Source organism: Arthrobacter ulcerisalmonis (assembly GCF_900609065.1).
Classification (GTDB): Bacteria; Actinomycetota; Actinomycetes; order Actinomycetales; family Micrococcaceae; genus Arthrobacter; species Arthrobacter ulcerisalmonis.
Window position 1 is genome coordinate 1 of record NZ_UXAU01000011.1, and the last position, 53,127, is coordinate 53,127.

The 53,127-nt window shown below is 64.5% G+C and carries 61 protein-coding genes and 1 pseudogene (1 of these 62 only partly in view); 36 read left to right on the plus strand and 26 right to left on the minus strand.

Features of this window, described 5'->3' with window-relative positions:
- Positions 1–213 precede the first annotated feature (213 nt).
- On the minus strand, positions 214–507 hold the full coding sequence (locus PSET11_RS02880) for a DUF1508 domain-containing protein (protein ID WP_124090598.1): 294 nt from the start codon (positions 505–507) through the stop codon (positions 214–216).
- A gap of 102 nt (positions 508–609) precedes the next feature.
- Positions 610–2,433: a glycoside hydrolase family 15 protein gene (locus PSET11_RS02885; RefSeq protein ID WP_486599243.1), complete on the minus strand. Its 1,824-nt coding sequence runs from the start codon at positions 2,431–2,433 to the stop codon at positions 610–612.
- 74 nt (positions 2,434–2,507) lie between these two features.
- Between PSET11_RS02885 and PSET11_RS02890 the strand changes: the two genes are divergently transcribed.
- Both PSET11_RS02890 and PSET11_RS02895 read left to right on the plus strand, forming a co-directional pair.
- A complete protein-coding gene (locus tag PSET11_RS02890) occupies positions 2,508–3,608 on the plus strand; it encodes an App1 family protein phosphatidate phosphatase (protein WP_124090602.1) in 1,101 nt (366 codons plus the stop codon).
- A gap of 206 nt (positions 3,609–3,814) precedes the next feature.
- Positions 3,815–4,621, plus strand: coding sequence for a GAF and ANTAR domain-containing protein (locus PSET11_RS02895; RefSeq protein ID WP_124090681.1), 807 nt, complete (start codon positions 3,815–3,817; stop codon positions 4,619–4,621).
- Here the strand turns inward: PSET11_RS02895 and PSET11_RS02900 are convergent.
- Positions 4,609–5,820 carry an MFS transporter gene (locus tag PSET11_RS02900; protein WP_124090604.1) on the minus strand — a complete coding sequence of 404 codons (1,212 nt, stop codon included), beginning with the start codon at positions 5,818–5,820 and terminating at the stop codon, positions 4,609–4,611. The two genes, PSET11_RS02895 and PSET11_RS02900, sit on opposite strands and share 13 nt — an antisense overlap.
- Positions 5,817–6,656: a MurR/RpiR family transcriptional regulator gene (locus tag PSET11_RS02905; RefSeq protein WP_160118956.1), complete on the minus strand. Its 840-nt coding sequence runs from the start codon at positions 6,654–6,656 to the stop codon at positions 5,817–5,819. The genes PSET11_RS02900 and PSET11_RS02905 overlap by 4 nt, the downstream gene beginning before the upstream one ends.
- A 142-nt stretch (positions 6,657–6,798) precedes the next feature.
- Between PSET11_RS02905 and PSET11_RS02910 the strand changes: the two genes are divergently transcribed.
- The 5 genes from PSET11_RS02910 to PSET11_RS02930 all read left to right on the plus strand — a co-directional run bounded on the left by PSET11_RS02910 (position 6,799) and on the right by PSET11_RS02930 (position 11,072).
- Positions 6,799–7,392 carry a tripartite tricarboxylate transporter TctB family protein gene (locus PSET11_RS02910; RefSeq protein WP_124090608.1) on the plus strand — a complete coding sequence of 198 codons (594 nt, stop codon included), beginning with the start codon at positions 6,799–6,801 and terminating at the stop codon, positions 7,390–7,392.
- Between the two features lie 2 nt (positions 7,393–7,394).
- Positions 7,395–8,918 carry a tripartite tricarboxylate transporter permease gene (locus PSET11_RS02915; RefSeq protein ID WP_124090611.1) on the plus strand — a complete coding sequence of 508 codons (1,524 nt, stop codon included), beginning with the start codon at positions 7,395–7,397 and terminating at the stop codon, positions 8,916–8,918.
- Positions 8,915–9,925 (plus strand): tripartite tricarboxylate transporter substrate binding protein, encoded by a 1,011-nt coding sequence (locus tag PSET11_RS02920; RefSeq protein WP_124090613.1) that lies wholly within the window; start codon positions 8,915–8,917, stop codon positions 9,923–9,925. Before PSET11_RS02915 ends, PSET11_RS02920 begins: the two co-directional genes overlap by 4 nt.
- A 2-nt stretch (positions 9,926–9,927) precedes the next feature.
- Positions 9,928–10,533 carry an RraA family protein gene (locus tag PSET11_RS02925; protein WP_124090615.1) on the plus strand — a complete coding sequence of 202 codons (606 nt, stop codon included), beginning with the start codon at positions 9,928–9,930 and terminating at the stop codon, positions 10,531–10,533.
- A 146-nt stretch (positions 10,534–10,679) separates the two neighbouring features.
- Complete coding sequence (locus tag PSET11_RS02930) at positions 10,680–11,072, plus strand: response regulator transcription factor (protein ID WP_124090617.1); 393 nt, start codon at positions 10,680–10,682, stop codon at positions 11,070–11,072.
- A gap of 140 nt (positions 11,073–11,212) precedes the next feature.
- Here PSET11_RS02930 and PSET11_RS02935 read toward each other — a convergent pair whose 3' ends face one another.
- The 4 genes from PSET11_RS02935 to PSET11_RS02950 all read right to left on the minus strand — a co-directional run bounded on the left by PSET11_RS02935 (position 11,213) and on the right by PSET11_RS02950 (position 15,774).
- The gene (locus PSET11_RS02935) at positions 11,213–12,049 is read right to left on the minus strand and encodes an alpha/beta fold hydrolase (RefSeq protein ID WP_124090619.1); all 837 of its coding nucleotides are present in this window, start codon (positions 12,047–12,049) and stop codon (positions 11,213–11,215) included.
- Positions 12,050–12,250: 201 nt separating this feature from the next.
- Entirely contained in the window at positions 12,251–13,420 is a 1,170-nt protein-coding gene (locus PSET11_RS02940; RefSeq protein WP_124090621.1) for a fatty acid desaturase family protein, read from the minus strand.
- A gap of 13 nt (positions 13,421–13,433) precedes the next feature.
- Entirely contained in the window at positions 13,434–14,531 is a 1,098-nt protein-coding gene (locus PSET11_RS02945) for a ferredoxin reductase (protein WP_124090623.1), read from the minus strand.
- Between the two features lie 211 nt (positions 14,532–14,742).
- On the minus strand, positions 14,743–15,774 hold the full coding sequence (locus tag PSET11_RS02950) for an LLM class flavin-dependent oxidoreductase (RefSeq protein WP_124090625.1): 1,032 nt from the start codon (positions 15,772–15,774) through the stop codon (positions 14,743–14,745).
- A 73-nt stretch (positions 15,775–15,847) separates the two neighbouring features.
- Between PSET11_RS02950 and PSET11_RS02955 the strand changes: the two are divergent.
- Positions 15,848–16,203, plus strand: a pseudogene (locus PSET11_RS02955) (YnfA family protein).
- A 27-nt stretch (positions 16,204–16,230) separates the two neighbouring features.
- Here the strand turns inward: PSET11_RS02955 and PSET11_RS02960 are convergent.
- A complete protein-coding gene (locus PSET11_RS02960) occupies positions 16,231–16,488 on the minus strand; it encodes a hypothetical protein (RefSeq protein ID WP_124090627.1) in 258 nt (85 codons plus the stop codon).
- A gap of 193 nt (positions 16,489–16,681) precedes the next feature.
- Between PSET11_RS02960 and lhgO the strand changes: the two genes are divergently transcribed.
- Genes lhgO through PSET11_RS02975 form a run of 3 tightly spaced genes read left to right on the plus strand, consistent with a single transcriptional unit; the run spans position 16,682 to position 18,600 of the window.
- Complete coding sequence (lhgO, locus tag PSET11_RS02965; protein ID WP_124090629.1) at positions 16,682–17,878, plus strand: L-2-hydroxyglutarate oxidase; 1,197 nt, start codon at positions 16,682–16,684, stop codon at positions 17,876–17,878.
- On the plus strand, positions 17,875–18,261 hold the full coding sequence (locus tag PSET11_RS02970) for a YidH family protein (protein WP_124090631.1): 387 nt from the start codon (positions 17,875–17,877) through the stop codon (positions 18,259–18,261). Before lhgO ends, PSET11_RS02970 begins: the two co-directional genes overlap by 4 nt.
- 3 nt (positions 18,262–18,264) lie before the next feature.
- Positions 18,265–18,600 (plus strand): DUF202 domain-containing protein, encoded by a 336-nt coding sequence (locus PSET11_RS02975; protein ID WP_124090633.1) that lies wholly within the window; start codon positions 18,265–18,267, stop codon positions 18,598–18,600.
- A 6-nt stretch (positions 18,601–18,606) separates the two neighbouring features.
- On the opposite strand, the gene PSET11_RS02980 is transcribed toward PSET11_RS02975, so the two are convergent.
- Positions 18,607–19,005, minus strand: coding sequence for a hypothetical protein (locus PSET11_RS02980; protein WP_124090635.1), 399 nt, complete (start codon positions 19,003–19,005; stop codon positions 18,607–18,609).
- Positions 19,006–19,104: 99 nt separating this feature from the next.
- On the opposite strand from PSET11_RS02980, the gene PSET11_RS02985 reads away from it, so the two are divergent.
- On the plus strand, positions 19,105–19,341 hold the full coding sequence (locus PSET11_RS02985; RefSeq protein WP_124090637.1) for a DUF2630 family protein: 237 nt from the start codon (positions 19,105–19,107) through the stop codon (positions 19,339–19,341).
- Positions 19,342–19,357: 16 nt separating this feature from the next.
- On the opposite strand, the gene PSET11_RS02990 is transcribed toward PSET11_RS02985, so the two are convergent.
- The gene (locus tag PSET11_RS02990; protein WP_124090638.1) at positions 19,358–20,044 is read right to left on the minus strand and encodes a DUF2848 domain-containing protein; all 687 of its coding nucleotides are present in this window, start codon (positions 20,042–20,044) and stop codon (positions 19,358–19,360) included.
- Between the two features lie 171 nt (positions 20,045–20,215).
- Here PSET11_RS02990 and PSET11_RS02995 point away from each other — a divergent pair, with 171 nt between their 5' ends.
- Complete coding sequence (locus tag PSET11_RS02995; protein WP_203415892.1) at positions 20,216–21,616, plus strand: MFS transporter; 1,401 nt, start codon at positions 20,216–20,218, stop codon at positions 21,614–21,616.
- 15 nt (positions 21,617–21,631) lie between these two features.
- On the opposite strand, the gene PSET11_RS03000 is transcribed toward PSET11_RS02995, so the two are convergent.
- Complete coding sequence (locus PSET11_RS03000) at positions 21,632–22,288, minus strand: GntR family transcriptional regulator (protein ID WP_124090639.1); 657 nt, start codon at positions 22,286–22,288, stop codon at positions 21,632–21,634.
- Positions 22,289–22,319: 31 nt separating this feature from the next.
- Between PSET11_RS03000 and PSET11_RS03005 the strand changes: the two genes are divergently transcribed.
- The gene (locus tag PSET11_RS03005) at positions 22,320–23,120 is read left to right on the plus strand and encodes a carbon-nitrogen hydrolase family protein (RefSeq protein WP_124090640.1); all 801 of its coding nucleotides are present in this window, start codon (positions 22,320–22,322) and stop codon (positions 23,118–23,120) included.
- A gap of 134 nt (positions 23,121–23,254) precedes the next feature.
- On the opposite strand, the gene PSET11_RS03010 is transcribed toward PSET11_RS03005, so the two are convergent.
- Positions 23,255–23,896, minus strand: coding sequence for a PadR family transcriptional regulator (locus PSET11_RS03010; RefSeq protein WP_124090641.1), 642 nt, complete (start codon positions 23,894–23,896; stop codon positions 23,255–23,257).
- A 167-nt stretch (positions 23,897–24,063) separates the two neighbouring features.
- Between PSET11_RS03010 and PSET11_RS03015 the strand changes: the two genes are divergently transcribed.
- On the plus strand, positions 24,064–26,241 hold the full coding sequence (locus PSET11_RS03015; RefSeq protein ID WP_124090642.1) for a transglycosylase domain-containing protein: 2,178 nt from the start codon (positions 24,064–24,066) through the stop codon (positions 26,239–26,241).
- A gap of 172 nt (positions 26,242–26,413) precedes the next feature.
- Here PSET11_RS03015 and PSET11_RS03020 read toward each other — a convergent pair whose 3' ends face one another.
- A complete protein-coding gene (locus PSET11_RS03020; RefSeq protein WP_124090643.1) occupies positions 26,414–27,016 on the minus strand; it encodes a DnaJ family domain-containing protein in 603 nt (200 codons plus the stop codon).
- Positions 27,017–27,135: 119 nt separating this feature from the next.
- Between PSET11_RS03020 and PSET11_RS03025 the strand changes: the two genes are divergently transcribed.
- The gene (locus PSET11_RS03025) at positions 27,136–27,669 is read left to right on the plus strand and encodes a P-loop NTPase family protein (RefSeq protein ID WP_124090644.1); all 534 of its coding nucleotides are present in this window, start codon (positions 27,136–27,138) and stop codon (positions 27,667–27,669) included.
- Positions 27,670–27,723: 54 nt separating this feature from the next.
- Here PSET11_RS03025 and PSET11_RS03030 read toward each other — a convergent pair whose 3' ends face one another.
- From PSET11_RS03030 to PSET11_RS03040, 3 genes are read right to left on the minus strand one after another with little or no spacing between them, the layout of a single operon-like run.
- Positions 27,724–28,212: a P-loop nucleotide/nucleoside kinase family protein gene (locus tag PSET11_RS03030; RefSeq protein WP_203415893.1), complete on the minus strand. Its 489-nt coding sequence runs from the start codon at positions 28,210–28,212 to the stop codon at positions 27,724–27,726.
- A gap of 60 nt (positions 28,213–28,272) precedes the next feature.
- A complete protein-coding gene (locus tag PSET11_RS03035; protein ID WP_124090645.1) occupies positions 28,273–29,022 on the minus strand; it encodes an ABC transporter permease in 750 nt (249 codons plus the stop codon).
- A gap of 51 nt (positions 29,023–29,073) precedes the next feature.
- Positions 29,074–29,655, minus strand: a complete 582-nt coding sequence (locus PSET11_RS03040; protein WP_124090646.1) for a dihydrofolate reductase family protein — start codon at positions 29,653–29,655, stop codon at positions 29,074–29,076.
- A 78-nt stretch (positions 29,656–29,733) separates the two neighbouring features.
- Between PSET11_RS03040 and PSET11_RS03045 the strand changes: the two genes are divergently transcribed.
- On the plus strand, positions 29,734–30,342 hold the full coding sequence (locus tag PSET11_RS03045; protein ID WP_124090647.1) for a TetR/AcrR family transcriptional regulator: 609 nt from the start codon (positions 29,734–29,736) through the stop codon (positions 30,340–30,342).
- Here PSET11_RS03045 and PSET11_RS03050 read toward each other — a convergent pair.
- The 3 genes from PSET11_RS03050 to PSET11_RS03060 form a co-directional block, all read right to left on the minus strand.
- Complete coding sequence (locus tag PSET11_RS03050) at positions 30,321–31,553, minus strand: amidohydrolase (RefSeq protein ID WP_203415894.1); 1,233 nt, start codon at positions 31,551–31,553, stop codon at positions 30,321–30,323. The genes PSET11_RS03045 and PSET11_RS03050 overlap by 22 nt on opposite strands.
- Positions 31,554–31,754: 201 nt before the next feature.
- Entirely contained in the window at positions 31,755–32,252 is a 498-nt protein-coding gene (locus tag PSET11_RS03055; RefSeq protein WP_124090649.1) for an SRPBCC family protein, read from the minus strand.
- A gap of 12 nt (positions 32,253–32,264) precedes the next feature.
- A complete protein-coding gene (locus PSET11_RS03060) occupies positions 32,265–32,597 on the minus strand; it encodes an ArsR/SmtB family transcription factor (protein ID WP_124090650.1) in 333 nt (110 codons plus the stop codon).
- Positions 32,598–32,695: 98 nt separating this feature from the next.
- On the opposite strand from PSET11_RS03060, the gene PSET11_RS03065 reads away from it, so the two are divergent.
- The 16 genes from PSET11_RS03065 (at position 32,696) to PSET11_RS03135 (ending at position 42,613) form a co-directional block, all read left to right on the plus strand.
- A complete protein-coding gene (locus tag PSET11_RS03065; RefSeq protein ID WP_124090651.1) occupies positions 32,696–33,466 on the plus strand; it encodes a Type 1 glutamine amidotransferase-like domain-containing protein in 771 nt (256 codons plus the stop codon).
- A gap of 59 nt (positions 33,467–33,525) precedes the next feature.
- A complete protein-coding gene (locus tag PSET11_RS16615) occupies positions 33,526–33,702 on the plus strand; it encodes a hypothetical protein (RefSeq protein ID WP_160118957.1) in 177 nt (58 codons plus the stop codon).
- Positions 33,702–33,899, plus strand: coding sequence for a hypothetical protein (locus tag PSET11_RS03070; protein ID WP_124090652.1), 198 nt, complete (start codon positions 33,702–33,704; stop codon positions 33,897–33,899). Before PSET11_RS16615 ends, PSET11_RS03070 begins: the two co-directional genes overlap by 1 nt.
- 219 nt (positions 33,900–34,118) lie before the next feature.
- A complete protein-coding gene (locus tag PSET11_RS03075; protein WP_238989005.1) occupies positions 34,119–34,943 on the plus strand; it encodes a CPBP family glutamic-type intramembrane protease in 825 nt (274 codons plus the stop codon).
- A 114-nt stretch (positions 34,944–35,057) separates the two neighbouring features.
- Entirely contained in the window at positions 35,058–35,591 is a 534-nt protein-coding gene (locus tag PSET11_RS03080) for an Asp23/Gls24 family envelope stress response protein (protein WP_124090653.1), read from the plus strand.
- Positions 35,588–35,779, plus strand: a complete 192-nt coding sequence (locus PSET11_RS03085; RefSeq protein ID WP_124090654.1) for a DUF2273 domain-containing protein — start codon at positions 35,588–35,590, stop codon at positions 35,777–35,779. Before PSET11_RS03080 ends, PSET11_RS03085 begins: the two co-directional genes overlap by 4 nt.
- Positions 35,776–36,213, plus strand: a complete 438-nt coding sequence (locus PSET11_RS03090; protein ID WP_238989006.1) for a hypothetical protein — start codon at positions 35,776–35,778, stop codon at positions 36,211–36,213. The genes PSET11_RS03085 and PSET11_RS03090 overlap by 4 nt, the downstream gene beginning before the upstream one ends.
- Positions 36,210–36,791, plus strand: coding sequence for a hypothetical protein (locus PSET11_RS03095; RefSeq protein ID WP_124090655.1), 582 nt, complete (start codon positions 36,210–36,212; stop codon positions 36,789–36,791). Before PSET11_RS03090 ends, PSET11_RS03095 begins: the two co-directional genes overlap by 4 nt.
- Positions 36,788–37,402: a hypothetical protein gene (locus PSET11_RS03100; protein WP_124090656.1), complete on the plus strand. Its 615-nt coding sequence runs from the start codon at positions 36,788–36,790 to the stop codon at positions 37,400–37,402. Before PSET11_RS03095 ends, PSET11_RS03100 begins: the two co-directional genes overlap by 4 nt.
- Positions 37,403–37,437: 35 nt before the next feature.
- A complete protein-coding gene (locus PSET11_RS03105; RefSeq protein WP_124090657.1) occupies positions 37,438–37,668 on the plus strand; it encodes a CsbD family protein in 231 nt (76 codons plus the stop codon).
- Positions 37,669–37,809: 141 nt separating this feature from the next.
- Entirely contained in the window at positions 37,810–38,394 is a 585-nt protein-coding gene (locus PSET11_RS03110) for an RNA polymerase sigma factor (RefSeq protein ID WP_238989007.1), read from the plus strand.
- A complete protein-coding gene (locus PSET11_RS03115) occupies positions 38,391–38,981 on the plus strand; it encodes an anti-sigma factor (protein WP_124090658.1) in 591 nt (196 codons plus the stop codon). Before PSET11_RS03110 ends, PSET11_RS03115 begins: the two co-directional genes overlap by 4 nt.
- Positions 38,978–39,337 carry a hypothetical protein gene (locus PSET11_RS03120; RefSeq protein WP_238989008.1) on the plus strand — a complete coding sequence of 120 codons (360 nt, stop codon included), beginning with the start codon at positions 38,978–38,980 and terminating at the stop codon, positions 39,335–39,337. The genes PSET11_RS03115 and PSET11_RS03120 overlap by 4 nt, the downstream gene beginning before the upstream one ends.
- A gap of 112 nt (positions 39,338–39,449) precedes the next feature.
- Positions 39,450–39,755 carry a hypothetical protein gene (locus PSET11_RS03125; protein ID WP_124090659.1) on the plus strand — a complete coding sequence of 102 codons (306 nt, stop codon included), beginning with the start codon at positions 39,450–39,452 and terminating at the stop codon, positions 39,753–39,755.
- A 103-nt stretch (positions 39,756–39,858) separates the two neighbouring features.
- Entirely contained in the window at positions 39,859–41,988 is a 2,130-nt protein-coding gene (locus PSET11_RS03130; RefSeq protein WP_124090660.1) for a penicillin acylase family protein, read from the plus strand.
- Positions 41,975–42,613, plus strand: a complete 639-nt coding sequence (locus PSET11_RS03135; RefSeq protein ID WP_124090661.1) for a GNAT family N-acetyltransferase — start codon at positions 41,975–41,977, stop codon at positions 42,611–42,613. The genes PSET11_RS03130 and PSET11_RS03135 overlap by 14 nt, the downstream gene beginning before the upstream one ends.
- 50 nt (positions 42,614–42,663) lie before the next feature.
- Here PSET11_RS03135 and PSET11_RS03140 read toward each other — a convergent pair whose 3' ends face one another.
- The 6 genes from PSET11_RS03140 to PSET11_RS03165 form a co-directional block, all read right to left on the minus strand.
- Complete coding sequence (locus PSET11_RS03140) at positions 42,664–43,704, minus strand: NAD(P)-dependent alcohol dehydrogenase (RefSeq protein ID WP_124090662.1); 1,041 nt, start codon at positions 43,702–43,704, stop codon at positions 42,664–42,666.
- Positions 43,705–43,962: 258 nt separating this feature from the next.
- Positions 43,963–44,871 carry a DUF817 domain-containing protein gene (locus PSET11_RS03145; RefSeq protein ID WP_124090663.1) on the minus strand — a complete coding sequence of 303 codons (909 nt, stop codon included), beginning with the start codon at positions 44,869–44,871 and terminating at the stop codon, positions 43,963–43,965.
- Entirely contained in the window at positions 44,864–45,694 is an 831-nt protein-coding gene (locus PSET11_RS03150; protein WP_124090664.1) for an oxygenase MpaB family protein, read from the minus strand. Before PSET11_RS03150 ends, PSET11_RS03145 begins: the two co-directional genes overlap by 8 nt.
- A gap of 98 nt (positions 45,695–45,792) precedes the next feature.
- A complete protein-coding gene (locus PSET11_RS03155) occupies positions 45,793–47,796 on the minus strand; it encodes a vWA domain-containing protein (protein ID WP_124090665.1) in 2,004 nt (667 codons plus the stop codon).
- Positions 47,797–47,809: 13 nt separating this feature from the next.
- Positions 47,810–49,198: a sigma 54-interacting transcriptional regulator gene (locus PSET11_RS03160; protein WP_124090666.1), complete on the minus strand. Its 1,389-nt coding sequence runs from the start codon at positions 49,196–49,198 to the stop codon at positions 47,810–47,812.
- Positions 49,199–49,308: 110 nt separating this feature from the next.
- Positions 49,309–50,568, minus strand: a complete 1,260-nt coding sequence (locus tag PSET11_RS03165) for a S1C family serine protease (RefSeq protein ID WP_160118958.1) — start codon at positions 50,566–50,568, stop codon at positions 49,309–49,311.
- Between the two features lie 237 nt (positions 50,569–50,805).
- Here PSET11_RS03165 and PSET11_RS03170 point away from each other — a divergent pair, with 237 nt between their 5' ends.
- The 3 genes from PSET11_RS03170 to PSET11_RS03180 form a co-directional block, all read left to right on the plus strand.
- On the plus strand, positions 50,806–51,486 hold the full coding sequence (locus tag PSET11_RS03170; protein WP_124090668.1) for a histidine phosphatase family protein: 681 nt from the start codon (positions 50,806–50,808) through the stop codon (positions 51,484–51,486).
- A gap of 36 nt (positions 51,487–51,522) precedes the next feature.
- A complete protein-coding gene (locus tag PSET11_RS03175; RefSeq protein ID WP_124090669.1) occupies positions 51,523–52,224 on the plus strand; it encodes an SCO1664 family protein in 702 nt (233 codons plus the stop codon).
- A 195-nt stretch (positions 52,225–52,419) separates the two neighbouring features.
- Positions 52,420–53,127, plus strand: partial view of a type I restriction endonuclease gene (locus PSET11_RS03180; RefSeq protein WP_124090670.1) — the 5' portion only. 384 nt of this gene lie beyond the right edge of the window; 708 of the gene's 1,092 nt are visible here — the first part of the coding sequence; the start codon lies at positions 52,420–52,422; its stop codon lies off the right edge, out of view.

Consider the following 53,127-nt stretch of genomic DNA (forward strand, 5'->3'; position numbering starts at 1 on the left):
GAAACCGCCCTGCAACGCTATTTCCAAGCACACCCCGAACGGTTTAGCGCCCGCCCGAGGACACCGACGCCCGCTGGCACGGTAGGGATCAACCTGCCATACGAGAAACCAAAAAACAAAGCCGCATGACTCCACACAGCTTGACATCGAGCGTAACTGCGGTTTTGACCCCTCAAAACTGCAGTTAGCGCTACTCAGTTGGGGACGGCGAGGTTACCCCACCGCTGCACGCCGTGCGGCGGTGGGGTTCTTGTGCTTTAAAGCGGCCTCATCCTTTGGGGAGCGAACGGGCCTCACCGGCTCGCGAATGACGGAGCCCGCACCGTCGCTGCTCCTGTCCCGGATGTGACCAGTGCCGGCCACCTCCCGGGCCAAGGCCACCCCCGCAGCAGCAGCGCGCTTGGTGGGAAAGGTGATCGAAATGGCCACCAGGTTTCCAGCCGCATCCATCATCCGGACGCGGTAGCCACCATCTGCTGCATCCACAAGCTCGAAATAACCAGCCATGGTCGAATTACTCCTCCGTCAGTCACGGCACTGTGCACTTGGAAAGCCATGAAGTACTGATAAGTATACTTAGGAATTCGCGCAGCAGCCCTGACGGATTTTTCAGGCCGGCACAGAATCCGGGGAAATCGCCTGATCACTCCCTTGGACGGCGTGCTGGTGGAGCTCCAAAGCGCTGGTGACCAGGGCAAAATGACTAAAGGCCTGTGGCGTGTTTCCCAGCTGCCGGCCTGCTTTGACGCCCCACTCTTCACTCAGCAGGCCCACATCGTTGCGCAGCTCCAGCAGGCGCTCGAACAGGGCCTTGGACTCCTCGACTCGGCCAGCTCCCAGTAGTGCCTCCACCAGCCAGAAGGAACAGGCCAGGAACACGCCCTCGTCGCCCGGCAGGCCATCGTCGCTGTCTTCTGGCCGGTAGCGCAGCACGAAGCCGTCCTGCGTGAGCTCCCGCTGGATGGCCTCGATGGTGCCAATCACGCGGGGATCGTCAGCGGGCAGGAATCCCACCCTAGGAATCAGCAGCAGGCTGGCATCAAGCTCCGGCCTGCCGTAGGACTGCAGGAACGTGTTGCGTTCGGGGTCGAAGCCGTTGGCCATCACGTCGGCATGGATGGTGTCGCGCAGCGCCTCCCAGTGCTCCACCGGCCCGGGCAGCCCAAAATCGCGCACACCCTTGACCATCCGGTCCGCCGCAACCCACGCCATCACCTTCGAATGAGTGAAGTGCCGGCGCGGTCCGCGCATCTCCCAGAGGCCATTGTCTGGCTGGTCCCACACCTTCTCAAGGTGCCGCATCAGCGCGCGCTGCAGCGGCCAGGAGTCGTCGTGGTTCTTGAGCAGCGCAGACCTGGTCAGCGCCAGGCAATCGAGCACCTCGCCCCACACATCCAGTTGGAACTGTTCGGCGGCACCGTTGCCAATGCGCACGGGCACGGAGTCTTCGTAGCCGCGGAGCCATGGTAGGTCCATCTCCGGCAACCGACGCTCGCCGTGGATGCCGTACATGATCTGCAGGTCCGCAGGATCACCTGCCACGGCGCGCAGCAGCCATTCGCGCCAGGCTGCGGCCTCCGCGGTGTAGCCGGCGGACAGGAGCGCTTGCAGCGTCATGGCGGCGTCCCGCAGCCAGCAGTAACGATAATCCCAGTTCCGCGGACCACCGATCTGTTCTGGTAATGACGTGGTGATCGCGGCAACGATTCCCCCGGTGGGCGCGTACGTCAGCGCCTTGAGGGTCACCAGGGACCGGACCACAGCCTCCTGGTATTCGCCCTTGACCGTGCACTGAGTCGTCCAGTCGCGCCAGAAGTCCTCGGTGGCCGCGAGCACGACGTCGGCCTCCACCTTGGGCGGGCGGCCCAGGTGACTCGGGGCCCAGGACAGCACGAACGGCACCCGCTCGCCGGCGCTCACCGTAAAGTCGCTGACCGTATGCATGTTTTCGCCGTGCAGTGGTGCCGGCGTCATCAGGAAAACCGCATCCGGACCCGCCACAGCGTGCAGGCCCTGATGGTCCCGGCGGACCCAGGGGACAACGTGGCCGTAGTCGAAGCGTAGGATCAATTCGCCGCGCATCTGCACCGTACCGCTGACGCCCTCGACGATCCGCACCACGTCCACCACACCATCCCTGGGTGGCATGAAATCAATGACCCGCACCGTTCCATCCGGAGTCTCCCATTCGGTCTCCAGGATCAGGCTGCCCGCGCGGTAACGCCTGCGCGTGCAGGTACCGCCACCTTCGGGTGCCAGAAGCCATCGGCCGGCGTCGGGAGTATCCACCAGCGCTGCGAAGCAGGCTGGTGAATCGAACCGCGGCAGGCAGAGCCAGTCGATGGAGCCCTCCGTGCTGACCAGGGCGCCGGTGTGCAGGTCGCCGACTACTGCGTAATCCTCAATCTGTGCCATCAGCCCAGCCTGCCACACACAACTGCGCGCGAGCCGAGTGCCACGAGACTCGTCGGCTCCGGCGCCCCGCGGGCTGTGGCAAAGTGGAGGTCATGGACCAAGCCCCCAACAATGTCCCAGCCGGCACGCCCGTTGCGGGGGACGGCACCATCAGGGGCTCGCTCGCCAACAACAGCGTCTTCCAGATCGCCCACAAGGTGTCCGACGCCGTTAACGCCGTGCGGATCAAGCTGGCAAAGCGCTGGAATTTTGTGCCGCAGACCCTCGCCTACAAGGGTTACGGTTCCACTTCCCGGGTTCGGATCCTGGGTCGCGTGCTCCTGACCCAGAAGCCACTCCCCGGAAGCGTCGCGGAACGCGAGGCACGAAACGGTCGGATGAACGTCCGCGGCTGGCGTGCATTCACCAGTGTGCCGCTTCAGTTCACCAACGTGGAGATCACCATCGGCGATGTGGTGACCCAGGTCCAGGCGGATCGGGGCGGGCTGATTGACGCCGTGGTGGACGTCAGGCTGGCACCCGGCTGGCATACCGCCGTCGTCCGTGGTGACGGAACCGAAGCGAGCGAGGCGCAGGTCCAGGTGGTGAGCCCGGAGACGCGGTTCGGCATTGTCTCTGACATCGACGACACCGTGATGGTCACCGCCCTCCCCCGTCCTTTCCTGGCGCTGTGGAACACCTTTGTCCTCAGTGAGCGGGCCCGGATGGCGACGCCGGGCATGGCCGTCCTCCTGGACCGGCTGGCGAGCCAGCATCCGGAGGCGCCGATCATTTACCTGTCCACGGGACCGTGGAACGCCGCACCCACGCTGGCACGCTTCCTTGCCCGCAATATCTACCCCTCTGGTTCGCTGCTCCTGACCGACTGGGGCCTGACCCAGGACCGGTGGTTTCGCAGCGGCCAGGAACACAAGCGCCGCAACCTCGAACGGCTTAGTGAAGAGTTTCCCGAGGTCAAGTGGCTGCTGATCGGCGATAACGGCCAGCATGACGAGGAGATCTACAACACCTTCGCAGCCGACCATCCCGAGCACGTGGCAGCGATCGCCATCCGGCAGCTCTCGGTCAGCGAGTCCGTTTTCGCCGGCGGGCACACCCTGGACGGCGACCACACGGCGTCCTCAGTGCCGTGGATCTACGCTCCCGACGGCGCCGGAATGGCCAAGCAATTGGCTGCTGTCAATCTGCTGTAGCGGCAGCCGCGCCGCCTACCGCCGCCAGCACGCAGTTATGACAGCCTGCGGCCCACCGGCATGTATATACTTCTGGGTATCGGTTTAGCAGCGGGCCGTTGGAAAGTTCTTCGATCCAGCGACCGTCACCGACTTCCTGCCTGTCTGGGTAGAAGCGCTGAGTGTTGCCGGCTCGTATTGACCTGAGCGAATGGCACCAGAAAATCGTGGCCAGCGAGTCAACAGCAAAAACCGATTCATCCATCACCGAGCAGCTCCATGAATTGGTCCTCAACAGCTCCGACGTTGAGGACTTCCTCACCGAACTCACCCAGGTGTCCGCACGCCATCTCTCCGCGCCCGGAGACGAGATCTTGTGCGCCATCACTTTGGTGCGCCTGCGCAAGGCGACGTTGGTGGCCAGCACCAGCACCGAGGCCAGGAGCCTTGCCCTGTTGGAGCTTGATTTCCCGCAGACCCCCGGCACTGCCGCAACCTCATTGCAGGCGGGCGCAGCGGGCACCGAGGGCCCGCTCAAGGGCAACGCCGGAGCGCAGCCTGCGGGTCGCGTCGCCGTCCACGCCGAGGACCTGGCAGTGGACAGCCGGTGGCGAGGCTACTCAGAGGCAGTGCTGGGACACGGGGTCCGCTCCGTATTAGCCCTCGCCTTTGATCTGGACGGCGAAACGAAGGCCGCGCTGCTGCTCTACTCCGGCCGGCCGCAACGTTTCGATGAACGCGACGTGGCCTTCGCCAAGGACTTTGTGAAGCAGACCTCGCTGGCACTGAGCCTGGCGATCCGCTGCGCCCACCACAGCGAAACGGCCGCCAACCTGCGCGCCGCCATGGAGTCACGGACAGTGATCGACATGGCCGTGGGAATCATCATGGCGCAAAGCCGATGCAGTCAGGCCGACGCCTTCGAAATCCTGCGGACCGCCTCAAGCACCCGCAACGCGAAGGTCCACGACGTCGCTGCCTCCGTGGTCAACGCTTTGGGCCAAGGACCCGCCAAGACGCATTACGACGGCTGATCCGGCTCCGGTTGCTGCGTGGGCCGACCACCAGCATCAGAGCCCGCGACCACCACTACGGCGCCCAGCAGCAACGCCGCATTGGCCCAGAAGATACCTAGGACGCCCAACGGGGCGGCAACGGCTCCCACTGCCACCGGCAAGGTCACTTGCGCCAGCCTGTTGACGCTCATGCGAAGGCCGAGGACCGCTCCATGGCTCGAGGACGAGGTCAAGGCCACCACCCAGGCCATGGTCAGCGGCTGCGGAATACCGAGGCCAATACCTAGGCCGATCATGACCGCGAGCGCACCGGCTGCGCCCACTAGGGGCAACGCCGTCAACGCCAGCGCCGCTGCTGCAATGGACACCATCAGCATGGCTTTGCGGCCAAAAATGGCGATCAACCTGGTCAGCCCGAACCTACTTGCCACGGATACTGCGGCACGGACGGCCAGCAGCAGTCCAACGATCGGTGCACTGACGTTCTGCTCAGCCGCCCAAACCGGCACGAATGCATACATCAGGTCCACGGTGACCAGGACCGCACCGCTGACCACCAGCGAGCGCCAGAGTCCTGGCGTTCTGAGGACCGTGGCAGCACTGGCCTGAGGTGCCGCGACCCGGCGGCGATCACGGCGGAGGGTTGCGTCAACGTGGCGCAGGAAAAGGAACGCGGGCGTCGCCAGGACACTGAAGGTCAGGCACACCAGCAGCCCCAGCGTAGTGTCAGGCGGGCTGTCGGCGGGAAGTCCGACGACGGCAACCAGCGTCACCGCCGGCGGTCCGACCAGTTGCCCGATGGACGCCGCCGCCGTCAAGGTTCCGAAGGCACCATCTCTAGTGCCGGCGTCGGACGCGTGGGCCACGAAAGCCTGCTGGCCCACCATGACCATCAGGTGCCCCAGGCCGATGACTGCGCTGGCCAACAGTAATATGGGCAGACCTGGGACCACGAGCATCAAGGCGGTGCCAGCGATGGCCAACAGAAGACCCGTGAACGCCATGGCCGTGCCACCCAGGCGGTCTGCCAAGCGCCCGGCGGGGAAGGCGGCAAGCAAGGCAGGCAGCGCAAAGCTGGAGGCCAGGAGGCCCAGGAACACTGGATCCGCCCCCAAGGACAGGGCGCGGTACCCGATGATGAGCCTGATGCCCACCCAAGCTGCCTGAGCCAGGATGGCCTGGGCGCTCAGCGCTACCCGCCACCGCGGTGGACTCATGAGCGGAGCGGGATTTCGTCTGCTCCGCCCAACAGCCGGGTCAGGTCATCAATGCTGTCGCGGGTGGCCTGGTAATGTGCCGGCGCCAGGTGGAAGATCGCCAACTGCAGCGCATACGCGAGTGCCATGGGGATCAACTGGGTGCGGTACTCGGTGTCGTCTCCGCGGCGGGCGGCAATGAGGTGGTCCGGGCTGGGCCGGAATCGGTAGCCGGGGACGTCGGAAAGGACGATGCTCTTGCCGCCCCTGCGCGTGGCCTCGGAAACCAGCGTCGGCAGGTGCAGGGGCGCTTCACGCAACGCCAGGGCTATCAGGGTGCTTTTCGCATCAAAACTGACAAACCCCTCTGCGAGGTCCTTGGCGGTGGGACCCAGCAGCACGGTGGTCAGGCCCAGCCTGCGGAGCCTGCGGGCCAGGAGTTCCAGTGTTGGCCGTTCATCGTTTTTCGAGTAGAGGTACACCACGTTCGAAGCGTGCAACGTCTGGGCAGCAGCATCAAGGTCTTCCTGCGGGACGAAGTGCGGCAGGCGCTTCAGGGCACGGATTTCGTCTGCAATGAAAGCCGAGAGGTCGTGCCCAGACTCGCCACGCATCACAGTGGCGCTTGGTGTCATCTCCTCTTCGTCGCGCCGGAGGTCCGCGCGAAGCTCCGGGTATCCTCGGTAGCCAAGTTTTTTGGCCAGCCGCACCACCGTGGATTCGTGAGTCTTGGCCCGCTCCGCTACTTCAGCGGCCGGAATACCCGCCATGTCGCCAGACATCAGGACATTCATGGCGCGCTCCTCGGAGGCGCTCAACCTGACGGTACTGCTCGCAACAACTGCCTTGAAACTCACTGGCTCCCCTTTGAGGTCCGCGTTCTCTGTGATGCTTGACACTCTCTCACGAACATGCAATCCTGTGCAAGATTGCAAGTCACGGTGAAAGCCAAACTTGCTACCCCCAGTTTCCTTTGCCGCAGAGAGGCGGACAACAAAGATGCACACGCTCAACGCACCTGTTGCGCTGGAATGGACGGTCGCCGCGGTGGCCGTCGCCGGCGGACTCGCCATAGCTGGCGTGGGGTCCAGCTATGGCCTGACCCATACCTCCGGGGTGGGCGCCGGATTCTTCCCCACGGTCGCAGGCAGCCTGGTAGCCCTGGCAGGGATCCTCTGGATCCTGCAACTCCTTGCGGCCCGCAAGGAGCCAGCGACTCCAGCACCCATCGGGGACGCGCTGGAATCCGTACCTCCCCACCATGACTCCGGATCGGCACTGGTCTCGTTGCTGGATGACGACAACAGCGAAGAGCCCGAGGCCGACTTCCCGGACCGACACGGCTGGGCGCGGGTGGGCATCATCTCCGGCGCGATCTTGATTGCTGCGCTGCTGTTACCACTCCTGGGATACACGATAGTGATGACCCTGATGCTCGGAACCATCCTGCACTTCGTCAGCCGGCGAAAGCTCTGGTTGGCCGCTACCGTTGCGCTTGGCTCAGCACTGGCGTCCCGCCTGGTATTCGAGGTCTGGCTGGGCACGGCACTGCCCACCGCATCCCTGGACTTCCTGGCTGGACTGGGGCTCTGAGCATGGGATTTGATCAGCTCCTCGGTGGCCTCGCCACTGTCTTCACACCAGAGCACCTTCTCTTCGCGCTGATCGGTTGCGTCCTGGGAATGCTGGTGGGCGTGCTTCCCGGATTCGGCCCAGCCGCGGCTGTGTCGCTACTGATTCCCGTCACGTTCGGGCTGGATGCCACCTCCGCGATCATCATGCTGGCCGCCATTCTCTACGGGGCGGCCTACGGCGGTACCACCACCGCGGTCCTGCTCCGCATCCCCGGCGAAGCATCCTCGATAGCCACCACCCTTGACGGCTACCAGATGGCCAAGAGGGGTCGTGGCGGCCCTGCCCTGGTGATCGCGGCCCTGGCCTCGTTCGTCGGTGGCCTGATCGGCGTCGTCGGCTTTGTGGTGGTGGCACCCTTCAGCCGGCTCGCCCTGGAGTTCGGCGCCCCCGAACTGTTTCTCGTTTCGCTCCTTGGCTTCGCCCTGATCACCAGCTTTGCGGGCAACAATCCCGCCAAGGCGCTATTGAGCGCGGCGGCAGGGCTGGCGATCGCCACGGTGGGTGTGGACTCCGGCGTGGGCATTGCGCGATTCACCTTCGACATGCCCGAACTGTTTGACGGACTGGGTCTGGTGGCAGTGGTCATGGGCGTCTTCGGCCTCAGCGAAGTCCTGGCACAGGCCCAAAAGGGTCCACTCGGCGTCCCGAGTCCCCTGACGGTGGCACGGCTGCTGCCCACCAGGACCGACCTGCGTCGATCCGCGCTACCCTCCCTGCGAGGTTCGGTCATCGGATTCTTCATGGGCCTGCTGCCCGGTTCCCCTGGCGCTGCTACCTCCCTGGCGTCCTACGCCGCTGAGAAAAAGCTGTCCCGGCGCAAGGACGAGTTCGGGAAGGGTGCGGTCGAAGGCATCGCAGGACCGGAGTCAGCAAACAACGCGCTGGCAGTTTCGTCCATGATCCCCCTCTTTACCCTGGGCATCCCCACCTCTGCCACCGTGGCCATCATGGCGGGTGCATTCACCATGAACGGGCTGATCCCCGGCCCGCTCCTCTTCCGGGATAACCCAGACGTGGCCTGGGCCATCATTGCCAGCCTGATCGTGGGCAACCTGATCCTCCTGGTGCTCAACGTCCCACTGGCCCGGGTTTGGATCGCCGTCCTGAAGGTGCCGTTCCATTACCTCATGGCCGCCATCCTGGCTTTCATGTTTCTTGGCACCTACTCGATCAATGGCAGCGCCTTCGACATCCTCATCATGTTGGGAGCCGGCCTCCTGGGCTACGTCTTCCAACTGGTGAAGGTGCCGCTGACGCCGCTGGTCCTGGGCCTGATCCTGGGACCGCTGCTGGAGGAAAACTTCCAGCGGTCCTTGGCGTTGTCCAGGGGTGACTACGGTGTCTTCCTCGACGGCCCCATCAGCATCACCCTCCTGGCCGTCATTGCCATCGCCATCATCTTCGGCGCTGTCAGGCCACTCATCGCATCACTGCTCAAGAAGAAAACCTCCACTCACCTCGCGCCAAAGGAACTTGCGAAATGAAGAAACTTTCCGCCCTCACTAGTGCGGCGTTTGCCGCAGCGGCAGTCCTGGCCCTGACAGCCTGCGGCGGCCAGACGGGTGCAGCCTCCAACGCTGCCACGGCTGACTTCCCCAAAGCTGGAGCCACCATCGAATGGATCGTGCCGTCCGCCGCTGGCGCCGGCAATGACATCCTCGCCCGAATTATTGCCCCGGCCATGCAGGCGGACCTCGGGGCCAACGTCAAGGTGGTGAACAAGGAAGGGGGCAGCCAAGTGGTGGGCTTGAACTACGTGGCGCAGGCAAAACCGGACGGCTTGACGTTCGGCAACACCAACATTCCATCCATCCTTGGCCGCTACCTGGATCCGAGCAAGAAAGCAGCGTTCAGCCGCGACAGCTTCACCCCCATCGGTTCATTCGCCACCAACTCGGTGGTGATCGGCGTCAACAAGGACAGCCCCTACGGCACTATCAAGGAACTCTTCGACGCAGTGAAAGCTGCCCCCGGCACCATCACAGTGGGTACCGACTCGAGGGCCGGAGATGACCACATCAACCTGCGACTGCTGGAAAAGGCCCTGGGCCTGGACTTCAACATCGTGCACTACAACAGCGGCGCAGATAAGGTGGCCGCCATTGTCTCAGGCGAGGTGGACTTTGCCCTGGGTGGCGTGTCCAGCTTCTTCGGCCAGTACAAGTCGGGCGACATCAAGCTGCTCACCGTGATCGAGGACAACCCCAGCCCGTTCGTCCCGGACGTGCCCACCCTCAAGAGCGCCGGCTACGACGTGGACCCTATGGCCAGCAACTTCGCACTTTCGGTTCCAGCCAAGACTCCCGCGAACGTCGTGGCCGCGCTGGAAGCCTCGTTGAAGAAGGCTGCAGAGGACCCCGCCGTCCAGGACAAGCTCAAGGGTGCCGCCACCCAGCCCGCCTGGGTTACGGCCAGCGACACCAGCACGCTCTGGAAAGAGCGCGAAGCACTCATCAAGCCCATCGTCGACGAACTCCTGCAGGAGAAGTAGCCATGAACCCCCATGAAGAGCCGCTCACCACCGCCGAACTCGTACTCCGACTGGGGACCATCCCGGCTGCCAATATCGGCGACGCCCAGGAACGGATCGGAGTCGCTTCCGGACTGTCCGCGGTGTGGGCCGGAGCCCGGTTGGCCGGCCCTGCTTTCACCGTGTGGACCCGGCCCGGCGACAACCTCTATATCCACAAAGCGCTCGATGGCGCCGAGCCAGGAGACGTCATCGTGGTGAACGGTGGCGGCGACGTCTCCCGCGCATTGATCGGGGACCTCATCGGCATCCGCGCCAAAACCCTGTCCGTGGCCGGTTTCGTGATCGACGGCGCCGTCCGCGACGCCGAAGCCCTGGCCGACTGTGGCCTGCCCGTCTTTGCACGCGGCGTGACCCCGGCCGGCCCCTACAAGTTCGGCCCCGGCCGGCTGCAGCAGCCAGTGGCCATCGCCGGTGTGGTGGTCACACCCGGCGACCTCATCATCGCCGACGCCGACGGCGTGGTGGTGGTTCGGCGCGACGAGGCCGAAGCGGTTCTCATTGCCGCCGAAGCCATCGAGGCACGAGAGGTCGCCAAGCGCACGGCATTTGCGGGCGCCACTGCCTGAACTGCTGACGGCTGACCGATCGAGGGTGGCGGGCGTCCAGTGGGCGCCCGCCACTTGCCCTTAACATTGGGGCCCTCCGCGTCGCAGCAATCGCGGGCAAAAGGTTGTGGCGCGCTAGAATGAAGTCAACTTTGCAGGGGGCTTGAATGGAACAACGTGTTTGCCTGGTGGTCGAGGACAACGCGGATATCCGCGGCCTGATCACCGTGGTCTTGACCCGCGCCGGCTTTGACGTCCGCGCAGTATCCACCGGGGCCGAAGGTATCGCCGCAGCCGCAGATCCTGCCGTCTCGCTGATCACCTTGGACCTTGGCCTGCCGGACATGGACGGCCATGTGGTGGCCCGCGCCATCCGGGCGCTGAGTACTGCGCCCCTGTTGTTCCTTTCGGCCCGGTCGGACAGCGATGACGTCCTGGCCGGCATGGCCTCCGGGGCCGCTGCGTACCTCACCAAGCCGTTCCGGCCACGCGAGCTCCAGGAGTTGGCGGAGGAACTGTGCGCCGTCAACGTTTCACAGGCCACGCACATTTCCAGCTAGCCAACGCAGGCCCGGGCAGCAGCGGCCGGATGTAACCCTCCCGGAGCTTTCATAACCGAACCGGCATCCCTCCCGGAGCACACGCGAAAAGGGCTGACGACGGCCACCAACCCGCCGCCGTCGTCAGCCCTTTCGGTGTCCTACGTCTTCAGGAAGTCGAGCAGCACCGCGTTGACCTCGGCGGCGTGTGTCCAGAGCAGGCCGTGCGGCGCACCCTCGATTTCCACGTACTCGGCGCTGGGCAAGGCCTTGGCAAAGAGCCGACCAGTGGAGTCGATGGGGAGCATGTTGTCCGCGGTGCCGTGCACAATCAGCGCGGGAACGTCGATCTTGGGGATGTCCGCGCGGAAGTCCGTCAGCCATGTGGGCTGCGCTGCCACCGATGCGATGGCGCCCGCGCTGGCGGCGAGGTTCCAGCCGGCGTCGAGCACTTCCTGGCTGAGCCGCGGCGTGCCAAGGAAAGTGTCGGCGTTGTAGAAGTTCTTGAAGAAGTCCGTGAAGAAGGCATACCTATCGGCGGTGACGGCGTCCTTCAACCCGTCGAAAACGTCCTGCGGAACGCCGCCGGGGTTGTCGTCGGTCTGCAGGAGGTACGGCTCCAACGACCCCAGGAACGCTGCCTTGGCTACCCGCGCAGACCCGTAGGCGCCTAAGTAGCGGCCCACTTCGCCGGTGCCCATCGAGAAACCCACCAGCACCACGTCGTTCAGGTCGAGGCTGGTCAGGACGGTGTTGAGGTCCGCGGCGAAGGTGTCGTAGTCGTATCCGCCAGCTGTCTTGGTGGACTTTCCGAAGCCGCGGCGGTCGTAGGTGATGACCCGGTAGCCGGCCTCGAGCAGTGCGCTGGTCTGCTTCTCCCAGGACGCGCCGTCCAGCGGGTAGCCGTGGATCAGGACCACCGGTTGGCCGGCCCCTTGATCCTCGTAGTAGAGCTCGATATCGGTGCTGTTTTCGGTTCCAACGGTAATGAAAGCCATGCTCGCAGTTCCTTTCGAGGTCGGACACACGGGCGCAAGGTGAATCGCCCGCACTCCTCCCCACTCTAGGTCGCTTCCCTGACAGGCGGCAGGGCGGCGTCGTGATCCGTCCCACCAGGCGGCCGACGACGGCGGCGCACCACGAAAAGGCACCCCCGGCAATGCCGGGGGTGCCTTCGCCGTGGTTCAGCCGAACGGACGTTACGCCCGAGCTGGCTTACTGGGCAGCGCGAGTTTGAAGACCTTGGCCCACGAGGAGCCCACTTGCTTGAGCAGCGGCCCGGTGGTGTACTTCAGGCCGTAGCGGAGGCAAATTTCGCGGACCTTGGGCGCCACTTCGGCGTACCGGCTGGAGGGCAGGTCCGGGAAGAGGTGGTGCTCGATCTGGTGCGACAGGTTTCCGGTCATGAGGTGCATGAATTTTGAACCGGAGATGTTGGCGGAGCCAATCATCTGGCGCACGTACCAGTCGCCGCGGGTTTCGCCTTCCACCATCTCCTCGGTGAAGGTGTCGGTGCCTTCCGGGAAGTGGCCGCAGAAGATGACAGCGTGGGCCCAGACGTTGCGGACGGCGTTGGCGGTCAGCGTGCCGTAGAGGGCCTGCTTGCCGGAACCGGTCAGCATGGCGACCGCCGGGGTGGCTGCGTAGTCCTTGGTGAACTGGGTGATGACCTTCTTGCCGAGGGCCTTGAGGTCCTTGTTCAGCGCTTCCTTGGACTTGAGCCCGGCCTTGTACTCGGTCAGTTCAAGGTCATAGATCGCGATGCCCCACTCGAAGACCGGGGCCAGGATGGCGTTGAAAACCGGGTTGGCCAGGTTGATCGGCTTCCACTCCTGGTTTTCGTCCATGCGCAGGAGGTTGTATCCGACGTCGTTGTCCTTGCCCACCACGTTGGTCCAACGGTGGTGGAGGTCGTTGTGGGTGTGCTGCCAGGACCGGGAGGGCGTGACGAAGTCCCATTCCCAGGTGGTGGAGTGGATGTCCGGGTCCCGCATCCAATCCCACTGGCCGTGCAGGATGTTGTGGCCGAGTTCCATGTTTTCGAGGATCTTGGCGAAGCTGAGCAGGGTGGTGCCCGCTACCCAAGCTGCCTTGTTCTTGCTGACCAGGAGCGCTGCCCGGCCGGAGATTTCCAGGCCGCGCTGGACTTTGATCATCCGGCGGATGTAGGCGGCGTCTTCGGCACCGCGCTTGCCGAGGATATCGTCACGGATCGCATCGAGCTCGCGGCCCAGTTCAGCGACCTGTTCGTCGCTCAGGTGCGCAGCGGCGGGGGGCCGGACGGTGGGGCTGCCGGATTCGGCGAGCTTCCCGGGGCGGTGCCGGTCACTTTTGCTGGGGGTGGCCTTGCTGGGTGAAATTACAGACATACCTGGATGCTCCTTAGAGTTCGAGGTTGACGGGACCGGCTGCTGCCGAGACACACGTTTGGATGAGTTGGCCTGGTTCGCCATGGATTTCGTCGGTGCGGAGGTCGCGGACCTGGCCGGCCAGGAGCGGAGTGAGGCAGCTGTGGCAGATGCCCATCCGGCAGCCGCTGGGCATGAGCACCCCGGCGTCCTCGCCGATGTCCAGGATGGGAGTATCGCCGTCGGCCTCCACTTCCCGGTCCGAGGCTTCGAAGGTGACCAGGCCGCCGTCGTGCCCCACACCGCCGGCGAAGGTGGTGTTGAAGCGCTCGATCATCAGGTTGCCCGCCGCGCCTGCGTTGGCCAAGTCCGTGCCGGCTGCCGCGGTGGTGAGCAGCGCGCGCTTCCAGAGTTCCTCGGCGTCGTCCAGGAAGCTGTCCGGGCCACAGGCGTACGCGGCACGTTCCTTCCAGTCCGGGCAGATTTCGTCGAGCTGATCGGGGCTGGTGAGGTCCATCCGGCCCTGCTCACCGGTGAACCAGTGCGCCAGCCGGAAGTTGGGGAACTGGTCTGCGAGCTCGGCCAACTCCTCGCGGAAGAGGCTGTCGCCGGGCGTCCGGGCGGAGTGGACAAGCACGACGTCGGCATCAGGGCGCCGCGGGACCAGCGTGCGGATCATGGACATCACCGGAGTGATGCCGCTGCCCGCGGTGACCATCAGGAGGGGTCGGGGGTGCTCTGGGAGGATGAAGTCGCCTTGCGGCGGGGCCAGGAAGAGGACGTCGCCGGGCCGGGTGGTGCGCACCAGTGTGCCGGACACCGCGCCCATGTCCGTGACGGTGATGGCCGGGTCCTTACCGGCAGCTGCGCTGAGCGAGTAGGAGCGCCAGTGCCGCACGCCGTCGAGCTCCACGCCGATGCGGGCCCACTGACCGGCGAGGTGCGACTTCCAGCCGCGTCCAGGACGGAAGAAAATGGTGGCCGATTGCGTGGTTTCCTGCACCACCCTGGTGACCACGCCACGGAGCTGGCGGGCCGAGTAGACCGGATTAAAGAGGGCAAGCACATCTTCTGGTGCCAGGGGTGTGGTCAGCACCGAGGCGGCCTGGGCGAGTTGCCTTAGCCGGATCATTTGGTTCTACCTATGTCGGCGCGAGCCATGGGTCTCTCTCTCCGTCATGACCGTTCCGCAGTCACACTAATATTTGCTCACAAAGCCCCCAAGGCCACGCCTTAAGACTAACGGCTCGGCGGGCATGAAGGTTCCCCTAAGTGAGTATGTGACTGCGGACTCTCGACAGCCGGCAGCGTGTGGATCCCCGGGTGCGTGTCGTCGCTCCAGTTCAGCGGCTTGCAGGCTCCCACCCGAGGGCTGGTGCAACGTGCTCGGCGATATTTCGCAGAAGTTTGGCGTTGAAGTCCACGCCGAGCTGGTTGGGGACTGTCAGCAGCAGCAGATCCGCGGCTTGGACGGCCGAATCGGCGGCGAGCTCCCTCGCCAACTGGTCTGGTTCGCCCACGTAGCTTTTGCCGAACCGGGAGGTCAGGCCGTCAATGACGCCCACCTGGTCCCGTCCGTCGCGCAGTGCGCTGCCGCCAAAGTAGCGGGCATCCTCGTCATCAACGATCGGCAGCACGCTGCGGCTCACGGACACCTGCGGGGCAAAATCGTGCCCGGCTGACGTCCAGGCCTCATGGAACAGGGCGATCTGCTCGGCCTGGAGTTCGTGGAACGGCACGCCCGTGTCTTCCGTCAGCAGCGTTGAACTCATTAGGTTCATGCCCTGCTCGGCTGCCCACACGGCGGTCTTCCGGGAACCTGCGCCCCACCAGATGCGTTCGGCGAGGCCAGGCGCCTGAGGCTGTATCGGCAGTAAGGCCCGCGTGCTCGCGAACCGCGGATCCGGACGGACGACGCCGGCCCCTGAGATCGCAGCGCGGAAATCGGTGGTGTGCCGGCGGGCCATATCGGCGTCGGTTTCGTCGGCTTCCGGGAAGTAGCCAAAGGCCGCGGCGCCGTTGAGAGCGGGTTCGGGTGAACCACGGCTGATGCCGAGCTGCAGCCGCCCAGCGCTGATGAGGTCCGTGGCTGCCGCCTCTTCAGCCATATAGAGCGGATTCTCATAGCGCATGTCGATCACGCCCGTCCCCAGCTCGATCCGGCTGGTGCGAGCGGCAATTGCTGCGAGGAGCGGAAAAGGGGACGCCTGCTGCCGGGCGAAGTGGTGCACGCGGAAGTAGGCGCCGTTGAGCCCCATTTCTTCCGCCGCCACGGCAAGGTCTATCCCCTGCAACAGCATCTCGCCGGCGGTTCTGGTCTGGCTGCCCTGGCCTGGGCCCCAATGGCCAAAAGACAAAAATCCGATGCGCTTCATACCTGCACCAACCCGGGGAAGGTGTCCAGCATTCCCAGCCGGAGGTGCTGGCTGGGAAGATGGCGGAGTGAATATGTCTGGGGACGCCGTGGCTGTGGCCAAGACCGTCGTTTTGTTCGCCGTTGCTGCGGTAGCCGAGATCGGCGGAGCGTGGTTGGTGTGGCAGGCAGTCAGGGAAGGCAAAGACTGGTGGTGGGCCGGGCTGGGCGTGATCGCCCTGGGACTCTACGGTTTTGTGGCTACCCTCCAGCCGGACGCCAATTTTGGCCGGATCCTGGCCGCCTATGGTGGGGTCTTCGTGGCAGGGTCCCTGGCGTGGGGCATGGCGTTCGACGGCTTCCGTCCCGATCGCTGGGATGTCATCGGCTCTCCCTGGTCTGCCTGGTGGGGGTTGCCGTGATCATGTTTGCTCCCCGCGGCGGTGGATGAGCAGATCGGGATCCGACCGCTGCCGGATCAGGTAATGGCGGGGGCGCTGGCCAGAATGTAGTCCGCCGCTGCGGGGCCGATCATCGCCAGGGTGTTGTGGTCCGGGTTGATCTGCCGCTCCCGAAGCTTTGCCCACAGCACCGAGTCCGCTACCGGCTTCCGCTGGTTCAAGAAACACCAGCTCGTGTACAGCCCAAACAACTCATCCCTGGACAGGCCCTCGTCTGCGCCCGGATCGGCAGATACTGCTTCGTTGAGGAAAGACTCAATCTGTTCGTGCTCCACGGAAACCTCCAGAAAAAACAACAAAATGGGGGCGCCTAACTGCTTAAGCTGGCAACGCCATCGGCGGAGCTTTCACGCATAGATTACCCGCAAGCGGGCCAACTGCTAAATAGCTGCAATTGCACCGGACGGGAAACATTTTTGACTGTCGGCCCCTGCGGCTAGGCTCGATCCTGAACTGAGAGGCGGACCCGTGACCCAGACGGACTATTGCATCATTGGCGGCGGGATCGTGGGCCTGGCCACGGCGTACCAACTGCTGCAGCGCCAGCCGGGCGCCTCGCTGGTGCTGCTGGAGGCTGCGGATACGCTGGCCACGCACCAGACGGGCCACAATAGCGGAGTCATCCACTCCGGTATTTACTACGCGCCGGACAGCTTGAAGGCCCGCTTCAGCAAGGCCGGGGCGCAGCAGACAAAGGATTTCTGCGCCGAACACGGCATCAGCTATGAGGAACCGGGCAAGCTTTTGGTAGCGACCTCCGAGCTTGAACTGGAGCGACTGAAACAGCTTGAGGAGCGCGCAGCCATCCACGGGCTGGCGTGTGAGCGCCTCGATCAGGCTGAGCTGGTCGGCCGCGAACCCAACATCGCCGGCTTAGGCGCACTATTCATTCCCAGCACCGGAATTGTGGACTATCCGGCGGTGGCCCGGAAACTCGCAGAGCTGGTCATTGCCGCCGGCGGAGAAGTCGTGACCGGCGCCCGCGTCACTGGAATCCGCGAAGACACCGACGCAGTACACGTCCAAACGGCAGCGGCCAGCTACTCGGCCCGCCGGTTGGTGGCGTGCGCAGGCCTGCAATCGGACCGGCTGGCTGAACTGGCCGGTGTGGACATTGACGTCCAGATCATTCCGTTCCGGGGCGAGTACTTTGAACTGCCCGCAAACATGAACACGTACGTCAAGCACCTCATCTACCCGGTACCGGACCCGACTCTCCCGTTCCTCGGCGTGCACTTGACGCCCACCGTGCAGGGCACCATCACCGTGGGACCCAACGCGGTCCTGGGCCTGGCCCGGGAGGGTTACCCCAAGTTCTCGGTCAACGTCCGGGATGTTGCCCGTTACGTGAAGTTCCCCGGCCTCTGGCAGGTGGCCCGCGCCAACGCAGGCACCGCCGTCCGCGAAGTCCGGAACTCACTGTTCAAGTCCAGCTACCTCAAGGAATGCCAGAAGTACGCTCCCGGCCTAAAGGTGACGGACCTGCTCCCCTACGAGGCCGGCATCAGGGCCCAGGCCGTCCGCCGCGACGGCACCCTGATCCACGACTTCCTGCTTGCGGAGACTGACCGCATGATCCACGTTCTCAATGCACCCTCCCCCGCCGCGACGGCAGCACTGCCTATCGGCGACCACCTGGCAGACAAGGCGATCCTGGCAGCATGAGCGAGCAGGAACCAGGACCGCGACGGAGCAGAATCGCCCAACGGCTCCTCCCCCACGGCGTGGAACCGGACCCGCGCTTCACCTTGGCCAACGAACGCACGTTCCTGGCCTGGATCCGGACCTCGCTGGCCCTACTCGCCGGCGGCATCGCCATCGAAGCCTTCACCTCGGACCTGTTCGTGGTGGAAGTCCGCAAGGGGCTGGCCATCATGCTGCTCCTGCTCGGCATGCTGTTGAGCGCCGGATCGGCCGTGCGCTGGCTCCGCGTGGAACGGAGCATGCGCACCAAAGCGCCCCTACCGGTGCCGCTGATTGTGCCGCTGATGGCCGCGGCAGGCGCTGTGGCGGCCGCCGTCGTCCTGGTCTTCATTCTCTGGCGCTGACGGATGGCCTCCCCCACCGTTGGCCGTGAGCACGACGATCCAGGCCTCCAGCCGGAACGCACCTCCATGGCCTGGGGCCGCACACTGCTGGCGCTGGCAACCGTGAGCGCCGTTTTTCTGCGCTGGCTCCCGCGGCACGGCCTGCCCGTCCTCCTGCTGTTTGTGCTGGCGTCCGGGACCGCTTTGGCCATTTATCTGTCGCAACGACGCCGGTATGGCGCCTTCTCGCGCGGGATCGCCATGGAGCGGGTCGACGCCGACGTCGCTGCCGTCCTCTGGACTGCCGGCGCCGGCGTGGCGATGGGCGCCGTCGCGATCGGCATCGTCCTGACCTGGTAACCGCGGCTAGAACGCGGGCAACACGAAGCCGGCGAGCAACGCCACCGCACCAATGGCGGTCAGGCAACGGCCCAGCACGACGGCGGTCCGGGCAGGTTCCTCGGGCACCGTTACCTGCCACTGGGTGGGCCGTTTCGGGTGGTAGTAGAGGGGAAGCGTGTCGCCGACCGCCAGGTCCTTGATGTCATGCGGTGACATGGGCGCCCGGTGGACCTGGTATTTCCGGTCAAACCAACGAAAACCCACACCGCTGGGATCGGAATACACCACGGCCTCAGCCACCACCCACGGGTGCACAAAGCGGCGCAGGATCCCGGTGTAGATGAGCAGGCCAAGCCCCACGGGAAGGCACAACCAAGTCAGCATCTCCAGGATTGGACCTGCCATTTCGAGCACTGTGGGCATGAAATCGATGGTACAGGCGCGGCGGGTGCTGGTGGCTGCCGCCAAGACTCCGTACGCTGGCAATCACGGAACACCGCGCAACCAACCCAAGGGGAAGCCGTGAACGATCAGGATCTTTTGGCCCGCATCCAGGCCCTGGTGGCTGAGGAACACACCCTCCGCCAAGCCAGCCCCGACGGCTCAACGCCGGATACCGCGCGGCTCCGGCACGTGGAGGAAAGCCTAGACCAGTGCTGGGACCTGCTGCGGCAGCGCCGGGCAAAGAAAGAGCTGGGTGAGAACCCGAACGATGCCGAGGTCCGGCCAGTCAGCGAGGTGGAGGGCTACCGACAGTAGCCCTCCACCTGCCCCATCAACCGATGGGCTCAGCCATCTGCGCCACCACATACTGCGCGTCCACGCGCAGGCCGGTCTGCGGATCGGCCATCTCCACCTTCCAGCTCCGGGCAAACTGATCCACGCCTGCCGCCATGGCCACGGTCCCTGAGATCAGCACCGTGCCCGGCGTGTTCAGGCCGCGCTCGGCGAGGACTTCGAGCCAGTAGTCGGGGGTCAGCAGCGCGCCGAGTGTGCTGTCCTGGATGAGGGTGTCGGCAGTGTCGCCTGCGCCTACCCAGCCTCGAAGGGTGATCTGGTCCAGGTGATCGCGGACATCGTCCAACCTCCAGGCCTTGCGGCCCAGCACATCGGGGCTGGCATTCTTGCTCCACGCGACGCCGTGGACTTCCAGCGCCCGGTCGGTGTGGTCGCACGCAACGGTGAGGAGTACGCCGTCGTCCGTGATGACCAGCGCCCACTCGGCTTCGCCGGACGTCCTTGCGTGCTGGACCTGCACTTCGCTGACCTGCTGAGCGAGGTACGGCGACACCGGGTACAGGGCAGGAGTGGTGGCCGGTCCCGGGACGCCCAACTCTGCCAATTCGGCGATGTGCGCCTGCACCTCGTCCTGCTCGCGGCCGGCATACCCCGCGTTGAGCAGGTGCTTTACCTCGACGTCCTGGGTACTGCCATCGGGAAGTTCAAAGCTGAGACGGGTCATGGGTGGGTCCTCTTCCTGTGCTGGGCGCCTGCTGGGCGGGTACCCGCGAATCGAAAATTTACACATCGGAAACCGGATTTGCTGGCCCCTGTACATCCAGTATGCGTAATGTATACATTTAACGCCAGCGTGACAGGCGTCACTCACACAGACCATCGCGGAGGCATCCTGATGAACACACCCGGTTCAGCGTCGCAACCCAGCGCAATCCATCCACAGCCCGCCAGGCCCAAAGGCCTCTACAAAGCCTTTGCTGCCAGCCTCACCGGCACGGCGCTCGAATGGTACGACTTTGCGGTCTACTCGGCCGCGGCCGCCGTCGTCTTTCCCATCATCTTCTTCCCTTCCTCGGACCCGCTGACCGGCACCATCCTGGCGTTTTCCACCTACGCAGTGGGTTACGTGTCGCGGCCAGTGGGTGGCATCATCTTCGGCAGGCTCGGCGACCGGATTGGCCGCAAGAAGGTCCTGGTGACCACCCTGATGATCATCGGCGTGGCCACAGTCCTGATCGGCGTCCTGCCCGGGTACGCCAGCATCGGCATCGCCGCACCGATCATCTTGGTCCTGCTCCGCTTCGCCCAGGGCGTGGGCGTGGGCGGCGAGTGGGGCGGCGCCGTGCTGCTCTCCAGTGAATACGGCGACCCTAAGCGCAGGGGCTTCTGGGCCTCCGCTGCACAAGTTGGCCCGCCCGCAGGCAACCTGCTGGCCAACGGCGCGCTGGCCATTCTCACCCTCGCCCTGACCGAAGAACAGTTCCTGAGTTTCGGCTGGCGGATCGCGTTCCTGGTCTCCGCCGTCCTGGTCGGCTTTGGCCTCTGGATCAGGCTCAAACTCGAAGACACCCCCATCTTCAAGGCCATCGAGGCGCACGGCGAACAGCCCAGCGCCCCCGTCCGCGAAGTCTTCACCAAGGAACTCCGCCCGCTGATCGCCGCTATCCTGTGCCGCGTGGGTCCGGACGTGCTCTACGCACTCTTCACCGTCTTCACACTGACCTACGGCATCCAGACCCTCGGCTACGAGCGCAACCAGGTCCTCACCGCGGTCCTGATCGGTTCGGCCTTCCAGCTCTTCATGATCCCGCTGGCCGGCGCGGTGTCCGACCGCTTCAACCGTCGCCTGGTCTACGGCGTGGCGGCAGTCCTCGGCGCCGTCTGGACGTTCGTCTTCTTCGGCGTCCTCGGCGGCAACAACCAACCCATGCTGATCGTTGGCATCGTCCTGGGCCTGATGGCGCACTCCTTCATGTACGGCCCGCAGGCAGCGTTCATTGTGGAGCAATTCTCACCCCGACTCCGGTCCACAGGCAGCTCGCTCGCCTACACCTTCGCCGGCGTGATCGGCGGCGCCATCGCACCCCTCATGTTCACCCTGCTGCTCGCGCAGTTCGGCACCTGGCTCCCGGTGGCCATCTATGTTGCCGTGGCCGGCGTCGTGACCATGATCGGCCTGGCCTTGGGCCGGGATTCGAACACGACAGAGGACGAGGACTACCGGCTGCTGCTCGCGGGCACTCCCGTGGGTGGCCTCCAGCCGGCAGGGACGGCCGACGACGGCGGCACCCGCTGACCCATCCAGGTCGACTTAGGAGCGCAGCAGGACGTCCAAGGTCACCGCAAGGTGCTGATCGATCGCTTGCTGGGCCAACGCTGGGTCGCCGGACGCCAAGGCATCGAGGATGTCTTGGTGTTCGGCGCACACAGCACCCCGCCGGCCACCGGTCCTGAACAGAGCGGCCACACCCACCAGCATCTGCCGGACATGGAGCTTGCTGTAAGTTCGGGACATGAGGTCGCTGCCAGCCGCGTCGATCAGTTGCTGATGGAACAACGTATCCAGCCGAATGAACTCGTGCGCGTCGGCGGCTTCGCTCGATTGGGGCACCAGCAGCTGGCGGTCAAGGGTTTCCTGCATCTGCTGCTGGGGGACGCGCTGGGCATCGATCACCAACCGGGCAGCGTGGCTTTCCAAGACGCCACGGAGTTCCATCAACTCGGCGATTTCCCGGCCCGTCAACGGCGGCACATAGGCGCCTCGCTGCGGAATCAGTTCCACCAGCCCGTCGGAGACCAACAGGAGCAGTGCCTCACGAACGGGCGTCCTGGACACGCCAATTTCGGCGGCCAACTGCTGTTCGTTGAGAAACTTGCCCTGCACCTCGGGGTCGGTCAGGACGAACTCCCGCAGGTGGTTATAGGCCTTTTCCCGCCCAGACGCTGCCGGCGCCGCCACATTTCCCATACATTAGGTATACAACAGAACGGAGCCCGTCATGCGTCTCGCAGTCGCGCAGATCATCAGCGGTGCTGACACCGCCCAGAACCTTGAACTGATCAGAGACTACGCCACGCAGGCAAAAACGGCGGGGGCGGAGCTGGTGGTCTTCCCGGAAGCGACCATGCGGGCGTTCGGCCACTCCCTCACGGACATCGCCGAACCTCTTGCCGGTCCTTGGGCCAGCTCGGTTCGCGGCATCGCCGCCGAGCTGGGCATCGCCATCGTGGCGGGCATGTTTACCCCTGGCCAGGACGGCAAGGTCCGGAACACCCTTCTGGTAACGGGCCCCGGGGTTGAAACCTCTTATGACAAAGTGCACCTGTTCGATGCATTCGGTTTCACTGAATCAACAACAGTGGACGCCGGGACGGCACCCGTCACGTTCGAGTACAACGGCACGGTCTTTGGCCTCGCCACCTGCTACGACGTCCGCTTCCCCGCACTCTTTACCGCCAACGCCCGCGCTGGTGCGCAGGTCACCATCGTCTGCGCCTCGTGGGGAGCTGGCGAGGGCAAGGCAGAACAGTGGGACTTGCTGGTCCGGGCTCGAGCCCTGGACAGCACGTCGTTCATTGTGGCCTGCGGCCAAGGCGATCCGGCCACCATCGGCGCAGGTCCTGCGGGCAGCGCCCCTACCGGAGTCGGGCACAGCGCCGTCGTCTCCCCCTTGGGTGCCACCTTGGCAACGCTCGATGGCGCGCCGGGACTCGCCGTCGTGGACCTCGACCCTGCCGACGTTGCGGCGGTCCGGGAGAAGCTCCCCGTGCTGGCCAACGCCCGCAGCTTCGAGGACTAGCGTTCGCAACCCCGGCCGCGTCACACTTCCGCCCGTCCTAAGTTTGTTCGCGAAACCTGACCTTGTAGGTTCTGATTCGCGAACAAGCCCAGGACTCACGACGGCGGCGTCCCCAGGCTGGGTGCGCACGGGGCCTAATCCGCCAGGATCTTGTAGAGCGCCCGGCGGGCCTCGTCCATTTTCTCCATGGCGGCGGCCCGCTGCTCGGCGGTCACACCGCTGCGGAATTGGTGGATGACGCCCACCAGTTTGCCGATGCTCTGGTGGAAGTCTCGGTCCGCGGAATCGGGTGAGGCGTTCCAGGCAGCTTCCATTTCTTCAGCGTGCTCGGCCACGTAGGCTTTGCCGGTCTCGGTGAGCGTGAACTCAGTCCCGCGGCCTTCACTCAGCGCCTCAATGAGGCCTTCGTCAACCAGCTGCTGAAGCGTGGGGTAGATGGAGCCCGGGCTGGGCCGCCATGCACCTTCGGTCTTCTCGGCAATGGTCTTGATCAAGCCGTAGCCGTTGGACGGCGCCTCGGCCAGGAGCGAGAGGACTGCGGCGCGAACATCGCCGCGATTGGCCCGACGTCCGCCGCGGCCAAAGCCAGGACCGAAACCAGGTCCAAACCCGGGGCCGAAGCCGGCACCAAAGCCTGGTCCAAAACCGGGACCTGAGCCTGGTCCAAAGCCAGCGCCGCCGCGGTGACCGTGCGGCCCCCGACGGCCCCGGCCGCGTTCAAACTTGCCTCGAAGAAACTCGGGGCCTGCAAATTTTTCATCAGAATTGCCGTTCATGGCAGTTTCCTTTCAAAGGGTACGCCGATATCTTCGGCGATAGTTAACGATATTACGTTAACTATCGCTCCGTCAAGAGTTGCGCCGAAAGAAAGTTGCCTTCGCCAGCTATGGATCGCCCGTGCCTTGCGGCGTAGTCTGATCACACCTTCAAGCTCGGGGGCGGGATGGCAAAGAAGTGGTCGCGGACGCGCATGGTGGCCTCCGTTCTGGGCGGATTCATGGGCTTCCTGGCCATCAGCGTGGTGTGCGGGTTCTTGGCCGCCAGCCTGGTGGTCCCGGCAGTGGCCGCCGCGGGCTATGGCGTCACCAACTCCATTGGCTTCTTCGAGAACCTGCCGGAGGAACTCACCGTTGATCCGCCGTCGCAATCTACCAACGTCCTCACCGCAGATGGCCAGCTGATTGCCGTCTTCTTCGCCGAGAACCGGATCCGCGTTCCGCTGGACCAGATGTCGCCGTTCATCAAGGACGCGATCGTCTCCATCGAGGACAGCAGGTTCTACGAACACGCTGGCGTGGATCCCCGGAGCGTACTGCGGGCCGCAATTTCCAACCTGACCAAGGGTGGCCAACAGGGAGCCTCCACCATCACCCAGCAGTACGTCACCAACGTGATCAATGAGTCGCGCGTTTCGCAGGACAAAGCGGATGAGGTCATTCTCAGCGGCCAGAAAAACGTGGGCGACAAGTTGCGGGAGATCAAGCTCGCCATTGCCCTGGAAAAGCAGTACAGCAAGGACCAAATCCTTGAGGGCTACCTGAATATCGTGTTCTTCAACAGTGACGCCTACGGCATCGAGGCCGCGGCGCGCTACTTCTTCAGCACCAGCGCCAAAGACCTCACCCTCCCCCAGTCGGCGCTGCTGGCGGGCCTAGTCAACAGTCCGTCGTTCTACAACCCCGCCATCAACCCGGACAAATCCTTGATTCGCCGCAACCAGGTATTGGCCGAAATGCTGAAGCTGGGAAAGATCAGCCAGGAACAGCACGACACCGCGGTGGCCACTCCGGTGGAACTGAACCTCAAGCCAGAGCGGCAGGGGTGTGCCAATGCCGTCCAGGCACCCTACTTCTGCGACTACATCTCACACCTGATCCTGAACAACCCGGCCTACGGGGCCAGCCTCATCGAGCGCCAGCGCAAGCTGTACAGGGGCGGGTTGACCATTGTGACCACGCTGGACAGTCGGCTGCAGGGCGTGGCGCAAGCGCAGGTGGACAGCACGGCGGGCACCAACCCGGATCGCTGGGGCGCCGCTCTGGTGTCGGTCCAGCCAGGCACCGGCAAGGTCTTGGCCATGGCGCAAAACACCGTCTTCCTGCCCGAAGACGGCCGGTTCGATACCCAGCTGAACTTCAATGTGGACGCGCGGGACCCCGAGGGCAACGACCTCAACGGTGCAGGCGGTTTCCAGCCCGGTTCCACCATGAAACCGTTCACGTTTGCTGAATGGCTCAATGAAGGCAAGTCCCCCACCGCCGTGGTGGATGCCTCCCGACGGGTCTATCCGGTGGGCTTCCCCTGGCGGTCCACCTGCGGCAAGGTGATGGGCGCGTACAGCACTGCGCAGAACAATCCCGAGTTTGGTGCTGCCGACGACCTGCAAAATGCCGAGCCGGGCTTCTACCGCTCCATGCCCATCAATTACGGGCTGTACAACTCCATCAACACGGCCACGTTCGCGACCGCTGCCCAACTGGACTTCTGCGGGATCCAGCGGATGGTGGACACCGTTGGCCTGCATAGCGGGCTGGACGGCGCCCCCATCAACATGCTCCAGCTGGGCAACCTGCTCGGCGCCATCGGAGTGGCCCCGATGCACATGGCCAACGCGTTTGCCACGTTCGCCAACGACGGCAGGTACTGCGTTCCCATCGCCATTCAGGAAGTCCGCGACGCCGCCGGGGCCCAACTCCCGGCGCAACAGTCGGACTGCCGCGACGCCGTCAAACCCGCGGTGGCCCGCGGGGTCAATGCCGTCCTGCAGGACGTGATGAAGATGGGCTCCGGCGTCTGGATCCAACCCAAAGTCCACACCCAGTTCCCCGTGGCGGCCAAGACGGGGACGTCCAACAACAACGGCTCCACCTGGGTGGTGGGGTACACCACGGGCATGGCCACCGCGTCGTTCTTCGGCGACGCGCTGGAGGGTCAGAGCCGGCCCGGCCAGAACGTCTTGGTGAACGGCGTCTTCTACCCGCGACTGGACGGTTACATGGTGGCCGGTCCGCAGTGGGCCAACTACATGCTGGCCGTCGCACCGTACTACTCCACGGCCCCGTTCCTTCCGCCTCCTGCCCCACCGCCTGCACCCGCGCCGACTCCCACGGCACGGCGGTAGCACGGGCAGCCGCCCACGCAGGGGCCGCTGCGCAGCAGCCTGCGGGTTCGATCATCTCGCCAGCCGGGTTGGCCAGGCCTTTGCCGTCCACCACGATCTGCCCGGCACCAGAGATGGTGGTCTTCAGGCTGGTCCCGGCGCACACAGTTGGGGCGCGACGCCGGCCCTTGGCTCAGGTGCGCCGCAGCCGCTGCCACCACCGGCGGGGCTCGGGCCCCTCGGCGGGAACGGCGGCGGCTTTCGCGTCCCGGCGGTGCCGCCAGCGCTCAACCTCCATGTCGGCGTCGCGCGTTTTGGTGATCACCGGCGGGCCGCCCTGCAACTGGCGCCGGGCTTCGACGACGCGTCGGTTGAAGTCCCGCACCAGGTCACGGACCTGCTGTTCGGAATATTGCTTGTCGATGGTGGTGTCCAGTTCGGCGTCTTCTGACCTGAGGACGATCGCCGCGGGGCCCATCCCGGTGAGGTTTTCGCGTTCGAGCAGGCCTTTGACCCACCAATCCGGATCATACTGCTCACCGAGTCGGGGGATGGGTTTGCCGGCGTACTTCAGGTTGTCGAACTTCCCTTGGGCCATGGCGTCGCGGATCAGGTAGTCCGCCCGGGCAGCATCGCCCACGGCGTTGCGTTTGCGCCGTTCATCGCTTTCGAGCGCTGCCAGGGCGCTCTCTTCTTCCGCGCTGATCCCGGCGCCGCGGTAGGACCTGGCTTCCGCCGCACGCTCGAGGCGCTTCCGGAATTCAGCTCCACCGTTCCCCACAACCACACCGCCCATTCGTCGCTGGCACCTCAGTCCAGTATTTCGAAGCCCGCACTTTTGATCAACGCCCGGGCTCACTGGGCGGTGCCACGCGGAGAAATTCTTGCCAGCGGGAACACCCTGATAATTGAGTCATGAAGCGTGCAAGGGTTCACATCATGGGGGCCAGCGGAAGCGGAACCACAACTCTTGGTCGGGCTCTGGCTGACTATTGGGCGGTTCCCCACGCGGACGCCGATGACTTCTTCTGGGTACCCACCGTCCCGCCCTATGTCGAGAAGCGTGCCGAGGACGCTCGGCGGGCACTGATGCATCAGGTGTTCGTTCCCAGGGAAGCCTGGGTCCTGTCCGGATCGATGATGGGCTGGGGGGACAACATCGCTGGAGAGTGCGATGCTGTGGTCTTCTTGTCGCTCGACTCTCGCGAGCGGATACGTCGCCTCGAAGCCCGCGAGGTGCATCGCCGGGCAGGCAAGAACTTCGATGAGGCCGCGTGGTCCGAGTTCCTGGACTGGGCAAAGGGTTATGACGAGCCGGAATTCGACGGCAGAAGCCGTACCGCCCACGAGGCTTGGCTCCACAACCTGGACGTACCGGTGTTGCGCCTCGGCAGCGAGACGCCAGTCACGGAACTCCTCGACGCCGTCCTGAAATGGGAGCCTTCGTAAGTCGCGGGGCTCGTCAGCAATCCAGAATCACGAATGCGAATCGTTGGTTGGGTGTTAATTGCAGAACGGCCTGTCTGGCGCACCGGCTACGACCGTCAGAGGTCCTTCGTCCGGCGTAGGGACTTCAAACTCATCGAAGTACTGGGCAGCCACCACGTCAGTCAGGCAAAACTCGTGGGCGTGGGATGTCCTTCGTAACCTGATGCGGGCCAAGGCCACAGATCGGGGCGTCTGCACGTAGATGGTGTCTGGCTCAACGCCCAGCGGCCTGATGAGGCTTCGGTAGTCCTCACGCATGCTCCGGGACCAAAACGAAAAGTCGAGGACGACGTCGGCGCCCGCCTTGATGAGGTCGACCAGTCGCTCCTTCAGTGCGGCCTCGATCGCGGTTTGAGTCTCTGCCTCCAGGGGCATTGTGCGCAGCCCCAGATCCCATGCGACCTCGTCGAACGAGAGGCGGACCATACCTTCACGTTCCAGGCGACGCGCCACAGTGGACTTGCCAGCTCCTGCTGGCCCGCACATGAAGACGGCTCGGCTCATAACAACGATCCTAGGAGCAGAGTCGAATCGCCGAAACCCGCAGCCCTCCACGCGCGTTGGTCAGCGCAGCGCCAGCGGTTTCGTCTTGACCGGCGCAAGGAACAGGATCATCACGACGGCGGTCATGGACCCGGCGGCCATGATCGCCGCCAGCACCACCACCTGGAACAGGCCCGCGGCTAAGGGCGAAATCCCGCCAAAGATCGCGCCAACGAAGGCACCAGGAAGCGTGACCAGGCCCGTTGTTTTGCTCTGATCGGTGGAAGGGATGAGCGCCGAATACACGGCCGATCGTGCCAAGGCTGCAGTGGCTTGCCGAGGCGTGGCGCCGAGCGCCAACCAGCCCTCTATCTCATCCCAGCGGTTCACGGCTTCCTGGCTGAACGTCCGGCCGGCGATGGTGGTGATGGCCATCGCGTTGCCAATGACGATCCCGCCAATCGCCAAGGCATAGCGCGGCGCGAACTCGATGGCTCCGGTGGCGAAGACGATAGCCAACGTCACCAGCACCGCGGATCCCATAGCTGTCACCACCTGGCCAAAGCGGTGCCAACTCCAGCCCAACCGGCGTGTTGCTGTTGCGCAGGCTACGGTGAACATCAGCACCAGGGCCAGGCCAACCCACAAGGGACTGGTAATGACGCCGTTGAGGACCAGGCTGATGGCCGCCAACTGGGCAGTGCCGCGCAGGATGGCCCACGCGGGAGAGGCAGGTCGTGGCACACGGAACGCCGTCAGCACGCCAAGGGTTACCGCCACCAACACGGCCACCCCCACCAGGGGCGGGACGAAGTCGCCGAGTTGGGTCATGGGGCAAGCCTAGTGCTGGCGTTCGTCCACGGTGGGCAGGGATCAGGCGTGCTACTCGGGAGCCGCACCTAACTGGTAGGTGGCGAGGGTGACGCCACCGGGCAGGGCATCGAACGCAGCTGGTGTGGCGGGGCGCAGCTTGGCCCGACCGCCGAACAAGGCTATGCCCCTTCCCAAAACCACAGGATTGATTTTGAGCTGGATCTCATCCACAACGTCGATCAATTGGCCCGCGAGATCGCCACCGCCGCAGAGCCAGATATCCCGTCCTGGTCCCTTCTTGAGCTCAGCCACGTATTCGGCCACATGGCCATGGAAATATTCGACGCTTGATGCGGCCGGAGCCTCTTGGTGCGTGACCACAATCTGCCGCAAATGTGGGTAAGCGCCGCCGGCCAAGCCAGCCTCCAGGGCCGGGGCGAAGGTTCGCCAGCCCATGATGACAGTGTCGAAGCGTCGGGGCCCAGCCATCACGCTAAACGCTTCCCTCGCCTGCACCGGGCACGTTTCCGGATATCTACTGAACAGGTTGGCAAGCGTATCGGGATCGACAGGAAAGTGCGTGGTATCCCCGGACGGGTCTGCAATGAACCCGTCAACGGACGTAGCCACGTAGTACACAAGTTTTCGCATAAGTCACTCCAATCACTATGGATGTTGTGGTTGAGCCCAATATACAACAGATGTAGTGGTTGAGATAGGGTGAGTTGCATGGTTGCAAACCCACGCCGGCGCGTTGACGTCACAGACGCGGCACTCCGCATTCTTGGCCACGACGGCAGCCGGGCGCTCACCCACCGCGCCGTAGATGCCGCGGCTCAGCTGCCGGCGGGAACCTGCGCCAACTACTTTCCGAGCCGCGCAGCCCTACTGTTGGCCATGGCCCAGCGCATCTTCGAGCGACTGGCGCCGGACCCTTCGGAGCTGCAACGGCTGACATCAATCCCCCACGACGACGCCCTGCCGGAGTACGTGGGCTACGTCGTCGAACGCCTGATCCGTAGTCCCGACCTGGCCCGCGCACTGATCGAATTGCGGCTCGAGGCGGCGCGTTCGGAAGAGATCTCGGCTGTCGTGACGCCCATCCTCCGGCAAGGCTTGATCGATGACGTGAGCTTTCACCGCGAGAGGGGATTCTACGGTGGGCAGGCGATGGTGACTCAGCTCCACCACTTGGTCAATGGAATCTTGCTGGACCATCTCACCGCTCCACTCGACCCGACGGCCAATCCAGTTGGCACGGCCAAAGACGCCGCGCGGGCGCTGGCACTTGGCTGGCCGAGCGATGAGACCAGCGATCAGCCGTCGCGACCCAAGTAGGACAGCGCCGCCACCACGTGGGCCTGGACGCCGACTGACAGTGTCGGGTCCATGACCGGTGCGAAAAACGGCGAGTGATTAGCTGGAATGTCGCGGGCAACAGTGCCGTTCTTTACGGCCGCATCATACGTTGCCGGGTCAGCACCGCCCAGCAGCCAGTAGGTGTACGGCACACCAAAGGCGTCCGGGATCCTGCTGAAGTCTTCGGACGCCGTCTGCCTGGTGGCGGGCTGCACCGCGTCCGCACCGAAATGATCGTGGAACGCGGCGGTGACATGATCGGTGGTCCCGGCATCATTGTCCGTCAGGGGAAACTGGTCGTAGTACTCGAAAACAGGCTCCTGCGGAGACCCTGCTGTGAGGCATTCGCCCTTGACGATCCGCTCGATCGCGGCCAGCACCGTCGATCTGACCTCGTCATCGTAGATTCGGATGTTGAGCAGCAGTGTGGCCCGGTCCGGGATGATGTTGGACTTGGTGCCAACGTTCAACGCACCCACCGTGACCACCGCGAAGTCGCCTGGCTTGGTCTCGCGGGACACCACCGTCTGCAGCCGGAGCACAATTGCCGCGGAAAGGACCACCGGGTCGACGGCCATGTGCGGCATGGACCCGTGAGCGCCCTTGCCAAACACCGTAATCTTCAGCGAATCCCCTGCGGACAGGACCGGCCCGGCGGTAGTAGCCACCAGGCCAGCGGCCATCGGCATCACGTGCTGGGCCAGCGCGACGTCGGGGCGGGGCACCTTGGTGACCAGGTCGTCGTCGAGCATCGCCTGCGAACCCGCGCCCACCTCTTCCGCCGGCTGAAACAGAGCAATATAGGTCCCGGACCACGCGTCCCGGCCATCGGCGAGCAGCTTGGCGGCGCCGAGCAGCGCGCTGACGTGCACGTCATGTCCGCACGCGTGCATGACGCCGGGCACTTCGGAGGCGTAATCCAGGTGGGTCGCTTCGGTCACCGGGAGGGCGTCGGTGTCGGCCCGGGAAAGGACGGTTTTCCCCTCACCGTTGACCAGGACGCCCACCACTCCGGTGCCACCAATGCGCTGCACGTCGTAGCCAAAACTCTTTAGTTTCTCCTCGACGATGCCCGCCGTGCGTTCCTCTTCAAGGCTGAGTTCCGGGTGTCGATGCAGGTCAGTGTAGGTGTCGCGAATCCAGCCGAGCTCGGCATCGAGGCTTGTCAGGACTTTGTTGCTGCTACTCATGGCCGTCATCTCCCGCGAAACATTCCGCTTCCGCCGGATGGTGCGGCGCGGCAGGCCCCAGCATAGCCGCGCCGCCTGGCGCTTTCCCTGGCCGCCCCCTTTTAAGACGCGAACGACGACGGCGGAGGCCGCCGTCGTCGTCTATCGTTTGGTGAGTTCTCCGGGAAGGTTCCGGATTCCGGCGTAAAAGCTCCGGGAGGGTCAGGCGTTGGCGTGCTCGGCGAGGATGCCGTCGATCTGGCCCATGGCCAGGCCCATGCCCTCCTGCATGCCCATCTCTACCATTTGTTCCATCTGCTCAACGGACTCGAACTTGGTTGTGACCTGCATCCGCGTCCGGTCACCCTGGGGTTCGATGGTCACCTCTGCACGGGCGATGCCGTACTCGTTGGTGGGGTTGCCGTCGGCGTCAGCGAAGCCATCATCGAAGGCGATCCGGGCCGGCGTTTCGATCGCGGTGAACTCCCACCAGCCGTGGGCCTTGCTGCCGTCCGGGCCGGTCATGAAGTAGTTGGCGCGGCCGCCGGGGACAAAGTCGTGGGTTTCGAACGTGGAAGGCCAGGTGGGCGGGCCCCACCAGCGCTCCAGTTGCCGGGGATCGGACCAGAGTTCCCAGACGCGTTCAACACCGGCATCAAACTCGGCAACGATGGTGAAGTTGAGCGCCTCAAGGTTCTTGGTTGAACTGACGACTGTCATGGCATTGCCTTTCTAATCTTCTGCAAGGATGAGCGCCATCCTGTCGGCACGTTGCCGCCAGGCCTGCTCATATTCGTCGAGCAATTGCTGGGCTTTCTGCAGGGCATCTCGATTTCCCCGCACCAGCTGCTCCCTTCCGCGCTTCTCCTTGGTCACCAGGGAGGCCCGCTCCAACACCGCAACGTGCTTCTGGACTGCGGCGAAACTCATGGCATAGAGGGCAGCCAAGCCAGACACCGAGTACTCGGCGAGACTCACCCGGCGGACAATATCCCTGCGGGTGGAATCTGCGAGCGCCTGAAACAGGCGGTCCAGTTCTGCATCTGACATCTGATCTACAACCATTTGGTTGTATGTTATCGCGTGACCTGCGGCGGGTCAATGGGTGGACACCGACGCCAGACCCTTCCTCCACCGGGCTCCCGTCCGGTACGTTGGCCGCCATGACAACAGTGCTCGTTGGCGCAGGTGCGGACCCCGATTTCCTTGCCCCATTCGACGTCTTCGCCGAAGCATTGCCGCAGCACAGAACGGTCCACCTTGCCGTGGTGGTGCACTCAGACCAAGCTGACCCAGCCACGCTCCTGGCGGCCTACACCGGCCCACTGGAAGCTCGGCTCAACTGCCGGATCGTCCCAATCCTCCTGCACGGCGACACTGTGGATGCCGTCAACAGCAACAGCTTCGACGCAGTGGACGGAATTGTGGTGGGTGGCGGCCGAACACCGGCATACCTGAAAGGTCTACGCGGAGCGGCAGCAAATATCGCCCAGCGCGTGGCCAACGGGGTGCCATATCTCGGCTTCTCGGCGGGTGCCATGGTCGCACCAGGACGCGCCCTCACCGGCGGCTACCTGGTCAACGGCGTCGAGGTCTGCGACGAGGGCTGCTCGGAAGGGATCAGCGAGGTGCAGGTCGAGGACGGCCTGGGGCTGGCACCGTTCAGCATCGATGTCCACGCGGCCCAGGCGGGAACGCTCAGCCGAGCCGTCGCTGCCGTGGACGCCGGCTTGGTCGAACGCGTGGTCGCAATTGACGAAGGAACCGCCCTCGTCATCACCGACCCAGCGGCCACCGACAACACGGTGCTTGGCAGCGGCCGCTGCTGGGACATCCAGCGCCGCACCAACAGCGACGGTTGGCTCCCTGGTGCGGGAGTCGTCGTCGTGCTCCGGACGGCAACTCAGGCACCACGCACCAGCCAGCAGAAATGACGCACGGATTGCGGCCGGCCAGCGAACGTGACCAGTCTCACCTGCCATAAAGGGACCAAATGGTTGAGGCTGCGGCCAGCGTCTGGGCACTATGGAAAGGCAGCACAGGGCACAGCGAAGTCGAGACCGGCCTCGCGCCCCGGCCAGATTCACCGGCCGCAGCAGCTGCACACTTTGTCCTCATCGGCGAGGACGCGGCCACGCGCCGTCCAACGTATGAAATGGAAGTTGAATAATGACGTTCGATGCACCTAACTCCGTAACGCTTAAAATCTGGGATCGCACCTCGCTGCACCAGACCATCGATAACGCGGTCCACGAACTCTCCGCGCTCCTCAAAACCACCACGTGCCGCATCGCCGTCACCTGCAGCGGCCCCAACACCTTCACGTTGAGCCTCCGCGGCGAGGACAAGGCGTTCGCCGCCGCCTAGGCAGCCACTGAGCCTTGCCATACTGGCCCGGTTTTCGACCCCAGGGGGTTGAGAGCCGGGCTTTTTGCTGCACCCAGCCCCCAAAACTGGGCCAGCGTGGCAGCAGCCCTAGAAACTCAGCTGCGCGACGCCAAGACTTTGGCTGCACGTCACCAAATAGCTCTGGCCTGCGACGCTACTGCACAGTAGAGTCGGGGCAACGAGGCGAGGGGGCGACACGTGACCGAACAGCGCAGCCCCACGGTTACTCTCCACTCCACGCGCATCATCGCGGCGCTGCCAGCAACACTCTTGGTTGCCGCGGGATTCGTCTTGTTTGTTCGGCAGGATCAGCTCATCGGCTTCGCCCTGCTTGCCGGAGCACTGGTGTGGGCAGCCTTTCTGGGCCGACGCCTACTCACCGACCTGGCCCTGATTGCGTTTGGCATCACGGTGATGAGCCTTGTACCCATCACCACCGACATCAGCAACGGGCACATGGCCGTGATGGGCACGGCCATGACGCTAGCCGTGGGCGTGCCCTACTTGGTGTCGAGGTTCGGCACCCGCGAGCACGCCATCCGGTTCCCCGTCCGCACTGGGAAGCCGTGGACACAAGCGGAACGGTGGTACCTGCCCGCAGTTCTCGTCATCGGCTATGCCCTCATGCCCGTCTACATGATCGGCACCGGCGTCTACACCAACTGGCCTGCAGTGAGCGATCCGGAGGGAATCGCGCGGCTCTTCTTAGGGACAAACGTCCTGGGCATCTGGGACGAACTCTTCTTCATCTGCACCACGTTCACGCTGCTCCGACGCCATCTGCCCGACTGGACGGCCAACCTCCTGCAGGCCGTCCTCTTCACCTCCTTCCTCTGGGAATTGGGGTTTCACGCCTGGGCGCCCTTCTTCATCTTCCCGTTCGCCCTGCTCCAGGCTCGGCTGTTCAGCATCACCCGCTCGCTGTCCTACATCGTCAACGTCCACTTGCTATTCGACTTCGTCTTGTTCCTGGTCCTCATCCACGCCCATAACCGGGAATGGCTCAACATCTTCATCTACTAAGGAGTGTGATGCAGCTCACATAAATAAAAGCGTGACGAATTCACCGCCCGGTACGTCTTACATGTGAAGGCGCAAAACAGGCGCTTCCAGATCAACTTGAAGAGGAGTGGGACCATGACCACGCAGCCGCAGAAGACCACAAACGCACAGACGTTGAGCACCGCTCCCGCAGCGACTCCCGCAGTGCCCACCAAGGCTGGCGCCGAGGTAGCCGTGCCGCAGAGCACCGGCCATGACCTCGGCCACGATGGCCGCGGCAAGACCACTGTCGCCGATGGCGTCGTTGCCAAGATTGCCGGCATCGCCATCCAGGAAATCGAGGGTGTCTACGCCCTCGGCGGCGGCGCAGCCCGCGCCCTGGGCAACCTCCGCGAGAAGGTTGGCCAGAAGGACCTCACCCAGGGTGTCAACGTTGAGGTCGGCCAGACCCAGGTTGCAGTCGACGTCACCATGGTGGTCGAATACCCGCACCCGCTGCAGGAAGTAGCCGATCGCGCCCGCGATGCCGTCTACACCGCAGTCGAGGACCTGGTGGGCATGGAGGTCACGGAAGTGAACATCACCATCACCGACATCCACGTCCCGTCCGCTGAAGATCACGACGACGATCAGGCAGCTTCCGAGCCGCGCGAACCGAGGGTGGCATGAGCCCCGCAGTGGCTGGCACCGCCCTAGGTGCCGTGTTGGCTTTCGCAGCCCTCGCCTTCGGGTTTTGGGGTTTCCTGCTCACGGCCATCCTGATGGGAATTGGAGCCGTCCTGGGCCGCGCCGCCGAGGGCAAGCTCGACCTTGGCGGGGTGCTTGACGCCCTGCGCGGCCGGCGCTCCTCCTCATGAACAGGGTGGGGCATACCCGAATTGCCCCGCATGCGCTCAAGCGCACTGTTGAAGCTGTAGCGGCCACTGCCTTCGGGATCGCTCCCGGACAGGTGGCCGTCTCCCTGGACGATCATCAAGGGAAGCTCGGTGTAGACCTGACCGTCCGGCTGCCGGCGCCGCCCCTCCTGGGCACACCGGCGCCGGCCGCTCCACTCACCAAGGAGGTCCCTGCCGGGGAACTCCCGGCCGGCAAGAAGATCTCCGCCTTTGAACAGGCCCAGATCGCCCGGCTGAAGGTGGCCATCCTGGGCCGCCAGATCACCGGCATGGACCTCGGCCGGATCAACATCAGAGTGGCTGCAGCCAAGCACCGCAAGAATGACGACGCCCGGGTAGACCAGGCCGGAACCCGACGTACCACCAGTAACGAGCTTGAAAGGAGGTTGCCATGAGCCAGGACAGAAGCACTAAGCGGGTAATCCGCCGAGAGACGCACTCATCGCGCGCCGGACTTGCCGTTGTTGTCGCCGTGCTGGTCATGCTGACCCTCCTCTGGCTAGCTGTCGAAAGCGTGCTCTCCCTTTTGGGCCAGAACGCACTGCTCATCAGCCCTGGACAGTTGGCGGCCAAAGTGGTTGCGCTGCCAGAGGCCGTTATCCCGGCAGCACTGATTGCCTCCGGCGTGGTTGTCGCCCTGATCGGGTTGCTCATCTTCGTCGCAGCAATCACCGGTGGACGCCGGGCCCGCCGCGCCATGGGCAGCGACCGCGTTGCCCTGGTGGTGGACGACGACACCATCGCCGCCGCCATCTCCCGCAAGGTGCGCCTGACCTCAAACCTGGCACCGGAGCAGGTCACCACCTCCATCGGCCGGAGTTCCCTCAGCGTCCGGATCCGACCGACGTCGGGTGTTGCCATTGATCGCGACGCCGTCCTTGCAGCTACCAAAGAAGAAGTAGCCGCATACCGGCTCGGTAGGACGCTGCGCACCGATGTCCATGTCGCCGCGGAAGGAGTGCTGGGACGATGAACCACACCAACCGAGCACTCAACCGGCTCCTGCTGGCCATCGCTGGCTTGATCCTCATCGCCGTCGGCGGCCTCGCCGCAGCTAGCGCCCTCGATGCCAGGGTGCGGGACAGCTGGACCCAGTCCGCTGACGCCGCCGTCACCTGGTGGCAGGACCTCCAATCATCGGCACCGTTGCAGGACCCCTTCGGCAGCTGGTGGACATTGGCACTGATCGCAGCCCTCGTTGTGCTCGCCGTTCTCTGCTTCTCCTGGCTGACCAGGCAGGGCGGCGGCCGGACCAGCACCGGAGGCACAGACGTCGACGCCGAACTCGGGGACACCGCCGTCGACGTTTCCTACCTGGAATCAGCGGTGGCAGCGGCAGTAGCCGACAACACCTCCATTCTTGGCAGTTCCGTCACGGCGTGGCGGGGACGGCGGTCCGGGACCCGCAACGGGCTCCGGCTGACCCTCCAAACCCGACGGGGAGCATCCCCCCGAGACGTGGCCGATCTCGCCGAGGCCCTGGTCAGCTCAATTGATGAGTTGATGGGCCATCGCGCCACCGTTCTGGTCCGAATAGTCTCCGGAACCAAATCCAAACTGGCCGGCGCACAACGCACCGACTAACCATCGCCCGCAAGGCAACCACGAAAGGCAACATCATGGGAATCGACGACAAGATCAACAACGCCGCCACCGAGCACACCGGCGCCGCCAAAGAAGCTGCCGGGAACCTGACCGGCAACGATGAGCTGAAGCGCGAAGGCCAGGGCGAACAGGCCCAGGCCAAGGTCCAGGACGCCGGCGAGAAGATCAAGGACGCCGCCAAGGATATTGGCGACAACCTCCGCGAAGCCGCAGCCAAGATCAAAGAAGGCTTCAGCAACAAGTAGCCCCAGCATGGCAGGCCCTGAGAGCAAAAAAAACTTCCGGGGCCTGCCGCGCGTGCGACTGAACGCGCGTGCCCCGGATCCATGTCGCACCACTGATTGCGCCTCCGGTCCAGCACGCGCCATGAATGAAAGCAGAGTCAGGTGACAGGTCCCTTGGTGCAGAATCGGTTGGACGATGTCCCCGACGCACTCCTGGTGGGCAGGGCAACCAACGGCGATACCGCCGCCTTCGAAGCCCTGGCGCGGCGCTACGGCCCGTTGATGCGGGCATGCGCCCGTCGATTGACGGGATCCTACGCCGATGCAGACGATGTGGTGCAAGAGGTGCTGGTCCAAGCCTGGAAGCAGCTCGACACCCTCCGCGAACCTGGCGCCGTCAAGAGCTGGCTGTTGCGCCTCACGGGCAGCAGGAGCATCGATGCCATGCGCCGCCGTCGTCATGAATCGAGTTTTGGCGACATTGACGAGGTCAGCGGCGCCGGCGACATCGCATCCCGGGCAGCAACCCCGGAGGCCTCTGCCGTCCAGCGTTCCAGCATCGAGTCCCTGAAAGCCGCCTTGGCCCGGCTCCCCGAAGAGCAACGCCGGTGTTGGGTGCTGAAAGAATTCAACGGCCAAAGCTACGAACAGATTGCCGAGACACTGAACATCAGCCCAGCCAGCGTCAGGGGCCGGCTCGCCCGAGCCCGCGTGGCGTTGGTGCGCGAAATGGAAGAGTGGCGATGAGTACCCACAACGACACGTTCGACTGCGGACACACCCTCGAGGACTTGAGCCTCTACCTCGATACCGGTGAGTTCGCCGATCCGAAACACCTCGACGAATGCCCTGAATGCCGGAACGGCCTGGATTCACTGCGACGGCTTTCGGCCACCAGCGACGAGCTGCTGAACCTTGACCTGGCCGAGGCCGGCAGCGGCAATGACGACTGGATGAAGTCCATCCTGGCGAACCTCAAGCTGGAGCTCCGGCCCGGGCGCAGCATCCCCATCAGCTCCGATGACCCAGCCGACACACTGACCGAAACCGAGGGCTCCATCTTTGCCCTGATCCGGTCCGTGGCAGACAACACTCCCGGCACGGGGGCCGGGCGCGTTCGGCTGGAAGGCGACGTCACCATTCCTGGCGAACCGATCACCGTCAGTCTGGACTTGGCCGTCGCCTTCGGGCTCCCCGTGGTGCGCAGCGCCGAAGACCTGCGAGGCGAACTGATGGATGCCCTGGCCCTGCACACGGAACTCAACATTGCCGCCATTGATATCGCCGTTACCGACGTCTACAACATGACGCAGGCACCCCAGGAGGACTCATGACCGTATCAGTGCAGCCCTACGCGGAAACGCCGCTGCCCACCGAGCTACGACAGGTGGTGCTCTCCGTTGCGGGCGTCAACTCTGTCTACCCATGGCGGCCGCTGTGGCAGCGACTCCCTGGCCAAGCAGCAGCCCTCCTGACGAACACCGAAGCTGAGGTGGAGGACGTCCCCCTCGTCGAGACTTTCGCCGACGGCCCCACCGAGATCTCCGTCCGCGTGGGGGTCAGTTCAGACGCACGTACGCCGGCTGTGGTCAGGGCGGTGTCTGCTGCAGTCCGCACCCACCTGGAACCGGAGCAGGTGGCCGTGAAGGTGGTGGTGGTCCGGATCGCTGCGGGGCCCGAACCGGAGTAGGCGCCGCGCCAGCCTCGGGCCACGTCCTTCGTCCGAAACAATTTGGCCCGTTCACCCACAGACATCTACGCTGTTGTTAGCTAAGCCTTACCTAACAGCAGGGGTGCGATCGATGCAGGCCATTCTTTTCCCAACCGAGTTCAACACGGACTACCTTTATGGGTTGGCCAGCCATATCTGGATGGGCGACGGACTCTACCCCTCCGCCCACAATCGTCGCGATGCCTACGCCCTGCCGACTTACGACATCAACGGGCAATGGTTCTACCCATCGCGCTACAACACCTTCCTCTCACCCCAACTCCCGGTCTATGTCCTGGACGACGGTTTCCTGATGTCTACCGGGCACGGGATCGAAGAGCCAGGACTGCCGATTTTCGAGGTGCGCTGCATGTGCCTGCCTCAACTCGAAAACTGACGACGGCGGAGCCCACCTCCCCCGCTAGACTCCAGTAAAGCCCCAGCACCTCGATCCGAAGGACGCTCTCCCGTGCCCACCCACTCGTCGGCGTGGCCGAGTCATGCCAGCTGAAACCTACCGTGATGCCTGGGGCGTTCCGCACCTCACGGCAGACTCAGCTGATGAGCTCGCGTTCCTGCAGGGGCACAATGCGGCCACTGACCGTTCGTGGCAGATCGAGATGGAGCGCTGGCGATCAGAGGGTCGCACCGCCGAGCACCTCGGCCCCGAGGGGCTGCTCTGGGATCGGTTTGCCCGCCAAGCCCGGATGGACGACACAGCCCGGCGCTGCTTCGAGTCATTGGATGCCACGTCCCAGCGCTGGATCACGTCATACGTTGATGGCGTCAATCACGCACTTGAGCAGGGGCAACGTGACGCGCCCGAATTCCGGGACAGCCACACCGCGCCAGAACGGTGGCATCCGTGGAGTCCGCTGGGCGTCTTCCTGGTACACCACATCCTGTTCAGCACCTTCCCCAACAAGCTCTGGCGCCAGCACGTCGCTGATGCCCTCGGCGCTGACGCTGTGGCCGTCTTCAGCATCGAAGCCCCCGTCTGGTCGGGCAGCAACGCCTGGGCGGTCTGCGGAGAGCTGACCGAATCCGGTTTGCCCCTGATCGCCGGCGACCCGCACCGGCTGATGGAATTGCCCGGCGTCTACCAGCAGGTGCGGCTGGCCTGCCCCGAGTTCGACGTGGTGGGGCTCGCCTTCCCCGGCGTCCCCGGCCTCCCCCACTTTGGCCACACCCGGTCTGCGGCCTGGGCCATCACCAACGCCATGGCCGATTACCAGGACCTTTTTCAGGAGCGATTCCGGACCGACGGCGGCAGTCTCCAGGCTTTGGGCCCGGAGGGCTGGGAGCCGGTCCTCGCCCACACGGAGACTATTCTGGTCCGCGCCGGGGAAGCGGAGACGGTGCAGATCGTGGAAACCAGCCGTGGGCCAGTCATTACAGACACGCACGACGACGGCGGCCTGAGTCTGCGGATGCCGTCACGGGTTCTGGGGTCGCTGGGTTTCGAGGCCCTCCTGCCGCTGTTGCGGAGCCGAACCGCGGCAGATGTTGAACGTGCGGTGGACCGCTGGGTTGAGCCCGTGAATTGCGTGTTGACCGCAGATACCTCGGGCGATCTGCGGCAGCTCGTGGCGGGCAAGGTGCCCCTCCGGCATCCCAAAAACCGGATCCGTCCAGTTCCCGCCTGGGTTCCGGAGCACCAGTGGACGGGGAGCTGGGTGGACCTGCCGCACGGATCCGTTGACGGCCTGGCGGTGAACGCCAACGACCGCGAGTCAGCCGGCGGTGATCTGACCGGGCTGGAGTTTGCGCCCCCGCACCGGGCACGCCGGATCCGCGAGCTGTTGCTGGCGGCGCAGGACGCTCCGTCCGCGAGCGCACCAGCCGCCGCTCCCACCAAGCTGAACGCCACCCACATGCAGCACATCCATATGGACAGCCACCTGGGTTCCTGGCCTGCGCTCCGTGCAGTCATGGTGCAGCTCGGGGCGGCGGAGCTGCCGTTGTCTGGACCAGCCCACGAACTTCGGCAGCAACTGTTGGCCTGGGACGGCCGAATGGACGCTCACAGTCAGTCGGCCGCCCTCTTGGCCGCCTGGCGCTCTGCCCTGGTCTTGGCGTTGGCTCAGTCCCCGCAGCTCGCTCCGTTGGCCCAGCCCCACGGGCATTCGCCGCTATTTGCACCCTGGCTCAACCCCGCCTCGCGAGTGGGCTTCGCCCTCGAAACGATCCTGCTCAAGGGCGCGCAGCTGGGCCTCAATGTCCCTGCCGCGGCCCGCCAGGCCTTGGAGGAGGTGGCAGCCGCTCCGCTAGCAGGCCCGTGGGGTGCGACGCACACACTGTTTCCCTTGCACTCACTAGCTGACTACCCGGCGAGCGGCGCAGTACCACCGAGCGTCCCGGTCACAGGATTGTCAGGGGATACCAGCAGCGTGTTGTCCACCGAAAGCCTGCCCGGGCTCACCGACGGTTCGTTCCGCGGTCCCGTGGCGCGCTACGTCTGGGACCTCGCGGACCGGGCTGCGAGCCGCTGGATCGTACCCTTCGGCGCCGCCGGGAACCCTCATGACCAGCAATTTCTCAGCCAACTGCCCCTGTGGGCTGCTGGCGACCTGATCCCTGTCATCGATGACTGGGACCAACTCACCAAGGAGGAACATGACCCGCAGTGACTCAGCACTCCAGGCCAGCACCCGCACATCCAGCTATCAGCAAGACCTGCCAGGGCTGGGGCAGTTACGTCTGGTCCGCATCGCCCCCGATGACGACGCACCGCTGCTGCATTCGTGGGTTAGCGAGGAACGTGCCAGGTACTGGGGCATGGGGTCTTTGGGCGAGGAGGAAGTCCGGGAGATCTACCAGTTCCTCGACGGCCTGGTGACGCACCACGGCTACCTCATCCTGGTGGCAGATCAGCCGGCCGGGATCTTCCAAACGTACGAGCCCGAACATGACCCCGTGGGCGAGGCCTATCCGGTCCACGCGGGCGACGCCGGCATTCACCTTTTGTTGGCACCCGCAGCGCAGCCGGTTCCTGGCTTTACTGCGGCCGTCTTGAGCGCACTGCTCGCCTTTGTTTTCGCGGATTCGACGGTGCGCCGCGTGGTTGCCGAACCGGACGCGCGCAACAGCAAGGCGGTAGCGCGGTTCCTCAGTTTCGGGTTCGAACCCGATGCCCGGGTTCAGCTGGCTGAAAAAGAAGCCCAGCTGGTCTTCCTCACGCGCCAGGTGTTTGAGGCGCAGGAGGAGGACCAGCCGGGCTGGGCCAGAGCTGGCAGGGTGGGCCAGTCTGGTTAGATCGAATGCCTTGCCGGAGGGCGAATGCCCACCGGCAAGGCATGTTCGCTTTAGAGCGTGGCGGTGTCGATCACGAAGCGGTAGCGGACGTCCGAGGCGAGGACGCGCTCGTACGCTTCGTTGATCTTGTCGGCGGAGATGACCTCAACCTCTGCGCCGATCTTGTGCGCGGCGCAGAAGTCCAGCATTTCCTGCGTCTCGCGGATGCCACCGATCATGGATCCGGCGAAGGAGCGGCGGCCACCGATCAGGGCGAAGGCGTTGACCGGGAGGGGTTCAGCCGGGGCACCCACGTTGACCAGCGCGCCGTCGAGCGCCAACAGCTGCAGGTAGGCGCTGATGTCGATCGAGGCGCTGACCGTGTTGATGATCAGGTTGAACGAGCCGGCGAGGCGCTCGAACGTTTCCGGCTCGCTGGTGGCGTAGTAGTGCTGGGCGCCGAGGCGGAGCCCGTCTTCCTGCTTCTTGAGCGACTGCGAGAGGACAGTAACTTCTGCGCCCATGGCGGCTGCAATCTTGACGGCCATGTGGCCGAGCCCGCCGAGGCCCACCACGGCAACCTTCTTGCCTTCACCGGCGCCCCAGTGGTTCAGCGGCGAGAAAGTGGTGATGCCGGCGCACAGCAGCGGCGCGGCAACGTCAAGGTCGATGCCCTCGGGGATGCGAACCACGAAGTCCTTGTCGACCACAACGTGGGTGGAGTAGCCGCCCTGGGTGATGGTGCCGTCGCGGTCAACGGCGCCGTAGGTGCCAATGTTGCCCTTGAGGCAGTACTGCTCTTCGCCGGCCAGGCAGTTGACGCATTCGCGGCAGGAGTTGACCATGCAGCCGACGCCGACGCGGTCGCCCACGGCGTGGTTGGTGACATCCGAGCCAACCTCGGTGACGATGCCGGCGATTTCGTGGCCGGGAACCAGCGGGTACTGCTGCGGTCCCCAGTCGCCCTTCACCGTATGGATGTCGGAGTGGCAGATGCCGGCGAACTTGATGTCGATCAGGACATCGTTGGCGCCAACTTCGCGGCGTTCAATGGTGGTTGCCACGAGGTCATCGGTGGCGGAGGGGGAGGCAAATGCTTTGACGGTAGTCATGATTCTCCTGTGGGGATGGGGATGAAAATTTGTGGAGGTCGCGTGTGGAGGGGCATCGGGGGGTGCCACCATCGCCTCGGTTGACGGGCCAGCCTGTGAGCGGGCCGTCCTTGAAACTCTACAGTTTCTCCGGGCACCGCCTGGCAGCCAGTGATCCGGGCCTATTTCCATCCAACCCCTTTCCGCAGTTTTTAGCGAGGTGCTGTTGAAAGAGGTATAGCCAGTACCCCCTCTACCGTCAGGGAGTGCCGGGGTCTCCTACGGCAGGGCCAGCCTGCCGGGCTCGTGTGTCCGGTTCACTGCGGGCGCAGGCGGCTGCGGCTTATAGACCCAGGCCACCAGCACCACCGAAATGATCATCAGCAGGAACCACGAGACGAGCTTCTCGAGTCCCACCGGTTCCCAGCCGTCCACCTGGCTGGGGTACAGCCACGCGCCGGACCAGGTAGCGATATTCTCCGCAATCCAGATGAACAGCGCTACCAGCAGGAACGACACCACCAGGGGCATCCTGAATCGGCGCCGAAACACCCGGAAGTGCATCACGCAGCGGCCGTAGATCACCACGACGGCGGCCAGCAGCACCCAGCGCAGGTCCCACATGAAGTGGTGCGTGAAGAAGTTGGCATAGATAGCCAGCGCCAGGACAGCGGTAATCCAACGGCGGGGATAGCGGGCGAAACGCAGGTCAAAGAGCCTGAAGACACGCACCATGTAAGAGCCGACCGCGGCGTACATGAACCCACTGAACAGCGGCACGGCCCCAATGCGGAGCACACCCTCAGCCTCGTACTGCCACGATCCCATGTCCGTCTTGAAGAGTTCCATCACCGTCCCCACGATGTGGAAAAGGATGATGACCCTGAGTTCGCGCAGGGATTCCAGCCGGAACGCCACCATCAGGACCTGAATCACGACGGCGGCCACCGTCAGGAAGTCGTTACGGGCCAGGGCTGCACCCTCCGGGTACCAGAGCCGGGCCGCAAAAAGCACCGCCAGCAGCGCAGCGCCGAAGATGCACGCCCAGCCCTGCTTCAGGCCAAAGACAACGAACTCGGTGAGCTTGGCGCGGGGGCGCCGGTCGCTAACTCCGTCTGCCTGCACCGACCCCAGGAATCGGTGCGCCAGGGCATCGATCCGATGCTCCACGGAGGTACCGCTACGCATCAGGCACTCCTCGGCCCGTAGCGGGACCCACCCCACCAGACCCCGATCCAGCGCCAGTGTCGATGCTGGCCAGGCAGTAGTCCTTGAACCAGTGCCGGAGCAGTCGGGGCAACCGCGGGTAGGTCACTGCCAGCACACGCATCGTGCGGCGGAAACGTCGTTCGCTGCCCTTACTCCAGGCCAAACCAAAGTCTTGCCGAAGCTGGTCCGGCAGAAAGCCTGCCGTCAGGAAGCGGGCGGGCGGCATGAGCGCCCGGTACCAGAGGGGCCCGCCGCTCGGACGCAGAAGAGCCGTCGCCACCCGGACTGCCGTAGCGTCGGCACGAAGGGTGGCTACCTGACCCTCCCAGTAGGTAGCGAAGGCCGCACGGTCGGCTGGCCAGAGATGCGACGGCACCTGGAGGGCTGTGCCGAGTCTCGCATAGTCGCGGTACATCGCGTCGGCGGCCTCGGCGTCGGGGGTTCCATATATCTCGGTGAGGACAGTGGCTGCCGTGTCGTAGAGGGTGGCAGCGACCCAAAGCTGCGCGTCGGCGTCGTACGCGTTGTACCCGGCGGACGCTTCGGTGGCGGCGCGGCGGACGGGAGCGTGCGCCTTGTTGACCCGGCGCCGGACCTCCTGGATCTGGTCCTCCGTCCCGAAGGACACGGCATAGACATACGTCAGCGTGCCCATCAGCCGGTCCAACGGCCGGTCGGTGAAGTTGCTGTGCTCGGCCACGCCATGACCTACTGCGGGGTTGGCGATCTGCAGCAGAATGGCCCGCCCGGCGCCGGCCAGAAGGATGCCTTCGGCGCCCAGTTGGGCCATGTCCTGCTTCATTCCATCAGGCTACCGGAGGGCTTCGAGGCGGGCGTCAGACTGCGGGTGGAGCTGCCGCGGCCCGCACCAAGACCCAGGGTTGAGCCGGAGATTCGAGGTTACGTAGCCCAGTCAGAGTCGCCGTAGGCGCGGCCGCGGAAGTGCGCCCGCAGGTATTCGCCCACCACGGCGGCCCCCAGCTCTCCTGCTTCGGGCGCCACCACGCGGCCGTCGATTCGCCGTGCCATCCGTTGCACAAACCGCTCCAGGCCGGGATCGTCGCCCAGCCGGAAAAAGGTGGCCTGCGCCCCCACTTTGCCCACGTGATCGAGTTCGCGCACCGTGGCTCGGAGGGTCTCCGGGTGCGGCGGCCAGGAGAACATCGACTCACCGTCCGGCAGCAGGTGGGCGGTGGGTTCGCCGTCTGTCACCACCAGAAGGACCGGCTCCATCCCCGAGTGCTTGCGGAAGAACCGGCCTGCCAGCAGCAGCCCATGGTGCAGGTTGGTGCCTTGCTCACGGACGGCGGGCAGTGCGGTGAGCTCGTCGATGTCCATGGTCTGGGCGTGGCGGCCAAACGTGATCACCTGCAGCCGATCACCACGGAATCTGGTGGAAACCAGGTGATGCAGCGCCAGCGCGGTGCGCTTCATGGGCACCCACCGGCCCTCTGCAGCCATTGAAAAGGAGACGTCCACCAGAAGTACGACGGCGGCTTGGGTCTGCGCCTCGGTTTCCGTCACCTCGATGTCCTCGACGCTCAGCCGCAGGCCACTGCGGGGATCGTCGCCGTTCGCGATGGTCCGGCTGATCGCGTTGGTGATGGTGCGGGTGACGTCCCACGGTGCGGCATCGCCGAACTCCCACGGCCTGCTGGACCCGGTCAGCTCCCCCGATGCCCCGGCGGCTCGGGTCTCGCGGCGGCCCGGTCTGCCTGATAGTTGTTTGGCGGCATCCCGCAGCAACGATTTACCCAACCTGCGCATGGCCTGCGGCGACAACCGCAGATCCCCATCTGCTCCGCGGCGGAGGTAACCGCCGTCGTGCATGGCCTTTTCGATCTCCGCCAGCGTCCTGGCGGTGACGGCACTGTCTTGGCCCAGCTGGCGGGCCAACGCGTCAAGGTCAAGATCGTCCATGTGCGAACCGTCGTAATCCTGGCCGAGCTGGTCCGCAAGTTCGTCGAGTTCGGCCAAGTCCTGGAGCACACCGGTCCCATCGCCCAGCCCCATCCCCTCCTGGCCTTCGAAGCGTTCTGAGCCGTTCCAGTCCTCGCCCGGCCGCAGTGCCTGCAGCGTCTCGTCGAGCTGACCCAACTGAGCCATCAGATCCGCCGACCCGAACGCATTCGCGGAGAGCCTCATCAGTTCCTCGCGCTGCTCTGCAGACATCGATTGCATCAGCCGTTGGGCGGCAGCAGCGCGTTTGGCGAGGGCACCCACCAGCTCTTCGACGCTCTGTGGGTTTTCCGGAAAGTGTTCGCCGTGCTTGGCCATGAAGTCCTGGAAATCCTGGTCCGTGTCGGTGCCGTTGCGGTGCTTTTCCAGCAGCTCGTTGAGGTCGCGCAGCATCTCGCTGATCGCCGCACGGTCCTCATCAGTGGCGCCTTCCAAGGCCTGCTTCATGCCGGCGAAGCGCTGGTCCAGGACTTCGCGGCCCAACAGGTCCTTGATCTGCTCGTATTTTTCCTTGGCCGTGCTGGATTGCCAGTCGTAGCTAGCCAGTTCATTGACGGCTGCCGCCGTGGACTTGGGCAGGTTCTGGATCTGCATTTCGCGGAACGCGCGCTCGTCGTTGTCCATCATGGCGTCGCGGGCCAGCTGTTTTCGCTCCTCCAGCACCGCCTCGTCCAGCAGTTTCTTCACGTCGTTGAGGGTGCCGTCCAAGTTGTGGCGGCCCAGCAGGTCCTTGCGGCGCTGCTGGATTCGGCCGGCCAGATCGTCCAAGCCGTCCATCTTCCGGCCGCCGCGGCGCAGGAATTCCTGCAGGGCTTGTCGCGGTGAATAACCTGCCATGACGTCCTCGGCGACGGCGTCGAGCGCCTCCGCCAGGTCCACCGGCGGCGCCAGCGGGTCCGGCCCGCCATCGTAGCGGCCGTACTTGGACCGACTGTGAAGGCCCATGGCGTTCCTGTTCCTAGCCGTAGATGGTGGATTCGTCGTCGGACTCCTTGGAGATCCGGCGTCCGAGGTACAGGCCTTCGAGGGCAAGTTCGACGGCGGCGGCCCGCTGGCCGTCGTTGTCCGCACCGAGGCGCTGGCCAATGTCGTCGTAGAGGCCCGATCCGTTGAGCGAGGGCAGGTTGGCCAGGAATTCCTTGGCCGTGACCAGTTCGCCGGTGGTCACCGTTGACTGACCGTCCAGCGCGGCTACCAGTGGGGTCATGTCGAGGCCTTGGAAGTGCTCGCGGACGGCCTCGGCGGTGGCCATCCGCAGCAGGTGGTCCAGGACGTCCTGCTCGCGGCCTTCTTCGCCGGACTCGAATTCGATTTTGCCGGAGAGGACTTCGACGGCGGCATCCAGGTCAATGATCCGGGCCACCGCCTCGTCTTCGCCCCGCACGCTGGCGCGGCGCAGTGCCGCGGCGGCGACGGTTTCGGCTCCGGCGATGGCGAACCGGGCCGAGACGCCGGAGGTCTGGTTGATGGCAGGGGAGTTGCGGAGCGCGCGGGTATAGCGGGCCAGGATTTCCAGGATGACAGGCGGAACGTCCGCCACCAGATCGCCTTCCTGCTCGATGACTGCGACTTCGTCTTCGAGTTCTAGGGGGTAATGCGTGCGGATTTCGGCACCGAAGCGGTCTTTGAGTGGGGTGATGATCCGGCCGCGGTTGGTGTAATCCTCTGGGTTGGCAGACGCCACCACCAGCACGTCCAGCGGGAGCCGGAGCACGTAGCCTCGGATCTGGATGTCGCGTTCTTCCATGACGTTGAGCATGGAGACCTGGATCCGTTCGGCCAGGTCAGGGAGTTCGTTGATGGCCACGATGCCGCGGTTTGCTCGTGGAATGAGGCCGTAGTGGATGGTTTCAGGATCACCGAGCCGCCTGCCTTCGGCCACCCGCATGGGGTCCACGTCGCCGATCAGGTCAGCCACTGAGGTGTCTGGGGTGGCGAGTTTTTCCACATAGCGCTCGGACCGGTGGCGCCAGGTGATGGCCAGATGGTCTCCTTGTGCCAAGACCTGCGCACGGGAGGAGTCGGTGATGGGTTCGTAAGGATGTTCGTTCAGTTCAGAGTCCGCAATGACGGGCGACCATTCGTCCAGGAGGCCGGCCAGGGTGCGGAGGAGCCGCGTCTTGCCCTGGCCACGCTCACCCAGCAGCACGATGTCGTGCCCCGCAATCAGGGCACGTTCCAGTTGGGGGATGACGGTCCGGGTGAACCCGAACATGCCGGGCCACGGATCGCGGCCTGCAGCCAAGGCTGAAAGGAGGTTGTCGCGGAGTTCACGGCGCAGGTCTTTGAGGACGTGGCCGGAGGCGCGCAGTTCACCAACGGTAAGAATCTCGGGGCGTTCAGTCACATTTCCACCGTAGACCCGATCTGCGGCGTGGTGGGGTGATCCGCAATATTCGTGCACGCGGGAGGTAATTGCCGTCTTGGCGGGGCTACGCTGGTGCTGATGACTGCAGGTCAGCACGCCCGGGGACCGGCAGGATCGTCAGCGCCCGCGATCCGCCAGATGGCTCCGTCCCAGGACATTGAGTATTTGATGGTCCAGTCAGAACAAGTCTGACCGTCCCTGCCATCCTCCGCGTCCTGCTCCGTGCGCAGCACAGCAGCCACCGTCAATTCGTCCCCGGAACCGGTGACGGCATTGATGGTCAGGGCACGCCAGAATGAGGTCTTCAGCCCCGCTTTCCACGTCGCCAGCCCTTGCATCTGCGACTGCATCTCCGGAGTCAGCACAGCAAACGCCGCCTCGTATGCCGCCCTGTTGATCCCCTGGCCGTGCCGCAGCAGGCTCTGGATGACGCCGGAAGCCTGGGGGTGGTTCGACCTGTTGGTCGTGATGATGTTGCTGCTGGTGGTTTCGGCCTGGTTGCTGCAGGTGTTGGACGGAACCGGGGTGCTGCGTTTTTTCCAGTCCTCGGCGGAGACGGCCGCGGTCGGCGCCTGCACGGCATAGCCCACGCCCTCCGCGCCATAATCGTCGACGGTGCGAGTGCCTATCACCCAGGCCCGTTTTGCACTCACCACGCCTACTACGGTGCCGTCCATACGCACCAGCGGGCCACCGCTGTTGCCCGGGTTGATGGCCGTGTCGGTCTGCAACAGGTCCCTTCGCGTGCCGAAAGCACTGTCCATTTCCTGGTTCAGGGCGCTGACCCGGCCCGACGTGAAGGTCAACCCGCTATCTAGCGGAAACCCCAGTGCAGCCACTTCAACGCCCTGCGAAGGAAGCGCCGCGGCAAAGTCGAACCGATGGCCAACGAGGGCTATCGGGGTCTTCAGCAGTGCCAGGTCCTGCTCGTCATTGATGCCCAAGACCCGGGCAGACGTGTACTGTCCATTGACCGAAACGTTGATGGCCACCTCGTCCTTGGCAACATGAGCGGCCGTCATGATGAGGTCCTCCCCCACGAGGAACCCCGTACCGGTGGCACCACCTTCGCACAGGGTCACCGCGAGTTTGGCCACACCCGAGTTCACCAGCAGGAACGTCTCCGCCCAGTCTTTCGGCTTGGTCCCTCCGGTGGTTGTTGGCGATACCGCTGGGGTCGCCGACGGGGTCAACACCGTTGTAGCGGCAGCCGTGGGAGTCCCCGACTCTGGGGTGGTCACCGGCGCGCCTTGGGGAAGTGCCGGAGACTGCGCGCAAGCGGTGGCCAATAACAACACCAAGAGGGAGGGGGCAAACCGCAGGTCTGGCTTGGGGGCTGTGCACTTCATGGTCATCCTCTTCCATGGTCAGTTGCGCCCAGGCCCCAGCTCAAGTGCAGTACGGTCACGCTAGCCAAAGACCAGGATCACCACAAGGGCAACACGCATCTCAAGCCGGCCCATCCGGCCGTCGATGATCCAGTCCCAGAAAGGGGTTAGCCAGGGTCCAACTGTGCTGCGGACCTGGCCGGGAAAATTGTTGGCGCGGACATGGGTCCACGGTCCGTCGGCGCTACGCTGGTGGTGATGACTGCAGCAGACCAGCCGGCTCCGCCGGCATCCACGCCCGTGCCCACTCCGCCGTCGAACACCTTGGTGCTGTTGGTGCGCCATGGCGAGACGCCCACCACTGGGATGGTGCTGCCGGGACGAGCGCCGAACCTGCACCTGTCCGAGCGGGGTCAGGGCCAGGCCCAGCGGGTGGCTGAACGGCTGGCAGGACTCTCCATCAGCGCGATTTACTCCTCACCATTGGAGCGGGCGTGCGAGACGGCGGAGCCTACGTCGGCCAGCACCGGCTTGCCCATCACCCGCGAACCGGGCCTGTTGGAGTGCGACTTCGGCGACTGGACCGGGGCGAAAATCTCCGAGCTTGCGGCCCTGCCTGAATGGCGCACGGTGCAGAACAGCCCGTCCACGTTCCGGTTCCCCAACGGTGAGAGCTTCACGGAGATGCAGGACAGGATGGTCGGGGCTGTGACGGACCTTAGTGCTGCGCATCCCGGTGGTGTGGTGGTCTGCTTTTCCCATGCGGACACCATCAAGGCGGCGGTGGCGCATGCGTTGGGGACTCAGTTGGACTTGTTTCAGCGGATCATGATCAGCCCCGGCTCGGTTTCTGCCATCTCCTTCGTTGACGGGAAAGCGTCGTCGGTGTTGATGGTGAACTCCTACTCGGAGCCTCTGAGCGGGTTGAGGCCACAGTGACGTGGGGCTTGGTGGCTGCGCAGGGCTTTGCCAGCCATGACTGAGCGCGAACTGACGCTGTTGACCGAAGGTGACGTGGAACTGGTGGGGCAGATTGTCCGCAGCAGCAATGAAACATTCCTGGTGAAACTGACTCTCGGCGACGACACTGCCCAGGCCGTCTACAAACCGCTGGCTGGCGAGCGTCCGCTGTCCGATTTCCCGCCTGGCCTGCATAAGCGTGAGCGTGCCGCCTATGTTTTGAGCGAGTCGCTGGGCTGGGGCATGGTGCCGCCCACGGTCATCAGGGAAGACGCACCGCTGGGCGAAGGGTCGCTCCAGTGGTTTATCGATTGTGACTTCCGCGAGCATTACTTCACCTTGGCCGCTGAAGACACGTCCACGCACGCGGACATGGCGCGGATGGCTTTGTTCGACTACATCGCCAACAACACTGACCGTAAGAGCGGCCATGTGCTGCGCGGTGCGGATGGGCGGATCTGGGGAATCGACCACGGGTTGTGCTTTTCTGCCATCTTCAAGTTGCGGACGGTGATCTGGGACTTCGCCGGCGAGGCCATTCCCGAAGACCTGCTGTCAGACATCGCCCCACTCGCGGACAAGGTGCCAGCAGACCTGGCCGAACTGTTGGACGACGATGAGTGTGCTGCCCTCAAGCGGCGGGTCAGCCGGATCATGCAGGACGGCACCCTCCCCGTGGACCTCACCGGCATGCGCTACCCCTGGCCGCTGGTCTAAACAGCGCCCCCTGAGCTCCCGATTTGGCGAGCCGACGGCGGCACCGGACATCCCGCCGTCGTGATATCCAGCCGGTGAAGCCGGTGCGCTTTCAGCACCGCACCAGAACACCGGTGCGACCTGGGTCACATTGATGCCTATGATCAGGTATCGCCGCTCTAGTGGGCGGTTGCGAAACATTTACCAGGGGGACAAATGGAGTTTGCAGAAAAGCTGTCCGCGTTGGCCGCAAAGGTGCGCCAGCAGCGGGACATTATTCAAACCGAGGAAGCCACGAAAAACGCCTTCGTGATGCCGTTCATTTCCACGATCCTCGGCTATGACGTGTTCAACCCATTGGAGGTGGTGCCGGAGTTCATCGCCGATGTTGGCTTGAAGAAGGGCGAAAAGATCGACTACGCCATCGTCAAAGATGGCGAAATCCAGATCCTCATTGAGTGCAAGAAATCGACGGAACCGGTGAAGATCGAGCATGCATCGCAGCTGTTCAGGTACTTCGCCGTGACCAACGCGCGGATCGCGATTCTGACCAATGGCGAGGTCTATCAGTTCTTTACAGACCTGGATGCGCCGAACCGGATGGACGCGAAACCGTTCCTGGTCCTCGACCTCACCGACATTGACAGTTCGCTGATTCCGGAGTTGCAGAAATTGTCGAAAGAGGTCTTTGACCTGGACTCGATCATCAGCGCGGCGGGCGAATTGAAGTACATCGGGGAACTCAAGCGGACGTTGGCGGCGCAGTTCAAGGAGCCCGAGGACGAATGGGTCAAGTTCCTGACGGGCAGGGTTTACACGGGCCCGTTCACCCAGAAGGTGCGTGAGCAGTTCACGGCGTTGGTGACGAAGGCTTCGAAGCAGTACCTCAATGATCAGGTGAACGATCGGCTGAAGAAGGCGCTT

What these genes read in the sequence shown, in the direction of transcription:
- PSET11_RS02880 (WP_124090598.1), bottom strand. Translation starts at nt 507, where the DNA reads ATGGCTGGTTATTTCGAGCTTGTGGATGCAGCAGATGGTGGCTACCGC.
- PSET11_RS02890 (WP_124090602.1), top strand. Translation starts at nt 2,508, where the DNA reads ATGGACCAAGCCCCCAACAATGTCCCAGCCGGCACGCCCGTTGCGGGG.
- PSET11_RS02900 (WP_124090604.1), bottom strand. Translation starts at nt 5,820, where the DNA reads ATGAGTCCACCGCGGTGGCGGGTAGCGCTGAGCGCCCAGGCCATCCTG.
- PSET11_RS02910 (WP_124090608.1), top strand. Translation starts at nt 6,799, where the DNA reads ATGCACACGCTCAACGCACCTGTTGCGCTGGAATGGACGGTCGCCGCG.
- PSET11_RS02915 (WP_124090611.1), top strand. Translation starts at nt 7,395, where the DNA reads ATGGGATTTGATCAGCTCCTCGGTGGCCTCGCCACTGTCTTCACACCA.
- PSET11_RS02920 (WP_124090613.1), top strand. Translation starts at nt 8,915, where the DNA reads ATGAAGAAACTTTCCGCCCTCACTAGTGCGGCGTTTGCCGCAGCGGCA.
- PSET11_RS02925 (WP_124090615.1), top strand. Translation starts at nt 9,928, where the DNA reads ATGAACCCCCATGAAGAGCCGCTCACCACCGCCGAACTCGTACTCCGA.
- PSET11_RS02930 (WP_124090617.1), top strand. Translation starts at nt 10,680, where the DNA reads ATGGAACAACGTGTTTGCCTGGTGGTCGAGGACAACGCGGATATCCGC.
- PSET11_RS02935 (WP_124090619.1), bottom strand. Translation starts at nt 12,049, where the DNA reads ATGGCTTTCATTACCGTTGGAACCGAAAACAGCACCGATATCGAGCTC.
- PSET11_RS02940 (WP_124090621.1), bottom strand. Translation starts at nt 13,420, where the DNA reads ATGTCTGTAATTTCACCCAGCAAGGCCACCCCCAGCAAAAGTGACCGG.
- PSET11_RS02945 (WP_124090623.1), bottom strand. Translation starts at nt 14,531, where the DNA reads ATGATCCGGCTAAGGCAACTCGCCCAGGCCGCCTCGGTGCTGACCACA.
- PSET11_RS02950 (WP_124090625.1), bottom strand. Translation starts at nt 15,774, where the DNA reads ATGAAGCGCATCGGATTTTTGTCTTTTGGCCATTGGGGCCCAGGCCAG.
- PSET11_RS02970 (WP_124090631.1), top strand. Translation starts at nt 17,875, where the DNA reads ATGAGCGAGCAGGAACCAGGACCGCGACGGAGCAGAATCGCCCAACGG.
- PSET11_RS02975 (WP_124090633.1), top strand. Translation starts at nt 18,265, where the DNA reads ATGGCCTCCCCCACCGTTGGCCGTGAGCACGACGATCCAGGCCTCCAG.
- PSET11_RS02980 (WP_124090635.1), bottom strand. Translation starts at nt 19,005, where the DNA reads ATGCCCACAGTGCTCGAAATGGCAGGTCCAATCCTGGAGATGCTGACT.
- PSET11_RS02990 (WP_124090638.1), bottom strand. Translation starts at nt 20,044, where the DNA reads ATGACCCGTCTCAGCTTTGAACTTCCCGATGGCAGTACCCAGGACGTC.
- PSET11_RS02995 (WP_203415892.1), top strand. Translation starts at nt 20,216, where the DNA reads ATGAACACACCCGGTTCAGCGTCGCAACCCAGCGCAATCCATCCACAG.
- PSET11_RS03000 (WP_124090639.1), bottom strand. Translation starts at nt 22,288, where the DNA reads ATGGGAAATGTGGCGGCGCCGGCAGCGTCTGGGCGGGAAAAGGCCTAT.
- PSET11_RS03005 (WP_124090640.1), top strand. Translation starts at nt 22,320, where the DNA reads ATGCGTCTCGCAGTCGCGCAGATCATCAGCGGTGCTGACACCGCCCAG.
- PSET11_RS03010 (WP_124090641.1), bottom strand. Translation starts at nt 23,896, where the DNA reads ATGAACGGCAATTCTGATGAAAAATTTGCAGGCCCCGAGTTTCTTCGA.
- PSET11_RS03015 (WP_124090642.1), top strand. Translation starts at nt 24,064, where the DNA reads ATGGCAAAGAAGTGGTCGCGGACGCGCATGGTGGCCTCCGTTCTGGGC.
- PSET11_RS03020 (WP_124090643.1), bottom strand. Translation starts at nt 27,016, where the DNA reads ATGGGCGGTGTGGTTGTGGGGAACGGTGGAGCTGAATTCCGGAAGCGC.
- PSET11_RS03025 (WP_124090644.1), top strand. Translation starts at nt 27,136, where the DNA reads ATGAAGCGTGCAAGGGTTCACATCATGGGGGCCAGCGGAAGCGGAACC.
- PSET11_RS03030 (WP_203415893.1), bottom strand. Translation starts at nt 28,212, where the DNA reads ATGAGCCGAGCCGTCTTCATGTGCGGGCCAGCAGGAGCTGGCAAGTCC.
- PSET11_RS03035 (WP_124090645.1), bottom strand. Translation starts at nt 29,022, where the DNA reads ATGACCCAACTCGGCGACTTCGTCCCGCCCCTGGTGGGGGTGGCCGTG.
- PSET11_RS03040 (WP_124090646.1), bottom strand. Translation starts at nt 29,655, where the DNA reads ATGCGAAAACTTGTGTACTACGTGGCTACGTCCGTTGACGGGTTCATT.
- PSET11_RS03045 (WP_124090647.1), top strand. Translation starts at nt 29,734, where the DNA reads ATGGTTGCAAACCCACGCCGGCGCGTTGACGTCACAGACGCGGCACTC.
- PSET11_RS03050 (WP_203415894.1), bottom strand. Translation starts at nt 31,553, where the DNA reads ATGAGTAGCAGCAACAAAGTCCTGACAAGCCTCGATGCCGAGCTCGGC.
- PSET11_RS03055 (WP_124090649.1), bottom strand. Translation starts at nt 32,252, where the DNA reads ATGACAGTCGTCAGTTCAACCAAGAACCTTGAGGCGCTCAACTTCACC.
- PSET11_RS03060 (WP_124090650.1), bottom strand. Translation starts at nt 32,597, where the DNA reads ATGGTTGTAGATCAGATGTCAGATGCAGAACTGGACCGCCTGTTTCAG.
- PSET11_RS03065 (WP_124090651.1), top strand. Translation starts at nt 32,696, where the DNA reads ATGACAACAGTGCTCGTTGGCGCAGGTGCGGACCCCGATTTCCTTGCC.
- PSET11_RS16615 (WP_160118957.1), top strand. Translation starts at nt 33,526, where the DNA reads ATGGTTGAGGCTGCGGCCAGCGTCTGGGCACTATGGAAAGGCAGCACA.
- PSET11_RS03070 (WP_124090652.1), top strand. Translation starts at nt 33,702, where the DNA reads ATGACGTTCGATGCACCTAACTCCGTAACGCTTAAAATCTGGGATCGC.
- PSET11_RS03080 (WP_124090653.1), top strand. Translation starts at nt 35,058, where the DNA reads ATGACCACGCAGCCGCAGAAGACCACAAACGCACAGACGTTGAGCACC.
- PSET11_RS03085 (WP_124090654.1), top strand. Translation starts at nt 35,588, where the DNA reads ATGAGCCCCGCAGTGGCTGGCACCGCCCTAGGTGCCGTGTTGGCTTTC.
- PSET11_RS03090 (WP_238989006.1), top strand. Translation starts at nt 35,776, where the DNA reads ATGAACAGGGTGGGGCATACCCGAATTGCCCCGCATGCGCTCAAGCGC.
- PSET11_RS03095 (WP_124090655.1), top strand. Translation starts at nt 36,210, where the DNA reads ATGAGCCAGGACAGAAGCACTAAGCGGGTAATCCGCCGAGAGACGCAC.
- PSET11_RS03100 (WP_124090656.1), top strand. Translation starts at nt 36,788, where the DNA reads ATGAACCACACCAACCGAGCACTCAACCGGCTCCTGCTGGCCATCGCT.
- PSET11_RS03105 (WP_124090657.1), top strand. Translation starts at nt 37,438, where the DNA reads ATGGGAATCGACGACAAGATCAACAACGCCGCCACCGAGCACACCGGC.
- PSET11_RS03115 (WP_124090658.1), top strand. Translation starts at nt 38,391, where the DNA reads ATGAGTACCCACAACGACACGTTCGACTGCGGACACACCCTCGAGGAC.
- PSET11_RS03120 (WP_238989008.1), top strand. Translation starts at nt 38,978, where the DNA reads ATGACCGTATCAGTGCAGCCCTACGCGGAAACGCCGCTGCCCACCGAG.
- PSET11_RS03125 (WP_124090659.1), top strand. Translation starts at nt 39,450, where the DNA reads ATGCAGGCCATTCTTTTCCCAACCGAGTTCAACACGGACTACCTTTAT.
- PSET11_RS03130 (WP_124090660.1), top strand. Translation starts at nt 39,859, where the DNA reads ATGCCAGCTGAAACCTACCGTGATGCCTGGGGCGTTCCGCACCTCACG.
- PSET11_RS03135 (WP_124090661.1), top strand. Translation starts at nt 41,975, where the DNA reads ATGACCCGCAGTGACTCAGCACTCCAGGCCAGCACCCGCACATCCAGC.
- PSET11_RS03140 (WP_124090662.1), bottom strand. Translation starts at nt 43,704, where the DNA reads ATGACTACCGTCAAAGCATTTGCCTCCCCCTCCGCCACCGATGACCTC.
- PSET11_RS03145 (WP_124090663.1), bottom strand. Translation starts at nt 44,871, where the DNA reads ATGCGTAGCGGTACCTCCGTGGAGCATCGGATCGATGCCCTGGCGCAC.
- PSET11_RS03150 (WP_124090664.1), bottom strand. Translation starts at nt 45,694, where the DNA reads ATGAAGCAGGACATGGCCCAACTGGGCGCCGAAGGCATCCTTCTGGCC.
- PSET11_RS03155 (WP_124090665.1), bottom strand. Translation starts at nt 47,796, where the DNA reads ATGGGCCTTCACAGTCGGTCCAAGTACGGCCGCTACGATGGCGGGCCG.
- PSET11_RS03165 (WP_160118958.1), bottom strand. Translation starts at nt 50,568, where the DNA reads ATGAAGTGCACAGCCCCCAAGCCAGACCTGCGGTTTGCCCCCTCCCTC.
- PSET11_RS03170 (WP_124090668.1), top strand. Translation starts at nt 50,806, where the DNA reads ATGACTGCAGCAGACCAGCCGGCTCCGCCGGCATCCACGCCCGTGCCC.
- PSET11_RS03175 (WP_124090669.1), top strand. Translation starts at nt 51,523, where the DNA reads ATGACTGAGCGCGAACTGACGCTGTTGACCGAAGGTGACGTGGAACTG.